The organism is Serratia ficaria, from assembly GCF_900187015.1.
GTDB lineage: Bacteria > Pseudomonadota > Gammaproteobacteria > Enterobacterales > Enterobacteriaceae > Serratia > Serratia ficaria.
In genome coordinates this window covers 3231742-3288525 of sequence record NZ_LT906479.1, presented here as the reverse complement: position 1 = coordinate 3288525, position 56784 = coordinate 3231742, and the positions used below count along the sequence as shown (strand labels likewise).

The 56784-nt window shown below is 59.4% G+C and carries 52 protein-coding genes (2 of these 52 cut by a window edge); 24 read left to right on the top strand and 28 right to left on the bottom strand.

Annotated features, from left to right (window positions below):
• On the top strand, window positions 1-919 hold the 3' portion of the coding sequence (locus CKW09_RS15565) for an endonuclease/exonuclease/phosphatase family protein (RefSeq protein ID WP_095098165.1). It extends 164 nt beyond the left edge of the window; 919 of the gene's 1083 nt are visible here — the last part of the coding sequence; its start codon lies beyond the left edge, outside the window; it ends in the stop codon at window positions 917-919.
• A gap of 35 nt (window positions 920-954) precedes the next feature.
• Here the strand turns inward: CKW09_RS15565 and CKW09_RS15560 are convergent, their stop codons facing one another.
• Window positions 955-1962 carry an NAD(P)H-quinone oxidoreductase gene (locus tag CKW09_RS15560; RefSeq protein ID WP_061797364.1) on the bottom strand — a complete coding sequence of 336 codons (1008 nt, stop codon included), beginning with the start codon at window positions 1960-1962 and terminating at the stop codon, window positions 955-957.
• Window positions 1963-2123: 161 nt separating this feature from the next.
• The gene (locus CKW09_RS15555; protein WP_061797363.1) at window positions 2124-2333 is read right to left on the bottom strand and encodes a hypothetical protein; all 210 of its coding nucleotides are present in this window, start codon (window positions 2331-2333) and stop codon (window positions 2124-2126) included.
• Between the two features lie 889 nt (window positions 2334-3222).
• Here CKW09_RS15555 and cspE point away from each other — a divergent pair.
• Window positions 3223-3435, top strand: a complete 213-nt coding sequence (cspE, locus tag CKW09_RS15550) for a transcription antiterminator/RNA stability regulator CspE (protein WP_004946278.1) — start codon at window positions 3223-3225, stop codon at window positions 3433-3435.
• Between the two features lie 339 nt (window positions 3436-3774).
• Window positions 3775-3975, top strand: coding sequence for a protein DsrB (gene dsrB, locus CKW09_RS15545; RefSeq protein ID WP_061797361.1), 201 nt, complete (start codon window positions 3775-3777; stop codon window positions 3973-3975).
• Window positions 3976-4198: 223 nt separating this feature from the next.
• Here dsrB and rcsA read toward each other — a convergent pair whose 3' ends face one another.
• A complete protein-coding gene (gene rcsA / locus CKW09_RS15540; RefSeq protein ID WP_061797360.1) occupies window positions 4199-4828 on the bottom strand; it encodes a transcriptional regulator RcsA in 630 nt (209 codons plus the stop codon).
• A gap of 733 nt (window positions 4829-5561) precedes the next feature.
• On the opposite strand from rcsA, the gene CKW09_RS15535 reads away from it, so the two are divergent.
• The gene (locus tag CKW09_RS15535; protein WP_061797359.1) at window positions 5562-6266 is read left to right on the top strand and encodes a GNAT family N-acetyltransferase; all 705 of its coding nucleotides are present in this window, start codon (window positions 5562-5564) and stop codon (window positions 6264-6266) included.
• Window positions 6267-6285: 19 nt separating this feature from the next.
• On the opposite strand, the gene CKW09_RS15530 is transcribed toward CKW09_RS15535, so the two are convergent.
• Window positions 6286-7701, bottom strand: coding sequence for a pyridoxal phosphate-dependent decarboxylase family protein (locus CKW09_RS15530; RefSeq protein ID WP_095100185.1), 1416 nt, complete (start codon window positions 7699-7701; stop codon window positions 6286-6288).
• A 102-nt stretch (window positions 7702-7803) separates the two neighbouring features.
• On the opposite strand from CKW09_RS15530, the gene CKW09_RS15525 reads away from it, so the two are divergent.
• Complete coding sequence (locus CKW09_RS15525) at window positions 7804-8682, top strand: LysR substrate-binding domain-containing protein (RefSeq protein ID WP_095100188.1); 879 nt, start codon at window positions 7804-7806, stop codon at window positions 8680-8682.
• Here the strand turns inward: CKW09_RS15525 and CKW09_RS15520 are convergent.
• On the bottom strand, window positions 8679-10064 hold the full coding sequence (locus tag CKW09_RS15520) for a CoA transferase (protein ID WP_095098162.1): 1386 nt from the start codon (window positions 10062-10064) through the stop codon (window positions 8679-8681). The two genes, CKW09_RS15525 and CKW09_RS15520, sit on opposite strands and share 4 nt — an antisense overlap.
• Before the next feature lie 511 nt (window positions 10065-10575).
• On the opposite strand from CKW09_RS15520, the gene CKW09_RS15515 reads away from it, so the two are divergent.
• Both CKW09_RS15515 and mgtA read left to right on the top strand, forming a co-directional pair.
• On the top strand, window positions 10576-11274 hold the full coding sequence (locus tag CKW09_RS15515; RefSeq protein WP_061797357.1) for an MgtC family protein: 699 nt from the start codon (window positions 10576-10578) through the stop codon (window positions 11272-11274).
• Window positions 11275-11478: 204 nt separating this feature from the next.
• A complete protein-coding gene (gene mgtA, locus CKW09_RS15510) occupies window positions 11479-14178 on the top strand; it encodes a magnesium-translocating P-type ATPase (RefSeq protein WP_061797356.1) in 2700 nt (899 codons plus the stop codon).
• Between the two features lie 32 nt (window positions 14179-14210).
• Here mgtA and CKW09_RS15505 read toward each other — a convergent pair whose 3' ends face one another.
• From CKW09_RS15505 to CKW09_RS15490, 4 genes are all read right to left on the bottom strand, one after another.
• Complete coding sequence (locus CKW09_RS15505) at window positions 14211-14984, bottom strand: DUF3307 domain-containing protein (protein WP_061797354.1); 774 nt, start codon at window positions 14982-14984, stop codon at window positions 14211-14213.
• A 2-nt stretch (window positions 14985-14986) separates the two neighbouring features.
• A complete protein-coding gene (locus CKW09_RS15500; protein ID WP_061797550.1) occupies window positions 14987-15583 on the bottom strand; it encodes a hypothetical protein in 597 nt (198 codons plus the stop codon).
• A gap of 113 nt (window positions 15584-15696) precedes the next feature.
• Window positions 15697-16158, bottom strand: coding sequence for a DMT family transporter (locus tag CKW09_RS15495; protein ID WP_061797352.1), 462 nt, complete (start codon window positions 16156-16158; stop codon window positions 15697-15699).
• Between the two features lie 4 nt (window positions 16159-16162).
• Window positions 16163-16621, bottom strand: coding sequence for a DMT family transporter (locus tag CKW09_RS15490; RefSeq protein ID WP_061797350.1), 459 nt, complete (start codon window positions 16619-16621; stop codon window positions 16163-16165).
• A 103-nt stretch (window positions 16622-16724) separates the two neighbouring features.
• Here CKW09_RS15490 and CKW09_RS15485 point away from each other — a divergent pair, with 103 nt between their 5' ends.
• The gene (locus CKW09_RS15485; RefSeq protein ID WP_061797349.1) at window positions 16725-17645 is read left to right on the top strand and encodes a LysR family transcriptional regulator; all 921 of its coding nucleotides are present in this window, start codon (window positions 16725-16727) and stop codon (window positions 17643-17645) included.
• A gap of 66 nt (window positions 17646-17711) precedes the next feature.
• Here the strand turns inward: CKW09_RS15485 and CKW09_RS15480 are convergent, their stop codons facing one another.
• The 13 genes from CKW09_RS15480 to CKW09_RS15420 form a co-directional block, all read right to left on the bottom strand.
• Window positions 17712-17891 carry a hypothetical protein gene (locus CKW09_RS15480; protein WP_061797347.1) on the bottom strand — a complete coding sequence of 60 codons (180 nt, stop codon included), beginning with the start codon at window positions 17889-17891 and terminating at the stop codon, window positions 17712-17714.
• A 94-nt stretch (window positions 17892-17985) separates the two neighbouring features.
• Window positions 17986-19095 carry a YbdK family carboxylate-amine ligase gene (locus tag CKW09_RS15475; RefSeq protein WP_061797346.1) on the bottom strand — a complete coding sequence of 370 codons (1110 nt, stop codon included), beginning with the start codon at window positions 19093-19095 and terminating at the stop codon, window positions 17986-17988.
• Between the two features lie 108 nt (window positions 19096-19203).
• Window positions 19204-19986, bottom strand: a complete 783-nt coding sequence (gene benD, locus CKW09_RS15470) for a benzoate diol dehydrogenase BenD (RefSeq protein ID WP_095098159.1) — start codon at window positions 19984-19986, stop codon at window positions 19204-19206.
• An 11-nt stretch (window positions 19987-19997) separates the two neighbouring features.
• Window positions 19998-21014: a benzoate 1,2-dioxygenase electron transfer component BenC gene (gene benC / locus CKW09_RS15465; RefSeq protein ID WP_061797344.1), complete on the bottom strand. Its 1017-nt coding sequence runs from the start codon at window positions 21012-21014 to the stop codon at window positions 19998-20000.
• 14 nt (window positions 21015-21028) lie between these two features.
• Window positions 21029-21526 (bottom strand): benzoate 1,2-dioxygenase small subunit, encoded by a 498-nt coding sequence (gene benB, locus CKW09_RS15460; protein ID WP_095098157.1) that lies wholly within the window; start codon window positions 21524-21526, stop codon window positions 21029-21031.
• Window positions 21523-22887 (bottom strand): Rieske 2Fe-2S domain-containing protein, encoded by a 1365-nt coding sequence (locus CKW09_RS15455; RefSeq protein ID WP_370671117.1) that lies wholly within the window; start codon window positions 22885-22887, stop codon window positions 21523-21525. The genes benB and CKW09_RS15455 overlap by 4 nt, the downstream gene beginning before the upstream one ends.
• Before the next feature lie 110 nt (window positions 22888-22997).
• Window positions 22998-23927, bottom strand: a complete 930-nt coding sequence (catA, locus tag CKW09_RS15450; RefSeq protein ID WP_061797340.1) for a catechol 1,2-dioxygenase — start codon at window positions 23925-23927, stop codon at window positions 22998-23000.
• A gap of 78 nt (window positions 23928-24005) precedes the next feature.
• Window positions 24006-24296 carry a muconolactone Delta-isomerase gene (gene catC / locus CKW09_RS15445; RefSeq protein WP_061797338.1) on the bottom strand — a complete coding sequence of 97 codons (291 nt, stop codon included), beginning with the start codon at window positions 24294-24296 and terminating at the stop codon, window positions 24006-24008.
• Between the two features lie 19 nt (window positions 24297-24315).
• Window positions 24316-25431: a muconate cycloisomerase family protein gene (locus CKW09_RS15440; protein ID WP_095098155.1), complete on the bottom strand. Its 1116-nt coding sequence runs from the start codon at window positions 25429-25431 to the stop codon at window positions 24316-24318.
• 3 nt (window positions 25432-25434) lie between these two features.
• Entirely contained in the window at window positions 25435-26196 is a 762-nt protein-coding gene (pcaD, locus tag CKW09_RS15435; protein WP_095098153.1) for a 3-oxoadipate enol-lactonase, read from the bottom strand.
• An 8-nt stretch (window positions 26197-26204) separates the two neighbouring features.
• Window positions 26205-27407, bottom strand: coding sequence for a 3-oxoadipyl-CoA thiolase (pcaF, locus tag CKW09_RS15430; RefSeq protein ID WP_095098151.1), 1203 nt, complete (start codon window positions 27405-27407; stop codon window positions 26205-26207).
• Window positions 27385-28065 (bottom strand): 3-oxoacid CoA-transferase subunit B, encoded by a 681-nt coding sequence (locus CKW09_RS15425; protein ID WP_061797333.1) that lies wholly within the window; start codon window positions 28063-28065, stop codon window positions 27385-27387. The genes pcaF and CKW09_RS15425 overlap by 23 nt, the downstream gene beginning before the upstream one ends.
• Before the next feature lie 10 nt (window positions 28066-28075).
• A complete protein-coding gene (locus CKW09_RS15420; protein ID WP_061797332.1) occupies window positions 28076-28762 on the bottom strand; it encodes a 3-oxoacid CoA-transferase subunit A in 687 nt (228 codons plus the stop codon).
• Between the two features lie 241 nt (window positions 28763-29003).
• On the opposite strand from CKW09_RS15420, the gene CKW09_RS15415 reads away from it, so the two are divergent.
• Entirely contained in the window at window positions 29004-29837 is an 834-nt protein-coding gene (locus tag CKW09_RS15415) for an IclR family transcriptional regulator domain-containing protein (RefSeq protein WP_061797331.1), read from the top strand.
• Window positions 29838-29937: 100 nt separating this feature from the next.
• On the opposite strand, the gene CKW09_RS15410 is transcribed toward CKW09_RS15415, so the two are convergent.
• Window positions 29938-32217, bottom strand: coding sequence for an FdhF/YdeP family oxidoreductase (locus tag CKW09_RS15410; protein WP_061797329.1), 2280 nt, complete (start codon window positions 32215-32217; stop codon window positions 29938-29940).
• Between the two features lie 917 nt (window positions 32218-33134).
• Between CKW09_RS15410 and CKW09_RS15405 the strand changes: the two genes are divergently transcribed.
• The 6 genes from CKW09_RS15405 to moaD all read left to right on the top strand — a co-directional run bounded on the left by CKW09_RS15405 (window position 33135) and on the right by moaD (window position 39519).
• Window positions 33135-35447, top strand: a complete 2313-nt coding sequence (locus tag CKW09_RS15405; RefSeq protein WP_061797327.1) for an FdhF/YdeP family oxidoreductase — start codon at window positions 33135-33137, stop codon at window positions 35445-35447.
• A 133-nt stretch (window positions 35448-35580) separates the two neighbouring features.
• On the top strand, window positions 35581-36990 hold the full coding sequence (locus tag CKW09_RS15400; RefSeq protein WP_095098148.1) for a cytochrome ubiquinol oxidase subunit I: 1410 nt from the start codon (window positions 35581-35583) through the stop codon (window positions 36988-36990).
• A 1-nt stretch (window position 36991) separates the two neighbouring features.
• Complete coding sequence (gene cydB / locus CKW09_RS15395; protein WP_095098145.1) at window positions 36992-37999, top strand: cytochrome d ubiquinol oxidase subunit II; 1008 nt, start codon at window positions 36992-36994, stop codon at window positions 37997-37999.
• A 17-nt stretch (window positions 38000-38016) separates the two neighbouring features.
• Window positions 38017-38163, top strand: a complete 147-nt coding sequence (locus tag CKW09_RS15390) for a DUF2474 domain-containing protein (protein WP_073970403.1) — start codon at window positions 38017-38019, stop codon at window positions 38161-38163.
• A 64-nt stretch (window positions 38164-38227) separates the two neighbouring features.
• Entirely contained in the window at window positions 38228-39214 is a 987-nt protein-coding gene (gene moaA / locus CKW09_RS15385; protein WP_061800644.1) for a GTP 3',8-cyclase MoaA, read from the top strand.
• A 59-nt stretch (window positions 39215-39273) separates the two neighbouring features.
• Entirely contained in the window at window positions 39274-39519 is a 246-nt protein-coding gene (gene moaD / locus CKW09_RS15380) for a molybdopterin synthase sulfur carrier subunit (RefSeq protein WP_061800647.1), read from the top strand.
• Between the two features lie 67 nt (window positions 39520-39586).
• Here the strand turns inward: moaD and CKW09_RS15375 are convergent, their stop codons facing one another.
• Both CKW09_RS15375 and fdhD read right to left on the bottom strand, forming a co-directional pair.
• Window positions 39587-40504 (bottom strand): bestrophin family protein, encoded by a 918-nt coding sequence (locus CKW09_RS15375; protein WP_061800650.1) that lies wholly within the window; start codon window positions 40502-40504, stop codon window positions 39587-39589.
• Between the two features lie 66 nt (window positions 40505-40570).
• Window positions 40571-41404 carry a formate dehydrogenase accessory sulfurtransferase FdhD gene (fdhD, locus tag CKW09_RS15370; RefSeq protein WP_095098142.1) on the bottom strand — a complete coding sequence of 278 codons (834 nt, stop codon included), beginning with the start codon at window positions 41402-41404 and terminating at the stop codon, window positions 40571-40573.
• A 475-nt stretch (window positions 41405-41879) separates the two neighbouring features.
• On the opposite strand from fdhD, the gene CKW09_RS15365 reads away from it, so the two are divergent.
• Window positions 41880-42854, top strand: a complete 975-nt coding sequence (locus CKW09_RS15365; RefSeq protein ID WP_197701092.1) for a Dyp-type peroxidase — start codon at window positions 41880-41882, stop codon at window positions 42852-42854.
• A 309-nt stretch (window positions 42855-43163) separates the two neighbouring features.
• On the top strand, window positions 43164-45458 hold the full coding sequence (locus CKW09_RS15360) for an FdhF/YdeP family oxidoreductase (protein ID WP_167387252.1): 2295 nt from the start codon (window positions 43164-43166) through the stop codon (window positions 45456-45458).
• Between the two features lie 266 nt (window positions 45459-45724).
• On the opposite strand, the gene CKW09_RS15355 is transcribed toward CKW09_RS15360, so the two are convergent.
• The 3 genes from CKW09_RS15355 to CKW09_RS15345 are packed head-to-tail and all read right to left on the bottom strand — an operon-like array spanning window position 45725 to window position 48332.
• Complete coding sequence (locus tag CKW09_RS15355; RefSeq protein ID WP_073970402.1) at window positions 45725-45871, bottom strand: DUF2474 domain-containing protein; 147 nt, start codon at window positions 45869-45871, stop codon at window positions 45725-45727.
• A gap of 27 nt (window positions 45872-45898) precedes the next feature.
• Window positions 45899-46906, bottom strand: coding sequence for a cytochrome d ubiquinol oxidase subunit II (gene cydB / locus CKW09_RS15350; protein ID WP_095098140.1), 1008 nt, complete (start codon window positions 46904-46906; stop codon window positions 45899-45901).
• Window position 46907: 1 nt separating this feature from the next.
• The gene (locus CKW09_RS15345) at window positions 46908-48332 is read right to left on the bottom strand and encodes a cytochrome ubiquinol oxidase subunit I (protein WP_095098137.1); all 1425 of its coding nucleotides are present in this window, start codon (window positions 48330-48332) and stop codon (window positions 46908-46910) included.
• A gap of 700 nt (window positions 48333-49032) precedes the next feature.
• On the opposite strand from CKW09_RS15345, the gene umuD reads away from it, so the two are divergent.
• The 7 genes from umuD to CKW09_RS15315 all read left to right on the top strand — a co-directional run.
• Window positions 49033-49386, top strand: coding sequence for a translesion error-prone DNA polymerase V autoproteolytic subunit (gene umuD, locus CKW09_RS15340; protein ID WP_231922066.1), 354 nt, complete (start codon window positions 49033-49035; stop codon window positions 49384-49386).
• Between the two features lie 779 nt (window positions 49387-50165).
• Window positions 50166-52379, top strand: coding sequence for a ferric-rhodotorulic acid/ferric-coprogen receptor FhuE (gene fhuE / locus CKW09_RS15335; protein ID WP_095098134.1), 2214 nt, complete (start codon window positions 50166-50168; stop codon window positions 52377-52379).
• A gap of 219 nt (window positions 52380-52598) precedes the next feature.
• On the top strand, window positions 52599-53927 hold the full coding sequence (gene umuC, locus CKW09_RS15330) for a translesion error-prone DNA polymerase V subunit UmuC (RefSeq protein ID WP_231922173.1): 1329 nt from the start codon (window positions 52599-52601) through the stop codon (window positions 53925-53927).
• A gap of 39 nt (window positions 53928-53966) precedes the next feature.
• The gene (locus CKW09_RS24580; protein ID WP_231922064.1) at window positions 53967-54119 is read left to right on the top strand and encodes a TonB-dependent receptor; all 153 of its coding nucleotides are present in this window, start codon (window positions 53967-53969) and stop codon (window positions 54117-54119) included.
• Window positions 54120-54486: 367 nt separating this feature from the next.
• Window positions 54487-55236, top strand: coding sequence for a methyltransferase domain-containing protein (locus tag CKW09_RS15325; RefSeq protein WP_197701091.1), 750 nt, complete (start codon window positions 54487-54489; stop codon window positions 55234-55236).
• A 15-nt stretch (window positions 55237-55251) separates the two neighbouring features.
• Window positions 55252-56163, top strand: a complete 912-nt coding sequence (locus CKW09_RS15320) for a class I SAM-dependent methyltransferase (protein ID WP_095098131.1) — start codon at window positions 55252-55254, stop codon at window positions 56161-56163.
• A protein-coding gene (locus CKW09_RS15315; RefSeq protein ID WP_181907833.1) for a M50 family metallopeptidase crosses the window boundary here: on the top strand, window positions 56160-56784 show its 5' portion. It continues 494 nt past the right edge of the window; the window shows 625 of its 1119 coding nt (coding positions 1-625); it begins with the start codon at window positions 56160-56162; its stop codon lies beyond the right edge, outside the window. Before CKW09_RS15320 ends, CKW09_RS15315 begins: the two co-directional genes overlap by 4 nt.

Below are 56784 nucleotides of genomic sequence, written 5' to 3'. Positions count from 1 at the left end.
GTCATCGCCGTTGAACTGGGGCATGATGGCGGTGGATCTGGCCTGCGCGATTTACCAGGCGGTGTGGATTTTCCCCTATACCCGGCTGGCCAAACCGCAGGTGGTGGATTTTACCGGCTATCGCCAGCGGCCGCGCATCCGCATTCTGGTCTCCAACGTGCTGACGACCAACCGCCGCGCCGACAAGCTGTTGGCATTGGTGGCGGCGGAACGGCCGGATGTGCTGGTGGCGGTGGAAACCGATCGCTGGTGGGAAGATCAACTGGCGGTGCTGGAGCAGGACTATCCTTACACGCTGAAATGTCCGCAGGATAATTTGTACGGCATGCACGTTTACTCGCGCTTTCGGATCGGCGACGCGGAAATCCAGTATCTGGTGGATGAGACGATCCCGTCGATGCATATGATGGTTCATTTGCCGCAGGGGCCGCAGGTGCGGCTGCATTGTGTGCATCCGATGCCGCCCAGCCCAACCGAAAACGATGAGTCGGAAGATCGCGACGCCGAGCTGGTCATGGTGGGGAAAAGCGTGGCCAAATCCGAGTACCCGGTGATCGTGACCGGCGATCTGAACGATGTGGCGTGGTCGACCACCACCCGACTTTTTCTCAAGGTCAGCGGCCTGCTGGATCCGCGACGCGGCCGCGGCATGTTCAGCACCTTCCACGCCGGCTATCCTTTCCTGCGCTGGCCGCTGGATCACGTGTTTCACAGCGATGATTTCGTGCTGGGCAGCCTGCGCCGTTTGACCGACGTCGGCTCCGACCATTTCCCGATCATGGTGGAGCTGGTGTATGCGCCCAGGCAGGGTGAGCAACAGGAAAGCCTGGAAAAACACCGAGAAGACGAGGCGCTGGCGCAGGAAAAACTCGGTGCCACCGATTCCACCCCGGAAGAGGTGCATACGCCGGGAGGCTAAAACGTTCCCCGCGGCCGGCGCCGCGGGGAGCCTCCTCAGTGCGTCAACATAATTTTGCCGATGTGCTCGCTGGACTCCATCAGGGCATGCGCCTCTGCGGCCTGTTCCAGGCGGAATGTTTTGAAAATTTGCGGTTTTAACACCCCGCGCTCCAGCAGCGGCCAGACTTTTTCCAGCAGTTCGGCGGCGATTTGCCCCTTGTCCTCGACGCTGCGCGAACGCAGGGTTGAACCGGTATGGGTCAGCCGCTTGAGCAGCAGCGGCATCAGGTTAAGCTCCTTCACCACGCCGTTCTGGGTGCCAATCTGCACGATACGCCCTTCCATCGCCGCCGCCTGGTAGTTCTTGGCCAGGTAGTCGCCGGCGATCAGATCGACAATCACGTCGGCGCCTTTGCCATCGGTGGCGCTTTTGGTGCGTTCGACGAAATCCTCGCTGCGGTAGTTAATCGCCACATCGGCGCCCAACGCCAGGCTGGCCTGGCGCTTGTCTTCAGAGCCGACGGTGGTGATCACATGGGCGCAAAAGGCCTTCGCCAGCATGGTGGCGACGGTGCCGATGCCGGAGGTGCCGCCGTGGATCAGCACGGTTTCGCCGGCCTTGAGATGGCCGCGCTGGAAGACGTTGACCCAGACGGTAAAGAAGGTTTCCGGAATGGCGGCGGCCTCGACCATGCTGAACCCGACGGGTACCGGCAGCGCATTGCTTTCATGCACTTTGCAGTACTCGGCGTAACCGCCGCCGGCAATCAGGGCGCACACCTTATCGCCGAGGGCATAGCGCTGCACCCCTTCGCCGAGCGCGACCACTTCACCGGCGATCTCCAGGCCGGGAATATCCGAGGCGCCCGGCGGCGGCGCATAGTTTCCGCGACGCTGCAACACGTCTGGGCGGTTTACGCCGGCGGCGGCGACCTTCACCAGTATTTCACCCGCTTGCGGGGTTGGCAGCGGGCGCTCGGTGACGACCAATACCTCGGGTTCGCCCGGCTGGCTGATTTCAATCGCTTTCATGCTGCCGGGCAGTGATGGATGTGCTGACATTGCCTTTTCTCCAGATAGGGGCAGGCGTGATCAAAGGTCCACGCGGACCCACGCCTGCAATAAAGCCTGAGGTTATCTTAGCGAAATGCGGGCGAGGGGTATGTAGAAGATAGAGCGGTTTTACCGGAGGAGGGGGCGCCGCCGCGGAGGGCGGCAGGGTATCAGTCGTTGGGCGGGATGCGAAAACCCTTTAGCGAGACGATAAAGTGTTCTTTTCCTTTGGAAATTTTGGCGCCTTTATCACACCACAGGCTAGCGAGCTGAAAAAAGTCGTCGCTGTCGATGTCATAAGCCAATTCGATTTTTTTTGCCGTTCCGGAGCGGATCAGCTTTTCTGCTTCCTGGTGGTTTGCCGCTTTTATTGTGGTCATTAGCGAAATCCTTGGTGTTGAGCCAATACGGATAATCGCGGACCATCATATGGCCGTATTGTGACAATTTTGTGATGAAAACATGACAATCGGCAAATGTGCGGCCTGAAACCGGCCGCACATTTCAGGCTGAACGTTGCGCTTAACGGTCGTGTGGATACACCAGGGTGCTTTTCTTCTGTGACTTGAAATGCCTGTACAACGCATAGCCTGCAATGCCGGCCAAAGCGGCCAGGAGTGCCAGATATTCTGTCGCCATCAGATTTACCTCCAACAAGAATGGCAAGGAGGCGTATTTGTGACATCCATCACGTACTGAAGCAATAAGACCATTCCGTAACCGCGTAATTTATTGATATCGAAAATAAAAAAAAAGCGCCTATAGGGAGGCGCATAAAATTTACAACACAGCTTGTAGCGTTCATCACCAGGAGGAGCGATGAACTTCGGCTATTGTAGGCATCCCCCACAGCGGCAGATATAGGGATAACTCTTAAAGCGGAACTGCCACCGGTACCGGCCTGGATGCCGAGACCGTTGGCGATTTCGTTGTGCCGTTCGGGCATTTAGGCCGATGCCGTTGGGCAACTTACTGAAATATCGCTGTAAAAATAACCGCCGCGGCTCAAATCCTGTGCATTTGGCGCGCCTTTCCCGCGCGTTGCGACAAAAAGAGTTGCTATTAGGGCCCGGTCATGAGTTAATGATTCCCGGCCTGTGGTACAGACCTATTTATGCACGACATTTTGAGTAAAGTAGTTCAAATTTAAAGCGTTATCCTAGATAGCTCTTCTCTGACGAATTTCCTTTCTAGTGCCTCCATAAGTAACTGATGACCGGCTATAACATGCCCATGGTGGCTTACATTTATTATTGAAGGAAATTAGACATGTCTAACATGATCAAAGGTCAAGTGAAGTGGTTCAACGAGTCTAAAGGTTTTGGTTTCATCACTCCGGCAGACGGCAGCAAAGACGTGTTCGTACACTTCTCTGCAATCCAGGATCAAGGCTTCAAGACCCTGGCAGAAGGCCAGAACGTACAGTTCTCTATCGAGAACGGTGCTAAAGGTCCATCAGCGGCTAACGTTACCGCTATCTAATCGGCTTCCGCTGATTAATAAAAACCCGCCAAGGCGGGTTTTTTTGTGCCTGTCGTTTGACCACGGCCAAAAAAAAGCCCGCAAGTCTGCGGGCAAAAGTTCCTTGTTACTTCTTCATTTGCAGGCACCTCTCTGGGGGGGAAGCGCCTGGATACAGACTACCTGTCGGCCGCGCAAGATTCTGCGGACAAAGCGTTAAGAAAGTGAAAAACTCCGCTGGCCGCTGGGCGCTGGGCGTTAGGGGCCGGGCTGGTCACGCGAATTTACTGCGACCGCGCGGTGTTTTTCTCACTTCATTTTGTAATACACTGACCTCAATGACGAATGATGGGGAATAGCATGAACGTGAACGATCGGGTAACGGTGAAAACGGACGGCGGGCCGCGACGCGAAGGCGTGATCCTGGCGGTCGAGGAGTTCAACGAAGGCATCATGTATCTGGTTTCTCTTGAGGATTATCCTGCCGGCGTCTGGTTCTTTAATGAGATCGACAGCCGTGACGGCACCTTTGTTGAACCGCGTCAGACCTCGGAAAAATAATCCGATCGGCCGGGGATAAATGATTCGGGCTCATTAGTTTACTTATGAAATTTTCCATAATGTAATTGTCCCTGCCGGGTAGGAGTTTTTATTAAAGACGACGGAAAACCCGCGGCGCCGGAGAATATCGTCGCGAGTCTTTTTGTTGTCTTAGCCCAAAGTTTATATCGCCACGATTGGCGAACAAATATTTAAGACCCGGGCAGAGCGCCCTGAAGGGGTGTCACCGACTATTGACGAATATTCCACTGGTCAGATTGTCGGTTAAACGGACAACATGGTAAATGATTTGCTTGTTGTGCGTTTTTATTTTGCGCTTGATGTTTCCCTTGTGGGAAGAAACGGTCTTGGCTTTTATCTGCATCTGGTCGGATATCTGGATAGTGCCCTGGCCGGACATCCACATGCGCAGCATGTTTGACTCGGTTTGGCTCAGCGTCACCGGCGTTTGGTCCAGGGAACCCTTTTCCGTTCGCGGCGCTTTTTTCTCAAGATAGTGACTAAGTAGTTGATTCATAGTCTCTGGCTTGATGGATTTTGACGAAATGATGACATTCTTACGAACATATAAATAATCGTCAAAATGTACGTTGGTGATGGCCATGAAGATGAAGAATAACGTATCCGGATGCAGTGAGATCACCCGCTTTATTCGCTCGGTCGCATTCGCTTCATGTATGAAGCAATCTTCGTTAATAAATACCAGACTAGGCTTAAGTTTGCTGCATTTTTCATGCAGTCCGTCAATATCGTCGATGGCGTTAATATGGCGTTTTTTTACGCCGTGCGCCGTAAGATAGTCAGTTAGACCCAATCTGGTATAGCTACATGAATCCATGATAATTGTTGGCATATCGCACCCCCACTTAAATCCGTTTTACCGCGGTAATATGAGAAAAAGCCTGAAGCCTAAAGGCAAAAAATGGATCAATATTTCACTTATAGCGAGTGTTCTATCAATAAACGCGACGCCGCTCAACGATATTTTCATACTAAACTTATTAACCACGTGAATCTATAAGTTTAGCTTAAGTCAGCGTAATGCGCTGGCGTTCGGATGAGCGCCAGACAATCTCAACGCGCGCTTGAGCCCTGTACCTGTCGGTATCTTCCGCGTTGATTCTGTTCATCATGTCACGAAATGAAATTTTAGATTGTTAGGAAAATTCTTAAAAAAAATTCATGTGTTGTTTTTTTAACTTTTTTTCGCCTGTTTTGCGACCACTTTATGCGTGTTTGATCGCGCAGATAAGAAAATTGGTATTGATAATCAATTGGTTGCAGTTGAACTAATTGTATTTGGTAATGATAATCCCTTCTTTTTTTATCACAAAACTAATCAATTTGTTACATTACGGAAACATAAATTGCGCGAACCGTTAAAAAATAGCGCAACATAACAATGGCTTATGACGAATCTTTTTACATTAGAAATCAGTATGAAGAATATTATTACGTGATTAATTGGTTTTTCTGAACTATCTTTGCCTGCTGCGAGGGTATGGAGATGTCGGCAGGTCGGACTTGTATCGGTCAGCATCCGGCCTTAATTTGCTGAGAGTCTGCATAACAATTCAGGAGCAGGGATGAGGCACAATCAATACGGCCAGCCAATTGGCGACGCGTTAGACCACTGGCAGACGGCGGGCGAACCCGGCAATAAAGTGCTGCAAGGGCGTTTTTGCCGTTTGGAACCGTTGCAGGCGGACCGCCGGGCCGATGAGCTTTATCAGGCTTATCAACTGGCGGAAGATGGCCGCGACTGGACCTATCTGTTTTGCGAGCGGCCGGAAACGCCGAGCGAATTTCGCGATTATCTTCAGGCTCAGGCCAGCAATGCCGACAGGAAAACCATGGCGGTTATCGATCAGGTCAGCGGTAAAGCGATCGGCAGCTGCGCTTTTTTGCGCATTGACCCGATCAACGGCGCGATCGAGCTGGGGACGATCAACTGGTCGCCGCTGATGAAACGCCGGGCGGTCGGCAGCGAAGCCATCTTCCTGATGTTGCAACATCTGTTCGACGATCTGGGCTACCGCCGCTGCGAATGGAAATGCGACAGCCTTAATCTGCCGTCGCGTCAGGCCGCCGAGCGGTTTGGTTTCAGCTTCGAAGGCACCTTCCGCCAGGCGGTCGTCGTCAAAGGCCGCAATCGCGACACCGACTGGCTGTCGATGATCGACAGCCAGTGGCCGGCGGTGCGCGCGGCGTTCAGCGCCTGGCTGTCGGCGGACAACATCAGCGATGACGGGCAGCAGAAACAGCGGCTGCAGGCGTTCCAGCCAGGTTGACCCGTGCCGCCCCACGCCTTCATTCCTCTTCCGGCAGGCAGTCGCGCATTGACGCCAGCGCCTGTCGAATATCCTCTTCCTCCGTCATCCAATTGACCAGCGCCGCGCGAATGCCCGGTTGACCGTTATAACGGGTTGGCGTACAGCGGACTACCGCTTGCCGATCCAGCCGGGCGAGGAAGCGATCGCGCGCCGCGTCGGCATCGCCTGTGGGTTGGCTCAGGGCAAAGCACACCACGTTGAGGTTGACCGGCGCCAGCAGGCGGAACCCTTCGCTGGCGGACAGTTCCGCCCCCAACAGGCGCGCCAGCCTGACGTTGCGTTCCACGATATCGCGCATGCCGCTGCTGCCGTAGGCTTTTAGCGCCAGCCACAGCGGCAGGGCGCGAAAACGCCGTGAGTTTTCCGGCGTCAGATGCAGATAGTTGTCCGGCCTGAGGCTGGGCGCCTCCAGATAAGCAGAATGGTTTTGAAACACCTGCATCTGCAAATCCAGGTGGCGGGTGAACTGGATGGCGCTGTCATAAGGCACGTTCAGCCATTTATGCGCGTCAACGGTAATGGAATCCGCCTGCTGCCAGCCGGCCAACAGCGGCGCGTAGTGCGGCGAGCAGGCCGCCACGCCGCCGAAGGCCGCGTCGACGTGCAGCCAGAACGGGTAGCGCTCGCGCAGCGCCAGCAGGCGCGGCAGGTCGTCAAAGACCACGGTATTGACCGTGCCGGCGCTGGCCAGCACCAGCGTCGGCATGCCCTCGGTCGCGGCCAGGTGGCGTTCCAGCGCCTGCGTATCTATGGCCTCGCAGCCCGGCTGGCTGGCGATGGTTATCAGCGCGTCACGGCCGATGCCCAGCATGCTGAGCGCCTTCACGCTGCTGGCGTGCGGGTTCGCCGCCAGCACCTGAATGTCGCCCAGCGCGGCGAGCCCCTGCTGCGCGATATCGATGCCGCGCTGGCGGCCCAACCATTGGCGGCCGATGGCCAGGCCGGCGAAGTTGGCCATGGTGGCGCCGCTGACGAAGCTGCCGGTGAACGTCTCAGGCAGGCCAAGCAGCGATTTGAGCTGTTCAACCGCGGCGAGTTCGATCGCCGCCGCCATGGTGTCGTGGCTAAGTTGACTGTTTTGGTCGATAATGCTAACCAGCCAGTCCGCCGCCACCGCCGCCGGGGTGCTGCCGCCGGTGACGAAACCGAAATAACGCGGGCCGGCGCTGGCGGAGACGCCGGCCTCATAGCGCCGCCAGAAATCCGCCAGCGCGGCCAGCGCGCCCGCGCCGTCCTCCACCAGCCGATCGTCGCCCGGCTGCAGCTGTTGCTGTTCCGGCGGCGGGCACACCGGCCGCCGTTTCAGCCCGCCCAGGAAATCCGCCGCGATTTGACGCGTGTGTTCGAGTATCTGTGGAAACTGCTCAAGATCTTGCTGCAAACGTGGGTGCATCATGACTCCATAAGAAAAAGGGGGAATGCGTTCAACATAGACCATTTGCTTTGGCGTCGAAATCGATGAAAAATGTTCTTTTTGGATGGCATGGCTAACCAGATGGTCAATGAACGCATTCCTTTGCATATTCTGCCTACCTTCGTGATTGCCGCGCAGTTGGAAAACCTGCGGGCGACGGCCCAGCGGGTGCATCTGACCCACGGTGCGGTCAGCCAGCAAATTCAGCAGCTCGAACAGGCTATCGGTTGCCCGCTGTTTGAGCGCCGTGGCCGCGGGCTGCGCTTGAATGCGGCCGGGCGTGAACTGCTGGCGGTGGCGGAGCCGGCGTTGTTGGCGCTGCAGCGCGGCGTCGGCCGCGTCAGGCGCATTGCGGCAAGCCGCGCGCTGCGCATCAGCGTGCTGCCCTCTTTTGCGCATTACTGGCTGCTGCCGCGTTTACCGGCCTTTCGCGACGCCTGCGCCGACATTGCGCTGGACATCGACGCCTCGCTGGCGGTGCAGGATCTGTCGCTGAAGGGGTTTGACGCGGCGATCCGCATCGGCAACGGGCGCTGGGCGGGGCTGCATGCGCAGCGCATCGCCTCCGGGGAAGCGATGCCGGTGGCATCGCCGGCGCTGGCGCAGCGGTGGCGGACGGCGTTCGAACAAGGCTCGCCGCTTACGCCGCTGCTGGAACACGACGTTACGCCGTGGCGCACTTGGTTTCAGGCGCAGCGGCAGCCGGAGTCTGGCCGGCAGTTAGCGCTGTTCAACGATGCCGGACTATTGATCCGCGCGGCGGAGCAGGGGTTCGGCGTTGCGCTGGTGAAAACGCTGCTGACGCGCGACGCCATCGCCGAAGGGAGGCTGGCGGCGATGGCCGGCCCGCGGCGGCTGAGCGAGGACGATTTTTATCTGGTTTGGCCGCAGGCCGCCGGGCTGACGCCGGTGGTCGCAGAACTGCTGGGCTGGCTGCAGCAGCAGCTGCCGGGCGCTTAGCGCCGCAGCCATGCCGGCTGAGCGCTGCCTAACGCGGTGGCCGGCAGCGCCCACTGCAATGCGGTGCCGGTCAGGCTCAAGGGGGCGTTCAGACGTTGTGCCGGGCCCCAGTGCGTCAACTCGCACGCCGGGTTTTCATCGGCGGCGGTTACCGGCGCCAATGGCTGCTGCAGGTGGTGCTGCGGATAAGGATGCGCCAGCAGCAGCTGAGCGGTGCGTGCCAGCGACAAGCGCGCGCAGTAGCCGGTGCCGCGGGTCAGGCGCTGTTTCATGCCCTGCAGCACCGCCGCCGCCATCAGATAGCCGGTGGCGTGGTCCAGCGCCTGTACCGGCAGCGGCACCGGCAGGCTGGCGCCTTGTCGGCGCATGCCGGTCGCCGCCAACCCGCAGCTCATCTGCACCAGGCTGTCGAAGCCGCGGCGCGCGCGCCATGGGCCGCTCCAGCCATAGGCGTTGAGGCAGACGTCGATCAGTCCCGGCGCCAGCGCCCGCCTTTCTTCGGGGCCATAACCCAGCTTCTCCAGTGCGCCGGCGCGATAGCCGTGAACGATAACGTCGGCGCTTTTCAGCAATTGCTCAAAGGTATGGCGATCGTGCGCATTGGTCAGGCTGAGTCGCGCGCAGCGCTTGCCCACTATCACTTCATGTTCGACGCCGGGCTCATCCCAGCCGTAGGGATCGATGCGCAACACGTCGGCGCCCAGCCCGGCGAGAAAGCGGGTGGCGACCGGGCCGGCGATAATGCGCGTCAGGTCCAGCACCCGCACGCCTTGCAGCGGCCGGGCCGTGGGAAGCGGCCAGCCAGGGCGCGGCGCCTCGGGCTGCAGCGAGGCGTGGATCAGCGGCTCGAGCGCCACGCTTTTGCCCTGAACATGCGTTTGCCATTCTTCCGCCGTGCGCATCTCCGCCGCGCAACCGCCGGCTTCAATCACCGCCTGCTCCAGCTCGGTTTTCTTCCAGCTCAGTACCTTTTCGGCCAGCGTTCCCTTATCCCGCACCGGCCCCAGCAGCCGTTCCACCGCCTGGCGATGATGCGGCGCATTGGTATGCAGCCGTATCCAGCCGTCGGCGGTGGCGTAGTCGCCGGCCAGCGCATCCCAGGCGCCGGGCAGGGTCCAGCCCAGCGGGCGTAAGGTCCAGCCGAACCACAGCGAGGCCAGCCGTTGATCGACCCACACCTGCGGCGCGGAGCCGCCGTCCCGGTTAAGCAGCTCGGCGCAGGCCAACCCGGCGGCGGCCCAGGCGGCGGTCGCCAGCTCGGTGACCGGAAACGCCGAGGTCAGCGCGCCGTCGCCGCCGACGGTAAGTTGATCGGCCGGAGTGGCGCGGTGCCCCAGGCTTTGCCAGATCGCGTCAAGCAGGGTATGGGTGAGGGGATTCATAACGGCTCCTTGGTGAGTCGGCGGGACATGTGCCTAGCGTAGTCCACCGCCGCCGGAGTTGCTAAGCGCAATGGCGCGCGATAATGGCCAGAGGCGGAAAATAAGGGTTATTTCCGGTTTAATTTACGTTTAATAAATTGACCTTTACATCATAACCTCGCGTCATTATACTCAGCCAAAATTTCAAAGGAGAAACCCAATTGGACAGTTGTAGTTGCAGTGAAATAAACAAGGCAAGCTGACCAATCCTCTTTTGATTTGTCGCTTGCCGAACACGGCGGGCGGCACTCCTCTCTGATTATTCCGAGCTGCGCATACCCGAATATAACTGCGTTACCTGATGCCGGTTGGCTTCAGGCGAATTGAGTTGGACGTCATTATGGTATTTTGCAGCCACAGCCTTTTCCCTCCAGGCACCGATACGCTGATTCGCTGATTTATTTTCAGCGCGATTTCGCGTGTGCTAAACAGCACATGATTTTATCTCCTGCGGTTAATTAAGGGGAAAGTCATGGCTATGACTCCTTTTGTTTTAAATTTATTACTGGCGATGTGCCTGGGGGCGGTTATTGGCGCCGAGCGCCAATGGCGCCAGCGTATGGCCGGCCTGCGCACCAATGCGCTGGTGGCGACCGGCGCGGCGGTATTCATTCTTAGCTCAATGTCCACCGATCCTTCCAGCGCCGGGCGGGTCGCCGCGCAGATTGTCTCCGGCATCGGCTTTCTCGGCGCCGGGGTGATCATGCGCGAAGGCCTGAATATTCGCGGTCTCAACACCGCCGCCACGCTGTGGTGTTCTGCGGGTATCGGCGTGCTGTGCGGCCTGGGGCAACACTGGGATGCGGTTATCGCCACGCTGGTTATCCTGTGCGCCAATATCCTGCTGCGCGAGGCGGCGCAGCGCATTAACCTGCAGCCGCAGCAGCAGGCGACCGATCTGGAATTATGCTACCGAATTCAGGTGACCTGCGGCGAACAGGATGAAATATTGGTGCGCACCCTGATATTACAGGCGTTGAACGGCGTGGCGCTGCGGCTGCAATCATTGCGCAGCGCTGATATTTCCAGCCCAGGTCAGCTGGAGGTTTGCGCGGAAATAACCGCGACCCCGGCCGCGCAAAAAGAAATTGAAGGCATTGTCTGCCGCGTCAGCCTGGAAAAAAGCGTGAGCGCCGTACGTTGGCGCGTTGCGTCCGAATTGCCGGTCTGATTAATTATATCAACTTAACTGACTTTAAATACATAAGGTATTAAGGAGGCGTTATGGACGACGACCCCAGCGGGCGATTATTGCAGCGTGGCTGTCTGCTCTCGCAATTCAATCACGCTAATTAAATAAATTCCCTTTCGCGCATATTCACCCATTAATCGGGCGGGCTATCCCTGTGCGCGGAATAAAAAAGAGAATAGCGTTATGACTCAGATTAACGAAAAAGCACGCCGCCGCGACAAGCAGGCTGCGACTTACGCCATCGCGGAAGAGGCGAAAAATAACATCGCCCAGACGCTGGCAAATTTAAAATGCAACCGCAACGGCCTGACCCAGGACGACGCCGATGAACGGTTGGAGCAGTTCGGCGCCAATCAGGTGGCCCACGACAAGGCGCCGCCTGCGCTGATCCAGCTTATCAAGGCGTTTAACAACCCGTTTATCTTCGTGCTGATGGCGTTGGCTGCGATCAGTTTCTTTACCGACTACTGGCTGCCGGCCCAGCGCGGTGAAGAAACTGAACTTACCGGCGTCATCATCATCCTGATCATGGTGTCGCTCAGCGGGCTGCTGCGCTTTTGGCAGGAGTATCGCACCAACAAGGCGGCGGAAGCGCTGAAAACGATGGTGCGCACCACCGCCACGGTGCTGCGGCGCAGCAGCTACAGCGCGCATCCGCTGACGCTGGAAGTGCCGATCCGCGAACTGGTGCCGGGGGACATCATTCAGCTCTCCGCCGGCGACATGGTGCCGGCCGACGTGCGCCTGATCGCCTCGCGCGATCTGTTCATCAGCCAGGCGATTTTGACCGGCGAGGCCATCCCCATCGAGAAATACGATGCGATGGGCTGCGTGGCCCCGAAGTCGAGCGAGGCCGAAGTCCCCAGCGAAAACGCGCTGCTTGAGCTGTCCAACATCTGTCTGATGGGCACCAACGTCGCCAGCGGCACCGCCACGGCGGTGGTGGTGGCCACCGGCGGGCGCACCTATTTCGGTTCGCTGGCCAAATCGATCGTCGGCTCCCGCGCGCAGACCGCGTTCGATCGCGGGGTGAACAGCGTCAGCTGGCTGCTGATCCGCTTCATGTTGGTGATGGTGCCGGTGGTGCTGTTGATCAACGGCTTCACCAAGGGCGACTGGAGCGAGGCGGCGCTGTTCGCGCTGGCGGTGGCGGTGGGCCTGACGCCGGAAATGCTGCCGATGATCGTCAGCTCCAACCTGGCGAAGGGCGCCATCGCCATGTCGCGCCGCAAGGTGGTGGTGAAGCGGCTGAACGCCATCCAAAACTTCGGCGCCATGGATGTGCTCTGCACGGATAAGACCGGCACCCTGACGCAGGATCGCATCATTCTCGAGCATCATATCAACGTCAGCGGCGCCAAGGATAACGAGGTGCTGCACCTGGCCTGGCTGAACAGCTTCCATCAAAGCGGCATGAAAAACCTGATGGATCAGGCGGTGATCCGTTTTGGCCGCGGCAAGCCGGGCATCGAGGCGCTGGGGCGTTTCAGCAAGGTGGATGAGCTGCCGTTCGACTTCGTGCGCCGCCGTTTGTCTATCGTGGTGGCGGATGAGAGCGGGCAGCGCCAGCTGATCTGCAAAGGCGCGGTGGAGGAGATGCTGGACATCGCCACCCACGTGCGCGAAGGGCAGCAGACGCTGGCGCTGGATGAGGCGCGTCGCGCTGCGCTGCAGGCGTTGGCGCGCGAGTACAACGAAGACGGCTTCCGCGTGCTGGTGCTGGCCACCCGCGAGCTGGGCGAGCAGCCGCAGACGGCCCCGCTGAGCGTGGCCGACGAGCGCGACATGGTGATCCAGGGGCTGCTGACCTTCCTCGATCCGCCGAAAGAGAGCGCTCAGCAGGCGATCGCCGCGCTGCAGGAAAACGGCGTCACGGTGAAGGTGCTGACCGGCGACAACCCGGTCATCACCTGCAAAATCTGCCGTGACGTCGGGCTGGAGCCGGGCGAACCGCTCTCCGGCCTGCAGATTGAGCGGATGGACGATGAGACGCTGGGGCGCGAGGTGGAGCAGCGTACGGTCTTCACCAAGCTGACGCCGCTGCAGAAATCGCGGGTGCTGAAAATGCTGCAGGCCAATGGCCACACCGTGGGCTTCCTCGGCGACGGCATCAACGATGCGCCGGCGCTGCGCGACGCCGACGTCGGCATTTCGGTGGATACCGGCACCGATATCGCCAAGGAGTCGGCGGATATCATCCTGCTGGAAAAAAACCTGATGGTGTTGGAAGAGGGGGTGATCAAGGGGCGCGAAACCTTCGGCAATATCATCAAGTATCTGAACATGACCGCCAGTTCCAACTTCGGCAACGTGTTCTCGGTGCTGGTGGCCAGCGCGTTCATTCCGTTCTTGCCGATGCTGGCGATCCACCTGCTGATCCAAAACCTGATGTACGATATCTCCCAGCTGTCGCTGCCGTGGGACAAGATGGACAAAGAGTTCCTGCGCAAGCCGCGCAAGTGGGATTCAAAGAACATCGGCCGCTTTATGCTGTGGATCGGCCCCACCTCGTCGATTTTCGACATCACCACCTATGCGCTGATGTGGTTTGTCTTCGCCGCCAACAGCGTGGAGCATCAGGCGCTGTTCCAGTCCGGCTGGTTTATCGAGGGCTTGCTGTCGCAAACGCTGGTGGTACACATGCTGCGCACCCAGAAGATCCCGTTCATTCAAAGCACCGCCGCGTTGCCGGTACTGCTCACCACCGCGCTGGTGATGGCGCTGGGCATCTACATTCCATTCTCGCCGCTCGGCGCCCTGGTGGGGTTGCAGCCGCTGCCGTGGGAATACTTCCCGTGGCTGGCCGGTACGCTGATCAGCTACTGCGTGGTGGCGCAAATGATGAAGCGTTTCTATATCCGCCGCTTCGGCGAGTGGTTGTAATCGTCGTCACCGCCGGGCGCCATGCCCGGCGGTCATAACAGCTTTTTGACCGCCAGACCGAGCATGATGGTCAGCGTAAAGGAAAACAGCGTGCCGAGCAGCACATACTCGGTGCGCATTTTGTCATCGCTCTGCCGTAAATCGCCAAATCGGAAAATTGACTTGGCGGCCAGCAGGAAACCGATCGCCGGTATCTGGCCAATCAGCACGAAGGTCAGGATCAGCGTTCTTTCCAGATAGCCAATCTGTTTGCCCGCCCGCAGCAGCGAATCGTTATCGGCCTTGGCCGAAGGCGGCATTTGCGGCGTCCAGCGCGCCAGCAATTGCCCAATCAAAATGCCCATCGGCAGGTAAATCAGGCTGTAGGCCACCAGCACCAGGCCGGTTTGCAGGCTGCCCAACTGCAGCCACAGCGCGGCGAGCAGGCTGCCGGCATGCGGGGTAAGGTACAGCCACAGCCAGGCAATGACCGCCAGATGCAGCCCTTGATCGAGCAGGAAGCTGCGGGCCTGGCTAAGACGGGTCATCAGCGTGACCTTCAGCAGGTCAATCAGGTAATGGCTGGCGGCGATCGTCAGCAGGCTGACCAGCACGTCGGCGGATGAAAGCCCGCCGTGCAGCAGGCCGAAGCCGGCCACGACCCAGGCGGCCAGCACCCCATGCAGCAGGGCGTGCAGCAGCAGAAAACGCGAACGGGCGCGGTAGCGGGTTTTATCGGCCACCCAACTGAGAGGCTGCAGCGGGAAATCCGCCAGCAGATGCACGATCAGCAGCCAGGTCAGCAGGGGCGCATAGGTGAGATCCATAGTCAGGTGATCCTGTTAATCGCATGAATGAACCGCATGATTTCCTCGTAGGCCGCGCGCTTCAGCGCGGCGGAGATGGTGGAGGCGGCTTTCTGCAGCTTCTCCGCCACTTCCGCGCTGCTGCCGGCGAACATGCGCGCCTGGACGATGCGCGCCTCGGTCTGCGAAAGACGGCTGATGACATGATCTAACATCGGCAGCAGATCGCTGACAATGGCGTTTGTCCGATCGTTGTCGGTTTTCAGAGCCAGCCTGCAATTTTTCGCCATGGCGTCCAGCGCGCCGCCGGAATTGACGAAGGCGCTGCCGTAGCCGGCGGCGTCCGTTTGCCGGCTGCCGAGCCCGACGGCGATCCGCGCGTCCCGGTCGGCGGCGTCCATCGCTTTCAGCGCAATGCGAATGTACACCGCCAGCAGCAGGCCCGATTCTGGCCCGGCCTGCGCCTGAAAGGCATCGCCGCGAAAAATCTCAAAGCCCTGCAGCCGATTGGCCTGTTGCAGCTGTTCGAGCAGGCTGCGTAGCCCGTTGATGTAATTTGGCGGATCGAGGCGGCGGGAATTGACCAGATCGCCGCTGATTACGCTGATATGCGTCTGCATGCGTTTGCCTGTATTGCCGGAAAGGATAATGATAATTTCGTACATAAAGGCGAATTTGTCAATAATTCGCCTCTAAATGCGAATTGTGGCGAGATCCGCCCTGCAGCGCGAAATCAGCGGTGCGGGCGGACTGATTTCCACAACAGCGCGCCGACGGAACGCTTCATCCGGGCCAGATAGACGCCGAGCAGGATCAGGGCGACGCCGAACAGGGGAGCCATGGCGGGGGGGCCGCCGTTCAGGCTATCGATCGCCACGCCGGCCAGCATCTGGCCGCTGATGATCAACAGCGCGGCGCGCATGGCGCCAAGCCGGGGCAGCACGTAGCTGTTCAGCGCCACGAACAGCGCGCCGATCGCGCCGCCCAGGTAGGCGCCCCAGGGCGCCTGGCCGGTTTGATCGAGGCTGAAGCCGCCGCTGGCCGCCAGCAGCAGGCTGAGGAACAGAAAGCCGACGATGTGGTTGCACAGCGAGGCGGAGAAAGCGCCGCGATCCAGCGCCAGACGGCCGTTGACCGCCCGGCTGATGCTGATGCAAACGCCGTTGAACAGGGCGAGAAGGATCAGGAATGACATAGGGTTATCTCAGAAAGATCAGAATGGCGCAGCCGGAAAGGATCAGCAGCGTAGCGAGCACGTCGTTGGCGTTCAGGCGACGTTTGGCGACGCCGAACCAGCCGCGGCTGTCGGACAACATGCCGAACAGCACTTGCCCGGTCAGCATCAGCGCCAGGCTGCCGGCAAGCGCCAGCGGGCTGTTGACGGTGATGGCGGCCAGCACCACGGTCAGCGCGCCGGGGATGCCGCCGAGGTAGGCCCAACGCGGCGGCGCAGCGGTTGAAGAGGGCCGCTGAGCGCCGAAACGGCGACGCAGCAGCAACAGCAGCAGCCAGGCGGTAAGGGCGCCGATGCCGTGTGCGGTCCAGGAAGCGAACAGCGGGGTGTAATGGCTCGCCAGCACGCTGTTTACGCCGATCATCAGGGCCAGCAGGGCGCCGGCGCTCAGCGCCAGCAGCGGATCGGAAAGACGTTCGCGCATGTTTCATACTCCGTGTGTTGAATGGCGCACAGGGTATATTGTTTTTATCGGTGCCATAATCCATTAGAATGGAAACTCATTGTTGAGTAAAAGTTGACGATAAATGAACGATAACTTCGCGGCGATCCCGGTGTTTGTGGCGGTGGTGGAGTGCGGCAGTTTTTCCGCCGCCGGGGTGCGCCTCGGCATCACCAAATCGGCGGTCAGCAAGCGCATCACCCAGCTGGAGAGCGCACTGGGCGCGCGGCTGCTGCACCGCACCACCCGCAGCCTGAGCCTGACCGAGGCGGGAGAGCAGTACTTCGCCTACGCCCGCAGCGCCTGCGCGGTGGCGCAGGAGGGTGAAGATGCGCTGACGCGTCTGCAGGGACGCCCGCGCGGCATGCTGCGGCTCAGCGTGCCTATGGTGTTCGGCCGGCTGCACGTTGCCCCGCTGATCCCGCGGTTTCTGGCGGCCTGTCCGGACGTGGAAATCAATATGATGATGGATGACAAGCTGGTCGATCTGATCGAGGGCGGTTATGACCTGGCGATCCGTATCGGCAGTCTGGCCGATTCCAGCCTGGTCGCCCGGCGCATGGCGCCCTGCCGCAGCGTGCTGTGTGCGGCGCCCGCCTATCTGGAGCGCTGCGGTCGGCCGGCGACGCCTGCACAGTTAAGCGAGCATAACTGCCTGTTTTACAGTTATTTCCGCGCGGGCAGCGAATGGCAATTTCAGGGGCCGGACGGGGCGGTGCGTTTCCAGCCGCGGGGCAATTATCAGGTCAACAATAGCGAAGCGCTGCGCGATGCGCTGCTCGCCGGGCTGGGCATCTGTCAGATGCCGACCTTCATCGTCGGGGAGGATTTGGCGCAGGGGCGGTTGGTGGAACTGTTGCCGGCGTATCGGCTGCCGGCGCATGCGATCTATGCGGTGTACCCGGAGCGCAGACATGTCCCGGCCAAGGTGTTGGCGTTTATCGATTTTTTGCTGTCGCAGTTTGGCGGCGAAGAGCCCTATTGGGACGTGCGGCGGGCCTGCTAGCCCAAGCGCCTCCGGCCGGGAATACGCGCGCCCTGCGGCTCGCCACCGGCGGAGAATGGCGGGGGATCAGAAACTTTTCACCAGCACATCGCGCGGCAGCTCGGTGCCGTGTTTCAGCAGTTGGTCGAAGGATCTTTCGCTGTTTTTCAGCTGCTGCAGAAATTCCTGCGGCGACAGATCGTGTTTTTTGCCGCTCATGTAAGCCAGCGCCAGCTCTTTTGCCTGATAGCGTGAGAAGTTGTACATAGTGTCCTCGCAACGGGGGTTTTCAATGCCACGATTGTAACGAAAGAGCACATAATGAACAGTGGCTTTGGCGTATGGAATCGATAGCTGAAACTTAACTCGCCGCTTGCAGCAGTTCGTCGCACAGCCGTTTAATCACCTGTCGCTGCTGCAGGCCGTTGTCAAACAGGTGGCGGATCCGGTCCGAATCGTTCACCCCCAGCCGGACATGGCGCTCAATATTATCCAGCAGGCTCAGCTCTTCCCGGGCGCGGGCCTCCGCGCGCAGCGCATCGAGCGTGGTCAGCATATGCGCGGTCAGGCTGAGGCGGCGCAGGGTGGCGGGTTCGACATAGTCGGCGGCAAAACCGCGACGGTAGGCGTTGATTTTGTTGTAGTTGGTAAAGGCGTAATATTCCGGCGCCATCGGCCTGCGGTGCTTCAGCAAAAAACCGGCCAGCAGGCGGCAATAGCCCACCAGCAGCGCGGCGTGCGAGAGATGCAGCGGCGTATCGCAGATGCGGATTTCCACCGTGCCCAGCTCCGGTTTTGGCCGGGCGTCCCAGTAAATGTCCTTGATGCTGTCGATGACCCCGGCGGCGCTCAACCTTTCATAGTAGCGGTTGAACTCGTCCCAGCTGTAGATCTGTTCCAGGCAACCGTAGTTGGGGAAGGAATTTTGCGCGCTGAAGCGCGAGCTGGCGAACAGCGTGTCGACCCCCTGATAGAACGGTGAAGAAGCGCTGAGGGCGATCAGGTGCGGGAAATAGGGCGTTAGCGCGTGGCACAGGTACATCGCTTCGTCGCCGTCGTTGACGCCGATATGAATATGCTGGCCGAACACGCAGGCCAGCTTGGACAAATAGCCGAAGCGGCTGGCCAGCAGGCGGTAGCGTTGAGCGTCGGTGATGGCTTGTTTGCGCCAGTCGTTGTTCAAGTGGCGGCCGCCGCCGCAGACGTCGCAGCCGACGCGCTGCGCGCTGCGACGAATGGCGAAGCACAGTTCGCGCAGTTCGTCGTGCAGTTCGCCGATGTCGTGATGCACCGAGCTGTTCAGCTCGACCATCGACTTGGTAAGCTCGTGTTTGATGCGCTTTTTATCGCCGAGATCCGCCACCACCAAATCGGCTTTGTCCGCGAGATCCAGGCTCTCACCGTCGACCAGCTGCAGTTCTATTTCGGTGCCGATGGAGAGCCGTTGCGAGCGTTTGAATGCGAGCGACATGGCGTTTCCCTCCAAAAGAACAGCGGTCAGGTAAGTATAATCGCCCATCGAACCTTTGCCGTTGAGCCGGCGTTCATATTTGATGCTTGGTATGCCGCCCCGGCGGGGTCACCCCAGATCGCCGCCCGCTACCGGCAGCACCGTGCCGTTAATGTAGCTGGCCTGGTCGCTGGCGAGGAACAAGATGGCGTCGGCCTGTTCGCCGACGCTGCCGTAGCGGTGCATCAGGCTGCTGTCCAGGGTTTGGCTGACCACCTGTCGATACCAGACCTCCTCCTGTGGCGTTGGCGCCTGGCTGTTGCGCGGCGTCAGGCGCGGCGGCGCTTCGGTGCCGCCCGGCGCGGTGGCGTTGATGCGGATGCCGGCGCCGGCGTACTCGAACGCCAGCGATTGGGTGAGGGCGTTGACGCCGCCCTTGGCCGCCGAATAGGGCACGCGGTTGACGCCGCGGGTGGCGACGGAAGAGACGTTGACGATCACCCCGTTCCCCTGCGCCAGCATATGCGGTAGCGCCGCGCGGCAGCCCCACAGCGTCGGGAACAGCGAGCGCCGAATTTCCGCTTCGATCTGCTGCGCGTCGTACTCGGCGAATGGCCGGGCCCAGATGGTGCCGCCGACGTTGTTCACCAAAATATCCAGCCGGCCGAAGTGCCGTTGCACCCGGTTGAGCGCGTCGCGGGTCGCCTCCCAGTTTTCCAGGTCGGCCTGCAGCGCGATGGCCTCAACGCCGCGTTCTGTTAGCGCCGCCGCCACCTCGGCGAGGTAGGGCGCGCGGTCGATCAGCGCCAATCTGGCGCCTTCCTGCGCCGCGCGTTCGGCGACGGCTTTGCCGATGCCCTGAGCGGCGCCGGTGATCGCCATCACCTTGCCGCCGAAACGGGGTTTATCCATGATGGGCTCCTTTAGCTGGCCTGGCTGGGGGCGAACTTTTCATAGTGGAAGCTGGCGGGGGTAAAGGCGCGGCGTTGGAAATCGCCGAGCACCGCTTCCACCATCGGCGGCGGCCCGCACAGATACACGTCCAGATCGCCGTCGTTGAGCAGGCTTTCGTCGAGGTGCTGCGTGACGTAGCCCTTGTGCGGCGACTGCGACGCCTCGCTGGCCACGCAGGTCAGGTAGCTGAAATTCGGCAGGCGCCGGCGATAGCTTTCCAGCTGTTCCAGCTTGACCAGATCATGATCATGGGTGACGCCGTAAATCAGATGCACCGGCTGCGGGCTGGCGTCGGCGGCCAGCTGCTCCAGCATGGAAAGGAACGGCGCCAGCCCGGTGCCGCCGGCCAGAAACAGCATCGGCCGCACCGGCGTGCGCAGGTAGAAGCTGCCCTGCGGGCCGCGCAGGCGGATCGCGTCGCCGGGCCGGGCCCGATCGGTCAGATAGCCGCTCATCATGCCGCCGGGCACGTTGCGCAGCAGAAAAGAGATTTGCCGGCCGCCGGGCAGCGAGCTGAAGGAATAGGCGCGGCTGGCTTCGCTGCCGGGCACCGCGATATTGACGTACTGGCCGGGCAGGAAAGCGATGCCGCGTTCGTCGTCCAGCGTCAGGCAGAACTCGATGGCGCTGTCCGACAGCGCGGTGGCCGACGTGACGGTGGCGGCAAATTCCTCGCTGCCGGTTTTGCACAGCGTCGAGGCGATGGGCACCTCGATGACGCAGTCCGAAGAGGGCACCATCTGGCAGGTCAACACCAGCCGCTGCGCCGCTTCCTGCTCGGACAGCGCCTCGTCCAGATAATCATCGCCCAGCCGATACTCCCCCTGTTCGCAGCGGCATTTGCAGGTGCCGCACACGCCGTCCGAGCAGTCCATCGGCAGGTTGATCCTCTGCCGATAGGCGGCGTCGAGCACCTTTTCATTCGGGTTACACTGAATAAAGCGGCTGACGCCGTCTTCAAAATTAAGGGCAACGGTAAAAGACATGCTCACCTCACGATTCAAAGATGATAAATATCAATAACATGATGGATATAGTCATTATCCAGACGAATTTTCTTGCGCTTAATCCGCAGCGTATCGCCGGCGTGTTCCAGCAGCAGGCGGGTCGAGCCGAAGTAGGTATCCGTATGGTTGTAGCGGTGGTAGAAGGTGGCCCAGTGATAGTTCACCTCGGCCTGGCCCTCCGCGGCCGACAGGATTTCCACGTTGCTGACCAGGTGGACGGTGCGCGGTTCCGGCATGCTGCTGGCGGCCGAGCGTTCGGTCTTGATGCGGTAAACGCGGTCCTCCAGGCCTTCGCGGTTGGCGTAATAAATCAACGAAATTTCGCTGTGGGGATCCGTGGTCTGCCGGTCGTCGTCGGCCCAGGCAGGCATCCAGTATTCGACCTGCGGGTGATAGCAGGCGAGCCATTCATCCCATTGCCGGTCATCCAGCAGGCGCGCTTCGCGATACAGGAATTGTTCCACTTGCTGTTGCAGGTTGAGCGTGCTCATTGCGCCACCTCATCGTTGGGTTGTTGAAGCGCCAGCTTGCGCAGCAGAAGGGTTTGCCAGTGATGATGCTGGCTGAGATACAAGGCTTCGTCTTCCGGGCGCGGGCCGGTCATTTCAGGCAGGATCCCCAGCGCCCTGGCGTTGTCGTCCGCCTGACCTTCGAGCCAGCGGGTGGCGCCGCGGCTGAGATCGCTCCAGGGCATATTGCCGGCGTTGAAGCCCAGCTGGCAGGCGCGAAACTCTTCCAGATCGTCCGGCGTACCCATGCCGCTGACGTTGAAGAAATCCTCATACTGGCGGATGCGCAAGGCGCGCTCGGCGGCGCTTTCGCCCTTCGGCGCAAAGCAGAACACCGTCACTTCGGTTTTATTGACGGAAAGGGGGCGAACGACGCGCAGCTGGCTGGAAAGCTGATCCATGATGTACAGGTTAGGGTAGAGGCACAGGTTGCGGGTCTGGTTAACCATCAGATCGGCGCGCTGCGGGCCGAAGGCGTCGTTCAGGCGGCTGAAGTGGCGGTAAATAGGGCGGGACTCCGGATTCAGCACGCGGGTCCACAGCAGCAGGTGGCCATTCTTGAAGCCGTAGGCGCCGCCGTCGTTTTTTGAAGACCAGCAGTTGGCGTCCATGGTTTGGGTGCCGGTTGCTGCATCGCGGTGCGCCATGGTGGAGACATAGTTCCAGTGCACCACGCTGACGTGATAACCGTCCGCACCGTTTTCTATCTGCAGTTTCCAGTTGCCGTCGAAGGTATAGGAGGATGAACCGCGCAGCACTTCCAGCCCGTCCTCGGCCTGATCGACGATCAGATCGAGGATATGCCGCGTCTCGCCCAGATAGTCCGTCAGCGGCAGCACCTCGTCGCTCAGGCTGCCGAACAGAAAACCGCGGTAGGATGCAAAGCGCGGCAGCGGTTTGAGATCGTGCGAACCGGCCTGTTTGAAGCACGGCGGATAAGCGCCGGTCTTTTCGTCCTTGGCCTTCAGCAGGTTGCCGGCGTTGTTGAAGGTCCAGCCGTGGAACGGGCAGGTAAAGGTACTTTTATTGCCGGACTTGCGGCTGGCCAGCATCGCGCCGCGGTGCGAACAGCTGTTGATCATGGCGTGCAGCGCCATGTCTTTATCGCGGGTGATAATGACCGGCTGGCGGCCGAGGGTGAGGGTATAATAATCGCCGGGTGCGGCGATTTGGCTTTCATGGGCCAAATAAACCCAGTTACCTTCGAAAATCGCTTTCATTTCCAGTTCAAACAGCGCTTCGTCGGTAAAAATACCGCGATTACATTGATAAACGCCATTCTCTTTATCAATGATTAAAGCATTATTTATTTTCTTTTTTAATTCGGCGGACGCATTGTTCACTAATGAGTTCATGGTAATGACCTCGTATAAAGATACAGGGTTAATGAGCGGGTAATGCGTATTTAATTACCCGTTGCTGATATCGTTATTGGTGCTTCCATTGCGGGTAATTAGTCCTGCAGCGCCCGGGCGCGTTTAATTCTATTTTGCTCTTCGCTATCGGCGGCGGGGTACAGGCTGAAATCGAAAGTGACTTCGGTATGCGCACCGGGCAGATCGCGCCGGGCCGCAATGGCCGCATCTGTCACTTTTACCGGGTCGGCAATCAGTTCGGCGCGGGTGGCGAAGGCGAAGTCGTCCCACAGATAGCGGTCGCCGTTGAGGTTGATTTGGGTGGTCAAGTGCTTGTGGCCCGGCGCCGAGACGAAGAAGTGGATATGCGCCGGGCGATTGCCGTGGCGGCCCAGCCGGTTGAGCAACGCCTGGGTCGGTCCGTCCGGCGGGCAGCCGTAGCCGGAAGGCACGATGCTGCGCACCGCGTAGCGGCCGGCGGCGTCGGTCTTCACCCGGCGGCGCAGGTTGAAGTCGCTTTGCGATTTGTCGAAGAAGGAATAGTTGCCCAGCGTGTTGGCGTGCCAGATATCCACCACCGCACCCGCCAGCGGTCGCCCGTCGGCGCCGCTGACCTGGCCGTGCAGCCACATCACTTCGCCGGCGTCGGCGCCGTCGTCCATGCGGGCAAAGCCTTCGCTCAGCGGCGCGTTGGCGACGTACAGCGGGCCTTCGATGGTGCGCGGCGTACCGCCCGCCAGCCCCCGTTGCCGTTCCAGCTCATCGTCGCGCAGGTCGAGATAGTGCTCCAGCCCCAGCCCGGCGGCCAGCAGCGCCGCCTCCTGTCGGCCGCCCAGCGTATGCAGGTAATTCACCGCCTGCCAGAACTCTTCGGCGCTGATGTCATACCGATCAATCAGCCGGCAAATATCGCCCAACAGCTGATGCATGATTTTTTTGAAGCGCGGGTCACCGCCTTCGTCGGTAAAGCCGCTGCTGATTTCCAGCAGCTTAATCACGTCTGGATGTTGATTGAAGGAAATAGACATTGCGAATTCCTCATTGCTTATTATGTAGGGAAGAGAGCAGGAATTAACGGCTAACCTTGGGGGTTATTATCCTATTTTTTATTTGTCATCGTCGCGAATCGATGACGGATGCCGACATAAGGCGTCGACGCGAATTTCCATATAAGGGTAAAGCGGCAGCGCGAATAATATATCGTGCAGCTCGGCGTTGCTGTCGACGTCAAAAATGCTGACGTTGGCATAGCTGCCCGCCACGCGCCAGATATGCCGCCATTTCCCGCGGGACTGCAATTCCTGCGAATAGGCTTTTTCACGCAGTTTAATGGCGTCCGCCGTCTCTTTGGGCATGTCGGGCGGCAGTTTCACCGTCATTTCGACTTTAAATAACATGGCGTTGTTCCTCGGGGGGTTATTTGCGCCGGTAAAAGCGCAGTTTGTCTTCATCGATGTCGATCCCCAGGCCCGGGCCGGAAGGCAGGCTGACCTGACCGTCGGCGAAGCGCAGCGGCGCGGTAACCACATCGTCTTTGAGCAGCAGCGGGCCAAACATCTCGCTGCCCCAGTCCAGCTTCAGCGTCGACCAGGCGTGCAGCGAGGCGACGGTGCCCAGCGTGCCTTCCAGCATGGTGCCGCCGTACAGCGCCACGCCGGCGGCCTGCGCCACCTGCGCCAGCTTCAGCGCCTGCGCCGGCCCCCCCGCCTTGGCTATCTTCAGCGCATAGGCGCCGGTAAACCCGCCCGCCGCCAGCGCATAGCCGTCATGGGCGTCGGCCACCGCCTCGTCGGCGAGGATCGGCAGGGTAAAACGCCGGCTGAGCCGAGTCAGCGCGGCGCGATCCCACAGCGCCACCGGTTGCTCGACCAGATCGATGCCGATGTCCTGCAGTGCCGCCATGCCGCGCACCGCGGTGCCGGCGTCCCAGGCCTGATTGACGTCGACGCGGATGCTGACATCCGGCCCCAGCGCCCGTTTAATCGCCGCGGTATGGCGCAGATCTTCCGCCAGCGGGCGGGCGCCGATCTTCAGCTTGAAGGCGCGGTGTCGCCCCTCCGCCAGCAGCGTCTGCCCCTCGGCGATGTCTTTTTGCGTATCGCCGCTGGCCAGGGTCCACAGCACCGGCAGGCTGTCGCTCAGCGCGCCGCCGAGCAGGGTGCTGACCGGCAGGCCGAGGCGCTTGCCCTGCGCATCGAGAAAGGCGGTCTCCAGCGCCGATTTGGCGAAGCTGTTGCCTTTGACGTGGGCGTTCATCGTCGCCACCAGCGGCGCCAGGCCGTTAAACCCTTTGCCGCTCAGCAGCGGCGCCAGGTAGCAGTCGATGGCCGACTTGATGCCTTCCGGGCTTTCGGGGCCGTAGCTCAATCCGCCGATGGTGGTGGCTTCGCCCCAGCCGACCAGGCCGTCGGCGCAGGTCAGGCGCACCAGCGTCAGCGTCTGGCAGCCCATGGTGGCCATCGACAGCTTGTGCGGGCGGATGGTCGGGATATCCACCAGCCAGCTGTCGATACGTTCAATGCACAGTTCCATGCGTCATTCCTTTTCGGTGAGGAACCCGACAACGCTGCGGTTGAAGAGCTCCGGACAGGCGATATTGGAGATATGTGAAGCCGGTAGCCGTTGCAGTTCGGCGTGCGGCGCGTTGGCCACCAGAAACTCGGCGTCCGCCACCGTGGTGACCGGATCCCATTCACCGGCGATCACCCGCATCGGCCGCGACATCGCGGCCGTTTCGGCGCGCAGATCGGCCTGCGCCAGCGCGTCGCAGCAGGCGGCGTATCCCTGCGGATTGCCGGCCGCCAGCGCGGCCACCAGCGGCGCGACCTGCTCGGGGTGCCGCTGCACGAATGCCTCGCTGAACCAGCGCGCGGGGGAAGCGGCGGCGATCGGCGCCAGCCCGCGCTCACGCACCTGTTGCGCGCGCTGCTGCCAGCCTTCGGCGCTGCCGATGCGCGCGGCGGTATTGGCCACCACCAGCCGGCCGATCCGCTGCGGATGATAGCGGTTGAGCCACAGCCCGGTCAGACCGCCCATCGAGATGCCGCAAAAATGGGCGACCGGCGCATCCAGATGGTCGAGCAGGGCGATCACGTCGTTGCCCAGGGTGTCGAGGCGCAGCGGCGCCGTTGGCAGCGGGGTGGTGCCGTGGCCGCGCGGGTTGTAGCGCAGCACGCGAAAGCGTTCGCTCAGCGCCGGCAGCTGCGGCCGCCACATCTCGAAGGCGGTGCCCAGCGAATTGGACAGCACCAGCAGCGGAGCGTCGGCCGGGCCGTCAAGGCGATATTCGATGTCCATGATTGACCTCATACCCGTTCGATAATCAGCGCGATGCCCTGGCCGACGCCGATGCACATGGTGCACAGCCCGTAGCGTCCGCGGGTGTTCTGCAGTTGGTAAGCGGCGTTCATCACCAGCCGGCCGCCGGAGGCGCCCAGCGGATGGCCGAGGGCGATGGCGCCGCCGTTCGGGTTAACCTGCGGCGCGTCGTCGTTCAGCCCCAGTTCGCGGGTTACCGCCAGCGCCTGCGCGGCGAAGGCTTCGTTCAGCTCGATCACGTCCATCTGGTCGAGGGTCAGGCCGGCGATGCCCAAGACCTTGCGCACCGCTTCCGCCGGCGCAAAGCCCATGATCGAGGGGTCTATGCCGGTAACGGCGCTGGCGACGATGCGCGCCATCGGCTGCAGGCCGTGCCGGGCGACGCCGCGTTCACCGGCCAGCAGCAGCGCGCAGGCGCCGTCGTTTAACCCCGAGGCGTTGCCGGCGGTGACGCTGCCCTGCGGGTTGACCACCGGTTTCAGCTTTTCCAGCGCCGTCAAGGTGGTGGCGCGCGGATGTTCATCCTGACTGAACCTCTGCGGGTCGCCTTTCTTCTGCGGCACGCTTACCGCGATCAGTTGGCTGGCGAAAAAACCGCTCTCCCGGGCCGCGGCGGTGCGCTGCTGGCTGCGCAGGGCGAAGGCGTCCTGATCCGCTCGGCTGATGCCGAATTTCAACGCCACGTTTTCGGCGGTCTGCGGCATTGACTCTACGCCGTACAGCGCCTGCATCTGCGGGTTGATAAACCGCCAGCCCATGGTGGTGTCTTCAATCTTCATCGCGCGGCTGAAGGCGCTTTCCGCCTTGCCCATCACGAACGGCGCGCGCGACATGCTCTCTACGCCGCCGGCGATCATCAGCTCGCTTTCGCCGGTTTTGATGGCGCGCGCCGCGGCCGCCACCGCATCCAGGCTGGAGCCGCACAGGCGGTTGAGGGTGCAGCCGGGCACCTGCACCGGCAGGCCGGCCAGCAGCAGCGCCATGCGCGCCACGTTGCGATTGTCCTCCCCGGCCTGGTTGGCGCAGCCGAACAGCACGTCGTCCACCGCGCGCCAGTCGAGCTGCGGGTGGCGCGCCAGCAGCGCCTTCAGCGGCAGGGCGGCCAAATCGTCGGCGCGGATGCCGGCCAGGCTGCCGTTGAGGCGGCCGAAGGGCGTGCGGACGGCGTCACACAGATAGGCTGGATTCATGCGGTTGTTCTCCGTGCTGTAGGGCAAAGGTCAGGTCGACCGGGGTGACATCCTGCAGTTGCTGCGGGGTCAGCCCGCCGAAAATTTCCCGCACCACCAGGCCCTGCGGGGTGACGTCCATCACCGCCAGATCGCTGTAGATGCGGTCGATGCAGCCGATGCCGGTCAGCGGATAGCTGCATTGACGGACGATTTTGCATTCGCCTTTTTTGGTCAGGTGTTCGGTCATCACAAACGCCTGCCGCGCGCCGATCGCCAAATCCATCGCGCCGCCGACCGCCGGGATCGCCCCCGGCGCGCCGGTGCTCCAGTTGGCCAGATCGCCGCGTTCGGAAACCTGATAGGCGCCGAGCACGCAGATATCCAGGTGGCCGCCGCGCATCATGGCGAAGGAGTCGCCGTGATGGAAAAAGCAGCCGCCTTTCAGCAGCGTCACCGGCTGTTTGCCGGCGTTGATCAGCTGCGGATCCTCTTCGCCCGGCGCCGGCGCCGGCCCCATGCCGAGGATGCCGTTTTCGCTGTGCAGAAAGATTTCTTTATCCGCCGGCAGGTAGTTGGCGATCTGGGTCGGGATGCCGATACCCAGATTGACGTAGGCGCCTTCAGGGATATCGCGCGCAATGCGCTCGGCTAGCTGTTGATGGGTCAGTTTGCTCATGATGCGCTCCTTAAGCCGACAGCTGCGCCGGGCGCTCGGGTGAGGTCACCAGGCGTTGCACGAAAATGCCCGGCGTGATGATGTTTTCCGGATCCAGCTCGCCCAGCGGCACCATGCGATTGACTTCGACGATGGTGCAGCCGGCGGCCATCGCCATAATCGGCCCGAAATTGCGCCCGGTCTTGTCATACAGCAGGTTGCCCCAGCGGTCGGCTTTTTCGGCCTTGATCAGCGCGAAGTCGGCCTTCAGCGGCAGCTCGAACACATACTGGCGGCCGTCGATCTCGCGGGTTTCCTTACCTTCCGCCAGCTGGGTGCCGTAGCCGGTCGGGGTATAAAAACCGCCGAGGCCGGCGCCGGCGGCCTGGATGCGCGCCGCCAGGTTGCCCTGCGGAATCAGCTCCAGCTCCAGTTCGCCGCGGCGGTACAGCTCGTCGAATACCCAGGAGTCGGTCTGGCGCGGGAAAGAACACACCACCTTGCGTACGCAGCCGGCCTGCAGCAGCGCCGCCAGGCCGGTATCGCCGTTGCCGGCGTTGTTGCTGATCAGCGTCAACTCGCGCGGCCGGTGCCGGATCAGGGCGTCCAGCAGCGCATAGGGCTGCCCGGCCGGGCCAAAACCGCCGACCATGATGGCTGCGCCGTCCGGGATATCGGCGACGGCGGCGTCTGCGGACGCCACGCTTTTATCGATCATTTGCTCTCCTCGTACGCTGTGAATGAGTCAGCGCCAAACTTACGGGTCTGAAATTAACTTAGGGGATGAAAAATTCAGCAGCAAGTGCGAATATCAGATCATTGTGCGATTATCGAAACGTTATGGCTTTGGCGCTGCGTTTTGTGATGTAGGTAGCTAAATCGACATCGCATGCGCCACGGCACTCTGTCCGCTCGTATTGAGCGTATAAATTGGATGTGTGTTTATATGGGAGGCCTAAATGAGTGAAGTTCCTGAATTGGGTACCGAAGAGCTGCGCCGGCTGCAGGAGATCGGAGAATTAAGCAACGATCGCTACAAAGGCGATCCCAACTTTATGGCTTCGCTGGCCCGCGGGCTGGAGGTGCTGCAGGCGTTCAAACCGCAGTATTCGCAGATGTCGGTCTCCGAGATCAGCCAGCTGACCGGCATCCCGCGCGCGGCGGTGCGGCGCTGCCTGTATACCCTGCGGGCGCTGGGCTTTGTGCATTGCCCCGATGGCCGCCACTATCGCCTGCTGCCGCGGGTATTGACCATCGGCCACGCCTATCTTTCCTCCTCCGAACTGGCCAAGGCGGCGCAGAACTCGCTGGAGTATCTCAGCAGGCTGCTCAACGAATCCTGCTCGGTGGCGACGCTGGACGGCGACAATATTCTGTATATCGCCCGCGCCTCGGTGAAGCGCATCATGACCATCGATCTGGGGCGCGGCAGCCGTCTGCCGGCCTACGCCACGTCGATGGGGCTGGTGCTGCTGAGCGCGCTGGATGAGGAACAGCTGGAGGATTATCTGTCGCGGGTGACGTTCGAGCCGCTGACCGAGTTCACCGTCACCAGCGCGGAACAGCTGCGCGAGCAGCTGGCCAGGGTGCGCAGACAGGGGTACGCCATCAACGACCAGCAGCTGGAGATCGGCCTGCGCTCGATCGCGGTGCCGATGCACTCGCGCAAGGGCGGGGTGGTGGCGGCGATGAACGTGGGCGTCAACGCCTCGCAGATGTCGGCGGCGGCGCTGCGCGAACGGGTGCTGCCGCAGCTGCAGCGCGCGGCGATGGAGCTGGCGCTGCTGCTGTGATGCTTATTGCATGCCGCGCCCCCCGGCGCGGGGATGCACGAAACAAGACGGGGGCCGAAACGATCCCGGCCCCCGGTTTTATACGGCTCGCGGCCGGGTATCAGCCCGCTGCCGCCAGCGTGACGCGCACCGGCACCGATTTATACGACGGGGTGCCGCTTTCCGTGTCGATATAATCCAGCGGCACCAGCACGTTGGCCTCCGGATAATAAGCGCCGACCGAGCCCGGTGCGATGTTGTAGGCGATCACCGTGATGTTCGGCAAACGCAGCGTGCTGCCGGCGACCACCGTTTCAATATCCACCAGGTCGCCGTGCTCCAGCCCGCGCGCGTCGAGATCGGCATCGCACATGAACAGCACGTCGCGTCGGCCGAATACGCCGCGGTAGCGGTCGTCCATGGCGTAGATGGTGGTGTTGTACTGGTCGTGGCTGCGCAGGGTGATCAGGCGCAGTACGTCTTCTCCCTGCACCTGCGCGTCCTCGTGCACGCCGCTGAACACCGAGAACATGGCCTTGCCGGTCGGCGTCGGCCATTGGCGTTCGGTCGGCGGCAGCGGCATGCGGAAACCGCCCGGCTTGGCGATGCGCGCATTGTAATCGTCAAAGCCCGGGACGGTTTTCTCGATCAGGTCGCGAATGATGCTGTAGTCCGCCACCAGTTCCAGCCACGGCACCTGGCTGCCCGGCAGGGTCGCCTTGGCCATGCCGGCCACGATGGCGGGCTCGGAACGCAAAAACGCGGAGGCGGGTTTCAGCTTGCCGGATGAGGCGTGCACCATCGACATCGAGTCCTCGACCGTGATCGACTGGCGGCCGCTGGCCTGAATATCGAGCTCGGTACGGCCCAGGCAAGGCAGGATAAAGGTCTCTTTGGCCACCAGCAGATGGGTGCGATTAAGCTTGGTGCCGAGATGGACGCTCAGATCCAGCTTTTGCATGGCGGGGAAGCACTGTTCCGGATCCGGCAGCGCCACGGCGAAGTTGCCGCCCAGGCAGATCAACGCCTTGGCGCTGCCCTCCACCATGGCCTGCATCGCCTTGACCGCGTCATGGCCGTGCTCTTTCGGCGCGGTGAAGCCAAACACCTCCTCCAGTTTCGCCAGGAAATCAGCCGAGGGCTTCTCGGTGATGCCGACGGTGCGGTTACCCTGCACGTTGGAATGGCCGCGCAGCGGACAAATGCCGGCGCCCGGCTTGCCGATGTTGCCGCCCATCAGCAGCAGATCGGCGATCAGGCGCACGTTGGCGGTGCCCTTGTTATGCTGGGTGATGCCCATGCCGTAGGTGACGATGGTGGCCTTGGATTTGGCGTAGGCTACCGCCACCTGTTCCAGTTCGGCGCGCGTCAGCCCGCTTTCCTTTTCTATCGCCTCCCATGGGGTCGCGGCCAAATCAGCGGCCAGCGACGCAAAGCCCTGGGTGTGCGCGGCGATAAACGCGTGGTCCACCACGTCGCCTTGTTCGGCGTCCATGACCAGCAGCGCTTTCATGATGCCCTTCAGCGCCGCAGCGTCGCCGCCGGCTTTGACCTGGAAGTAGGTCGAGGCGATGTTGGTCGAGCTGTAGGTGGCCATTTCTATGACGCTTTGCGGGTCGGCGAAGCGCTCCAGGGCCCGCTCGCGCAGCGGGTTAAGCACGATGATCGGCACGTTTTTGCGCGCCAGTTCGTGCAGGGTGCCCATCATGCGCGGGTGGTTGGTGCCCGGGTTGTGGCCGATGGAGATGATCAGCTCCGCATGATCGAAGTCTTCCAGCGAGACGGTGCCTTTGCCGATGCCGATCGACTGCGGCAGCCCCACGCTGGTGGGTTCGTGGCACATGTTGGAACAGTCTGGGAAGTTATTGGTGCCGTATTCGCGGGCAAACAGCTGGAACAGATAGGCCGCTTCGTTGGAGGCGCGCCCCGAGGTGTAGAACTCGACCTGGTCCGGCGACGACATGCCGCGCAGCACTTCGCCGATGCGGGCGAAGGCGTCGTCCCATTCGACCGGGCGCAGGGTATCGCTGTCGCGATCGTAGGCCAGAGGATGGGTCAGGCGGCCGTAACCTTCCAGCTCAAAATCGGTTTTTTGCAGCAGCGAGGTCAGGGTGTTTTGCGCTAAAAACTCCGGCGTCACGCGTTTGCTGGTGGCTTCCCAGGTCACCGCTTTGGCGCCGTTTTCGCAAAATTGGAAGGTGGAATGATGCTCTTTGTCCGGCCAGGCGCAGCCCGGGCAGTCAAAACCGTCGGGCTGGTTGGTGCGCAACAGGGTGACCGGCGCCTCCAGCGTTTCCATTTGCGTGCGCACGGCGATGGCCGTCGCCTTCAGGGCTCCCCAGCCGCCCGCCGGCCCATCATAGGGGCGTATGCCGGGAACTGCGCGTCTTTTCTTTTTCATATGAACTCCTTACTGCCTGTTTTGTGCGATAGGTGAATGCAACTTATTGAGGCCTGCAATGGCTTTGGCGCGCCATCGCTCCTCCTGCCCATTAGCATTAGGCGCAGTGGGCGCGGTTTGAGACGGCTTTTCTTCATCAACGGCTGCTGGTTTTGCGCTGGCCATTTTGCATGACGGTGACATGTTCCGAGGCCGGACGGGCATGGCAAATATCACAGATAGGCATAATGAATTAACTCCAGTCAGGTTTAAGGAATACAACTTCAACCAAACCTATTTAAGCGTCATCGAGATTTTTCAATTGAATCAGCTCGATTAACCCAAATAGGGTAAACACGACCACGGATATCCATCCCTGATCAATTGCAAGTTAATAAATGCTGGCTTGGCGCAAAAATGAAATGCCCATGTTTTTATGAAAAATGTAACCCGTTGGGAAAATAGTTAAAAATAATCTAAGGCCCGCCGCTTGGTTTTTGTTTTTCAGGCGCGCAACGGTGCTGGGATAAATCCGAATTCACCTCCGCGCACCGCGTTGGGCTGCGCAAGGGCCGGCTTGCGGCGGGGTGGCGTTGGTTTTCATGCGTCCGGCTCCGGTTGTTGAGAGTGAATATCATTCGCTAAAGAGACATATTAAAAGCAACAATAGGCTGCCTGAAGGTTGTCGGCCTATATACAGAGCTACAGGGTTTACTTTGTCTTGTCAATATAGCCACATTTCGAATAAATAACATAACAGAGATTAACAAAGTGCGCGATAGATTGTATCTATTGCGCTATCAGATTAACCAATTTGACGAGATGTTAGCGGTTGGTAAAATAGTCTCACATCGCAGAAAAATGCCTCCCATAAGTTCGCTTGTATTTAATAGGCGACGCTCAGGCATATTTCAAAAAAATAAGATATCGAGACAATTATGAAATTCAAATCAAAAATAAAGCCGTACTCAGCGGCCGCGGGCGGTTGGGGCTCTCTTGAAGCCACCACACGATTTGTTTTTGATAGCAAGCAGGTGCTGAAGAACATGGTCAACCTGATGCGCATGAACAAGGCGAAGGGCTTCGACTGCCCGGGCTGCGCATGGGGCGACGACAACAAGAGCACCTTCAGCTTTTGCGAGAACGGCGCCAAGGCGGTGACCTGGGAAGCGACGCGTCGGCACGTCGACCGCGACTTCTTCGCCGCCCACAGCGTCAGCCGGCTTTACCTGGAAAGCGACTATTTCCTGGAATATCAGGGGCGGGTGGTTGAGCCGATGCGCTATAACCGCGAAACCGACCATTATGAGCCGATCGGCTGGGACGATGCCTTCGCGTTAATCGGCAAGCATATTAAAAACATGACCGGCCCCAACCAGCTGGAGTTATATACCTCCGGCCGCGCGAGCAATGAAGCCTCGTGGCTGTATCAGTTGTTCGGCCGCGTGCTGGGCACCAATAATTTCCCCGACTGCTCCAATATGTGTCACGAAGCCAGCGGCTACGGCATGCAGCAAAGCCTGGGCGTCGGCAAGGGCACCATTCACCTCGACGATTTTGACCACGCGGACGCCATCTTCGTGTTCGGGCAAAATCCGGGCACCAACCACCCGCGCATGCTGCACAGCCTGCGGCATGCCGCCGAGCACGGCGCGCGCATCGTGACGTTCAATACCCTGCGCGAACGCGGGTTGGAGCGCTTCGCCGATCCGCAAAAACCGCTGGAAGTGGTGACGCCGCTGGCGGGCACCATCAGCCATCGCTACTACCAGCCGAACCTCGGCGGCGACATGGCGGTGGTGCGCGGCATGGTCAAGGCGCTGCTGGAAACCCACAATGCGCGCCTGGCGGCGGGCAAGGGCGGCATTTTCGACAGCGAGTTTATCGAGGCTCATACCCAGGGCGTCGCCGACTATCTGGCCGAGGTCGACGCCACCTCCTGGGCGTTTATCGAAAGCCAGTCCGGCCTGAGCGAGGCGCAGATCAGAGAGGCCGCGCAGATTTACCAGCAGGCCGACAACGTGATTTGCACCTGGGCGATGGGCATTACCCAGCACAAGCATTCGCTGGTGACGGTGCGTGAAATCGTCAACCTGCAGCTGCTGTTCGGGCAGTTGGGCAAGCCGGGCGCCGGCCTGTGCCCGGTGCGCGGGCACAGCAACGTGCAGGGCAACCGCACCATGGGCATCGACGAGCAACCTTCGCAGGCGTTTCTCGACAGCCTGGGCAACCACTTCGACTTCGCGCCGCCGCGCGCCCACGGGCACAACACGGTGGAAGCGCTCGGCGCCATGCTGCGCGACGAAGTGAGGGTGCTGATCGCGCTCGGCGGCAACCTGGCCGCCGCCGCGCCGGACAGCCACCGCACCGAAGAAGCGCTGAGACAGTGCGACCTGACCGTGCACATCAGCACCAAGCTGAACCGCAGCCACCTGGTTACCGGCAAGCGGGACGCGCTGATCCTGCCGGCGCTGGGGCGCACCGAGCAGGATATCCAGGCCGGCGGCCCGCAGTTCGTCACGGTGGAAGACTCTTTCAGCATGGTTCACGCCTCTGAAGGCATCGGCAAGCCGCTGTTTGACACCCAGCGTTCGGAAACGGCGATCGTGGCGGGCATCGCCGATGCGGCGGTGGGCAATACCCCGACCATCGACTGGCTGGCGTTGGCGGGGGACTACAACCAGATCCGCGATCATATCGCTGCCACCATTCCCGGCTTCACCGATTTCAACCGCAAGTGCGAACACCCGGGCGGTTTTTATCTCGGCAATGCGGCCGCGGAGCTGCGCTTCGCCACCCCGAGCGGCAAAGCGCAATTCAGCCACGCGCCGCTGCCTGAATCGTTATTCCCGCAGCTGAAGGGGGAAACGGTGCCGTTCGTGCTGCAGACCCTGCGTTCTCATGACCAGTACAACACCACCATCTATGGGCTGGATGATCGCTATCGCGGCGTCTATGGCCAGCGGGAAGTGCTGTTCATGAACCCGGAGGACATCGCCGCGGCGGGATACCGGCCGGGCGATCTGGTGGATATCGCCACGCTGTGGAATGACGGCGTCAAGCGCGAGGTATTCGGGTTCAAGCTGGTGGCCTATGACATCCCGCGCGGCAACCTGGCCGCCTATTACCCGGAAACCAATCCGCTGGTGCCGATGAACAGCATTGGCGACGGCACCGGGACACCGACTTCCAAATCCGTACCGGTCAAGATTTCCCGGGCGGCAACAAGACAAACGCTGAGAATTGCCTAGGTAATGAGGGCGTTTTATCGGACCGCTATTTGCACTGCAAATTAGCCGGCCTTTTTCAAATGGAAAATACCTCATCACCGAAAATAACCTTTCCGGCGATGAGTTTATCTGGCCTGTTGCACAGGGGTGAACAATGTTGGGATTAGATGCCTTTCACTTGGCGAGGATACAGTTTGCCTTTACTGTTTCCTTCCATATTATTTTTCCGGCCATCACCATCGGTCTCGCCAGTTTTCTGGCGGTGCTGGAGGGGCTGTGGCTCAAAACGCGCAATGATACCTACCGCGAGCTCTATCATTTTTGGTCGAAGGTGTTCGCGGTCAACTTCGGCATGGGAGTGGTGTCGGGGCTGGTGATGGCCTATCAGTTCGGCACCAACTGGAGCGGGTTCTCGCAGTTTGCCGGCAGCATCACCGGGCCGCTGCTGACCTATGAGGTCCTCACCGCCTTCTTCCTCGAGGCCGGCTTCCTGGGCGTGATGCTGTTTGGCTGGCACCGGGTCGGGCGCGGGCTGCACTTCTTCGCCACCTGCATGGTGGCGCTCGGGACGATCATCTCCACCTTCTGGATCCTGTCTTCCAACAGCTGGATGCATACCCCGCAGGGCTTCGCCATCGAGAACGGCATCGTCGTGCCGGTGGACTGGCTGAAAATCGTCTTCAACCCGTCCTTCCCGTACCGCTTGATGCACATGACCACCGCGGCCTTCCTGTCGAGCGCCTTCTTCGTCGGCGCCTCCGCGGCCTGGCACCTGCTGAAGGGCAACGATACGCCGGCGATCCGCAAGATGTTCTCCATGGCGCTGTGGATGGCGCTGATCGTCGCGCCTGTCCAGGCGGTGCTCGGCGATGCCCATGGTTTGAACACCCTGAAATATCAGCCGGCCAAAATCGCCGCCATCGAAGGGCACTGGGAAAACCAACCCGGCGAGCCGACGCCGCTGGTGCTGTTCGGCATGCCGGACATGGACGGCGAAGTTACCCGCTACAAGCTGGAAATCCCGTATCTGGGCAGCCTGATCCTGACGCACAGCCTCGACAAGCAGGTGCCGGCGCTGAAAAGCTTCCCGAAAGAAGACCGCCCCAACTCCAGCATCATCTTCTGGTCGTTCCGCGTGATGGCCGGGCTGGGCATGCTGATGATACTGCTCGGCGTGGTCAGCGCCTGGCTGCGCTGGAAAGGCCGGCTGTATCAGTCGCGGCCGTTCCTGTGGTTCGCGCTGCTGATGGGGCCGTCGGGGCTGATCGCGCTGCTGGCGGGCTGGTTCACCACCGAGATCGGCCGGCAACCCTGGGTGGTGTATGGCCTGCAGCGAACGCGCGATGCGGTTTCGGCGCACGGCGAGATGCACATGAGCATCAGCCTGCTGGCCTTCATCCTGGTGTATTCCTCGGTGTTCGGCGTGGGCTACATCTACATGATGCGTTTAATCAAAAAAGGCCCGGTGGCCGGCGATCTGCATGAGCCGGTTGCCGAAGGCACCCCTGCGCGTCCGCTGTCAGCGGTTCAGGAATCGTTGAATAAACCGGAAGGAAAACACTGATATGGGCATCGACCTTTCAATTATTTGGTTCACCATCATCGTGTTCGCCACGCTGATGTATATCGTGATGGACGGTTTCGACCTCGGCATCGGCATCCTGTTCCCGTTCAATAAGGACGCTACCGAACGCGACATGATGGTCAACACCGTAGCGCCGGTATGGGACGGCAACGAAACCTGGCTGGTGCTGGGCGGCGCGGCGCTGTACGGCGCCTTCCCGCTGGCCTATGCGGTCATTGTCGACGCGCTGTCGATTCCGTTGACCCTGATGCTGATCGGCTTGATTTTCCGCGGCGTCGCCTTCGAGTTTCGCTTTAAGGCCACGCCGGAACACCGGCCGTTCTGGGACAAGGCGTTTATCGGCGGTTCGATCGTCGCCGCCTTCAGCCAGGGCGTTTCGGTCGGCACGGTGCTGAACGGCTTCGAAGTGACCGGCCGCGCCTACAGCGGCTCTACGCTGAGCTGGCTGGCGCCGTTCCCGCTGTTCTGCGGCGTGGGTCTGGTGGTGGCCTACGCGCTGCTGGGCTGCACCTGGCTTATCATGAAAACCGAGGGCGGGCTGCACCGCAAGATGTCCGATCTGGCGATCCCGCTGACGCTGGCGCTGCTGGCGATTATCGCCATCGTCAGCATCTGGACGCCGTTGTCGCATCACGACATCGCGCAGCGCTGGTTCACCGCGCCGAACATCTTCTGGTTCCTGCCGGTGCCGCTGCTGGTGCTGGCCTGCTCCTGGGGGATCGTGCGGGCGGCCTATAACCACGCCAGCTACGGCCCGTTCCTGCTCACGCTGGCGCTGGTGTTCCTCGGCTTCAGCGGCCTGGGCATCAGCATCTGGCCGAACATCATTCCGCCGTCCATCTCCATCTGGCAGGCGGCCTCACCGCCGCAAAGCCAGGGCTTTATGCTGGTCGGCGGCCTGCTGATCATCCCGGTGATCCTGGCCTACACCTGCTGGAGCTACTACGTGTTCCGCGGAAAAATCAAACCTGACGAAGGCTACCACTGATATTGGAGACTCGCGTGATGAAATCTGAAGCCGAGAACCGGCCCGCCCTCTGGCGGCGCATGATGTGGATGATCGCCATCTGGGCGGCGAGCGTACTGGCGCTCGGGGTCGTTGCCTCAGTATTTAAATTGCTGATGGCCGCAGCCGGCATGAAGTCGCATTAACACCGCAGCAAGCCGGGCCGACAAACGACGGCCCGGCGCCTTTTCATTATGGAAGGAGGAGCAAATGACGCAATTTACCGATCCCTGGGAGCGTAAATTTTATTATTTGCGCCTTTCCATCACCGACGTATGCAATTTCCGCTGCAGCTACTGCCTGCCCGACGGCTATCGTCCGACCACGGGCAACAACAAAAGCTTTTTGACGCTGGACGAGATCCGCCGCGTCACCCGCGCCTTTGCGGCGGCCGGCACCGAAAAGGTGCGGCTGACCGGCGGCGAACCCTCGCTGCGCCGGGATTTTATCGACATTATCGCGGCGGTGCGCGAGAACGCCGCGATCAAAAATATCGCCATGACCACCAACGGCTACCGACTGGCGCGTGACGTGGCGCGCTGGCGCGAAGCCGGCCTGACCTCGCTGAACGTCAGCATCGACAGCCTGGACGCCAACCAGTTTCACGCCATCACCGGGCAGGATAAATTCCACCAGGTGATGGCGGGCATCGACGCCGCCTTCAGCGCCGGCTTTGACAAGGTCAAGGTCAATACGGTGCTGATGCGCGATATCAACCATCACAGCCTGCGCACCTTTCTCGACTGGATCAGGCATCGCCCGATTCAACTGCGTTTCATCGAGCTGATGGAAACCGGGGAAGGGCATGCGTTGTTCAAACGGCATCATATTTCCGGCGAGGTGATCCGCGATCAACTGATCGCCGCCGGCTGGCAGCGGCAGGAGCGGGAACGCAGCGCCGGGCCGGCGCAGGTGTTCGCCCACCCCGATTACCAGGGGGAGATTGGCCTGATCATGCCGTACGAGAAAAACTTCTGCGCCAGCTGCAACCGGCTGCGCGTCTCGGCGCTGGGCAAGCTGCACCTGTGCCTGTTCGGCGACGGCGGTGTGCCGCTGCGCGATTTGCTGCAGTCCGACGATCGGCAAACCGAGCTGCAGGAACGCATTGCGCACAGCCTGCTGCAGAAAAAACAGACCCATTTCCTGCATCAGGGCGATACCGGCATTACGCAAAACCTGTCGTTTATCGGCGGTTAACCGCCAGATGCACCCTTTCGATGATTTTTCGCCGCTGATGCGGAGTAAGGAGCGCCATCATGCTTGATATTTTATTCTTCGCGCAGGTGCGTGAACTGGTCGGCTGCAGCCGTTTGCGGCTTGGCGCCGAGTACGCCACGGTCGAGGCGCTGCGGTTGGCGTTGTTGAACCGCGGCAGCCGCTGGCAGCTGGCGCTGGAGTCCGACCGCCTGCTGGCGGCGGTCAATCAAACGCTGGTGCCGATGGACCATGCGCTGCAGGCCGGCGACGAGGTGGCGTTTTATCCGCCGGTGACCGGCGGCTGAAACGCGCAATCTGTTGTGCAGGCAGGATAAAAAAGGCCCCGGCGCGTTGCGTTCGGGGCCTGAATATTTAGATCAGATTGAAGTGTTCGTCGGGTTTCAGCGGCGGCGGCAGCGGGCTCTGGTCGTTCATTTCCAGCAGGCTGCGTTCAATGGTGTTGCAGATGGCGTTCAGCGGCAGGTCGTTGGCCGAGGTGCCGAAGGGATCTTCCAGCTCTTCCGCCAGCGAGTCCCAGGATAAAAAGGTGTAGGAAATGAACACCGAGACGAACGGCGTCATGTAGTGCAGATCGGAAACCAGCGCGAAGGGCAGCAGTGAACAGAACAGATACACCGTGCGTTGCAAAATCAGGGTATAGGCGAACGGCACCGGCGTGTTCGACAGCCGTTCGCAGCCGCCCTGCACGTGTGAAAGTTCGCTCAGATTGGTGTCGATCATCTGAAAGTTGATGTCGCTCAGTAAACCCTGTTGCCGCAGTTTGCCGAACTCCTGGCCCAGCAACAGCAGGATCCTGTTGGTCGGCATCGGGCTGGAGGTTACCCTGGTCAGCTCTTGCAAGGACAGGTTGTGGTACAGATCCGCCGTGGCGTCGGTATTGCGCAGCTGATGCTTCAGGCTCCAGCTAAAAGCGATCAGCAAGTGGGCGATTTTTTGATGCACCGCCTTATCGTCCGGCAGCAGGCTCTTAATCTGGCGCAGCAGGGTGCGAACGGTAATTAACAGCGATCCCCATAAATTTCTCGCTTCGACGAAACGGCTATATCCGGCGCTATTACGGAAGCCGAGAAATATGGCGATGGCGATCCCCAGCAGGCTGAAAGGGGCGATGGTTAAATGAATGCCGAGCTGTTCATACCATTGGAAGCTGATAATCGCCACAATAGACATGAGAATATTTAATGATAAACGAAAGGTGATCTTTGACAGGACCGAACCGTGCCAGGCAAACAGGCGGAAAAACCAATTTTGGTTTGGGCGAATAATCATGGCGTTAATACTTCCCGGTGTTTTTCTTTGATATTAGTTTAGTACGGATTGGTTGCGGAACGGCACTTATTGCTCCGCAATCAGACGCTGCGGATGGGTGTAAACGGTGGCGCGGCCCGGTTTGCTGAAGCCCACCAGCGTCAGGTTGCAGCTTTCGGCCACCGCGACCGCCAGGCTGGTGGCGGCGGAAACGGCGAACAAGATCTCGATGCCGCACATGGCGGTTTTTTGCACCATCTCATAGCTGGCGCGGCTGGAAACCAGCACCGCGCCCCGTTGCCAACCTTGCTGGCTGCGGTAACCCAGCAGTTTGTCGAGCGCCACGTGCCGGCCGACGTCTTCGCAGCCGCCGCTCAGATTGCCGTCGGGCTGCAGCCAGGCCGCCGCGTGGGTGCAGCCGGTCAGTTGGCCCACCGTCTGGACGTTTTTCAGCTGTGACAAACCCCGATCAAGCATTGATAAATCAAAATGTTGGGTGAATGGCAGCGGGGCGATTGGCCGGGTGACCTCCTGCAATTGCTCCACGCCGCAGACGCCACAACCGGTGCGGCCGGCCAGGCTGCGGCGCTTCTCTTTCAGCTGCATAAACCGCCGGCTGGAGAGTTCCACATGCACCTCAATGCCGTTGCAGGCGGGCTGCTGGCGGATATCGTAGACGTCGTCGGGGGAGTCGATGATCCCTTCGGATAATGAAAAGCCGATGGCGAACGCCGCCAGATCTTTCGGGGTGGCCATCATCACCACATGCGAAATGCCGTTATACACCAGCGCTACCGGCACTTCTTCGGCCAGCCAGTCTTGCTGGGTCTGCGCGAGCTCGTTGCGTTGCCAAACCGGGTGTTGCGACAGGCATTGCTGTTCGACATCGCCTGGCTCATTGAGGAGCAAATGCTTATTCATGATTTTCTCGTCAGCGTCGCGGATTAAAGAGCGACGCGAATATTTTCAGGTGAGCAATGATGGGGTTTATTATACATGAGCGTCATTGAAATGGCGCATCGAATAAATGGAAAAGTCTTCTTTTCATTCGGCAAAGAATAAGATTTTTTATTTAACTCATCCCGGCGTGAAACTCTGTTGCAAAGTATTTCAACAATTCGACCGTTGCGGGCGGCAATAACCCGATAATCGTTTATTTCCTTTTAAAATGCAGGGCCTTTCACCGGCGGGGACGCGCCGATGACGAGTGCGGCAGCGGGCGCAAACGGGTGCTATATCCACATTATTTATATAAAATGACAGGCGTCCGCTATGGGGCTTTCGATAAATCGGGTAGCCTGTCAGCAGTCGACGGGGATCGTTCAGCACCATCCCCCAGTTCTCCGTAGTCAGGGAGGATGCCGTGGCAAAAAACTCACTCATACAGGAGACACCCGTGAGCTCAGCATCATCTTCACCGCTCTCAATGGCGCAACGCGCGCTCGAGACAGAACCGCAATACATTGATGCACCGATGACACCCGCCGCCGCTTTTCTGGTCCTGGAGGTCAAAGACGATAGCGCATCGCTCGAGACCGTTCGTTCCGTCATCGCCAGTACCGAAGACCTGATTAAAAACGTCCAGATACGATCCATCGATGTGGGCTTCAACTGTAACGTCGGCATTGCGCATCGGGTCTGGCAGAGCCTGACCGGGAAGCCGGCGCCCAAAGAGCTGAGGCCGTTCCAGGAAGTGAAAGGCGCCCAGCATACGGCGGTGGCTACCGCCGGCGATCTGCTGTTCCATATCCGCGCCGGCGCGACGGATCTGATCATCGAGTTCGAGAAAATCCTGCTGGAAGCCTTCGGTGACTCTGTCACCGTCGTCGACGAAGTGGCTGGATTCCGTTACTTCGACGGACGCGACCTGCTCGAGTTCGTCGACGGCACCGCGAACCCGATCGGTCTTTCATTGCCTGAGGCGACGATCGTGGGCGATGAGGATCCTGACTACGCCGGCGGCAGCTATGTGGTGATCCAAAAATACCTGCATAACCTGGCTGCCTGGCGCGCGCAAAAGGTGGAAACTCAGGAGGCGATTATCGGGCGCACCAAGTATGACAACGTCGAGTTGCCGGATGCGACGGAAGGGCAAAAATCACATAAGACGCTGTGCACCATCGAGGACGAGCAGGGGGAGCATGATATTCTGCGTAACAATATGCCCTTCGCGTCACCGGGCCGTGGTGAATACGGCACCTATTTTATCGGTTATTCCCGCCACCTGTGGGTGATCGAGAAGATGCTGGAGCGGATGTTTATCGGCAACCCACCGCCGCTGCATGACCGGATCCTGGATTTTTCCACGGCGGTCGCCGGCGTGACCTTCTTTGTGCCCGCCCGTAAATTCCTGAGCGATCTGGCTGACTGATTAGCCTTGCCGCTGTACTCACTCGCTAGTGGCCGGGCCGCGCTCAGGGCCATTAGCGAGCTCTCTTTCCCTCATGCAAAACCTCCCTTAGGCGATGCCGATTGTCCCGCAGCGACGGCGACGGGCGAAGAATCGAAGCAGAAGCCGCATTAAGGTTGGCAGTACTCATCTATAATGATCAACAGGCTTGGGCCTGGCTGTAGCCGGGCCGGCAATCGGCCGTGGACGATAATTCTAATATCAATCAGTACAACCCATTAGCGGTTAATAAAACACCTGCATTTATCGTGAGCTGTGTCGGAGGCAATAATGGCGAATAGACGAGCAGTACCCGGGATCCATCCCTACGATGGTCCCGCTGGCGGTTGGGGCGCATTGAAAGCAACGGCTATCGCCGTCCGCACGCAGATGGACACCCTTGAGGCACCGGTCACGCTGATGCGCACCAATCAACCGGATGGTTTTGACTGCCCGGGGTGTGCGTGGCCGGATAAAGAGCATCGTTCCACCTTCCAATTCTGTGAAAACGGCGCGAAAGCCGTTACCTGGGAAGCCACCAGCAAACGTGTCACCGCCGAATTTCTGGCGCAAAATACCGTGACTTCACTGCTGCAAAAAACCGATTACGAGCTGGAGGGCTATGGCCGCCTGACGACGCCGCTGAGGTATGACGCCGGCACCGATACCTTGCGCCCTCTCGAATGGGATGAGGCTTTTCAACGCATTGGCGCCGTTCTGCAGACGCTGCAGCCCGACCAGGTCGAGTTCTACACCTCGGGCCGCGCCTCCAACGAAGCGGCCTATCTGTTCCAGCTGTTTGCCCGCGAATACGGCACCAATAACTTCCCCGATTGCTCCAACATGTGCCACGAACCCACCAGCGTGGGGCTGCCGCAGTCGATCGGCATCGGCAAAGGCACGGTGTCGCTGGACGATTTTGACAGCACCGAGCTGGTTATCTCCATCGGCCACAATCCGGGCACCAACCACCCGCGCATGATGGGTACGCTGCATGAGCTGGCGCGCAAAAATGTCCCCATCATCGTCTTTAATCCGCTGCGCGAGCGGGCGCTGGAGCGTTTTACTGACCCGCAAAGCGTTATCGAAATGGCCACCTACAGCTCGACCAACATCGCCTCGACCTACTATCAAGTGAAGGCCGGCGGCGACGCCGCGGCGTTGAAAGGCATAGCCAAAGCGCTGTTGGCGCTGGATGCGCTGCAAGGGGATGCGCTGGACCATGCCTTTATCGCCGAACATACCGCAGGTTTCCCCGCTTTTGCCGACGATTTGGCGGCGACCCCGTGGGAAGCGATCGAGAAAGAATGCGGCCTGACACGTCAGGATCTGGAGCAGGTGGCGGTGGCCTATGCCAAATCCAAGGCCACCATCGTCACCTACGGCATGGGCATCACCCAGCACAATAAAGGGACGGCGAATGTGCGCCTGATCGCCGACCTGCTGCTGATGCGCGGCAACATCGGCAAGCCGGGCGCCGGCATTTGTCCGTTGCGCGGCCATTCCAACGTGCAGGGCAACCGCACCGTCGGCATCACCGAGAAGCCTTCGGCCGATTTTCTGGCGAAACTGGAAGCGGTATTTGGCTTCGCTCCGCCAAAAGGGCATGGCCATGACGCGGTGAAGACCATGCAGGCGATGATCGACGGCGCCTCGAAGGCGCTTATCTGCCTGGGCGGCAACTTTGCCGTGGCGCTGCCGGACCCCGAGCAAAGCTTCCCGGCGATGAAAGCGCTGGATTTGAGCGTGCATATCGGCACCAAGCTTAACCGCAGCCATCTGTTGGTGGCGAAAGAAACCCTTATCCTGCCGTGTCTTGGCCGTACCGAGCTGGACTTGCAGGCGAGCGGGCGGCAATCGGTGACGGTGGAAGACTCGATGTCGATGGTCCATGCTTCCTCCGGCAAATTAAAACCCGCTTCAGACCTGCTGCGTTCAGAACCCGCCATCGTGGCCGGCATGGCCAAAGCGACCCTGCCCAACAGCAAAGTCCCCTGGGATGAACTGATTGAGGATTACGACGTTATCCGCGACCTGATCGAAAAAACCATCCCGGGATTCGACGATTACAATGCGCGCATTCGGCAGCCGGGCGGCTTCCGCATGCCGTTGCCGCCAACCGAACGCCAGTGGCCGACGGCCACCGGCAAGGCGATGTTCTCGGTATTCACCGGGCTGCACGAAAATGAAATCGTGGCGGGGGACGATGTTCTGCGGCTGATCACCCTGCGCAGCCACGACCAATACAACACCACCATTTATGCCCTGGATGACCGCTACCGCGGGGTCTTCGGCCGGCGTGACGTGCTGTTTATGAATGACGTCGATCTTCAGCGGTTGGGGCTTGAACATGGCGACGTGGTTGATTTGGCAACCGCGCTGCCCGGCAGCTCTCAGCGTCTGGAAGGCATTACGGTCATCGCCTACAACATTTCCGCCGGCTCGGTCGGCGCCTACTATCCGGAGGCCAACGTGCTGGTGCCGCTGCACTACATCGATGAAGAGAGCGGCACGCCTTCCTATAAATCCGTGCCAATCAGGGTAACGCTAAGATCTAAAGAGGTTCTCAAGGTAAAAATAGCGTAACGAGAAAGCGTTAAATCGCCCGCACTGGGGCATAATAATCAGCCCCAGTGCGGGATTCTTTTTGAATACTAACCCTACGGAGGTTGCGACCTCTGTTTTTTATGGCGCCGGATCGGTAACGCTTCATTTTTAAAGGCACGAGATTGGTATGGCAAAGGGTTTTACAGAAGCATTAACGCCACTTATGGAAAAGATTAAGCAGCAGGCGCCCAGCAAAATGGGCGCCTTGGGGAGAGAGACAGGCCATGCCAGTGGCCCGTTTGCCGTTAGTGAGTTTTCATGCCGGCCGCGTACATCAGCAGCTTGAATATCGAGGCCACCGCGGCCAGGGCGAGTACGCTCGCTCCCCAGATGGCCAGCATCCACATCAGGCGCCGCCAGAAGGCAGGCCGGTTTTCCGCTACGGACTTCATGATTTCAGCCTCCGTTTCGTTAAGCTGTCAGTGGTAACCCGCATCCGGTTTGATTTTGCCGCGGAACACGTAGTAGCTCCAGCAGGTGTACATCAGGATGACGGGAATAATCAGCAGCGCCCCGACCAGCATAAAGCCCTGGCTCTGCGGCGGTGAAGCCGCCTGCCAAATGGAGATGGACGGCGGGATGATGTTCGGCCAGATGCTGATGCCCAGGCCGCTGAAGCCAAGGAACATCAGGCCCAGCGTGAGCATGAACGGGCCGTAGCTGGCGTGGTTATAGGCCGCCCGCACGATCCCCCAGGAGAAAACCACGACCAGCAGCGGCACCGGCAGGAACCAGACGATGTTCGGGAAGGTAAACCAGCGCTGCGCAATGTCCGGATGCGCGAGCGGCGTCCAGATGCTGATAATGACCACCGCGGCCAGCAGCGCCAGCGTCAGCGGGATGGCCAGGTTCGACATTTTACGGTGCAGTTCGCCCTCGGTTTTCATGATAAGCCAGGTGCTGCCCAGCAGCGCGTAGGCCACCACCAGGCCCACGCCGCAGAACAGCGGGAACGGCGCCAGCCAGCTCAGCGCCGGGCCGCTGTAGGCGCGGCCGGTCACTTCGAAACCGTTCAGCACCGATCCTACCGCGACCCCCTGGCTGAAGGTCGCCACGATAGAGCCGACAATGAACGCCTTGTCCCAGAACGGCCGGTGTTCCGGCGTGGCCTTAAAGCGAAACTCGAAGGCGACGCCGCGGAAAATCAACCCCACCAGCATGATGGTCAACGGAATCGACAGCGCGTCGACAATGACCGCATAGGCCAGCGGGAAGGCGCCGTACAGCGCCGCGCCGCCCAGCACCAGCCAGGTTTCGTTGCCGTCCCATACCGGCGCTACGGTATTCACCATCATGTCCCGCTGAACGGGGTCCTGGTTAAACGGGAACAGGATGCCGATCCCAAGATCAAAACCGTCCATCACAATGTACATCAGCGTTGAGAAAACGATGATGGTGAACCAGATGACTGACAGATCGATACCCATGTTATTCTCTCCCTTCCGGTTTGTTCAGCGGCTCCTGAACCGCCGACAGTGGACGTGCAGGTGTTTGCGACAGGCCCGGGCCGCCCTCGGGGATCGGATGAGCATCTTCGCTGACGGGGCCTTTTTTAATCAATCGCATCAAATAGACATACCCCACGCCAAATACCGAGGTGTAAACCACAATGAAGAGAAGCAGGCTGAACGTCATGTGCATTTCGCCGTGCGGCGAGACCGCGTCCCGCGTGCGCATCACGCCATACACCACCCAGGGTTGCCGGCCGATCTCGGTGGTGAACCAGCCCGCCAGCAGCGCGATCAGCCCCGACGGCCCCATCAGCAGCGCGAACCACAGGAACGGCCGCGACTGATACAGCCGGCCTTTCCAGCGTAGCCAGACGCTGACCACGCCGAGCAGTATCATCAGCATGCCCAACCCGGCCATCACGCGGAACGACCAGAAGATGATGCTGGAGTTGGGGCGGTCTTCTTTCGGGAAGCTTTTCAGCGCCGGCACCTGCTTGTCGAGGCTGTGCGTCAGTATGATGCTGCCCAGATAGGGAACTTCCAGCTTGTAGCGGGTGACCTCGTCGTCCATGTCCGGCATGCCGAACAGCACCAGCGGCGTTGCCTCGCCGGGTTTGTTTTCCCAGTGCCCTTCGATGGCGGCGATTTTGGCCGGCTGATGCTCCAGCGTATTCAAACCATGGGCATCGCCGAGCACCGCCTGGACAGGCGAGACGATCAGCGCCATCCACAGCGCCATGGAGAGCATCTTGCGGATCGCCGGCGTATCGTTGCCCTTCAGCAGGTGCCAGGCCGCGGAGGCGCCGACGAAGAAGGCGCTCGACAGGAAGGCCGCGGTGGTCATGTGCATCAAGCGGTACGGGAAGGACGGGTTGAAGACGATTTTCAGCCAGTCCACCGGCACGACGATGCCGTTCTCGATGGCGAAGCCCTGCGGGGTATGCATCCAGCTGTTGGAGGACAGGATCCAGAAGGTCGATATCAAGGTGCCCAGCGCCACCATGCAGGTGGCGAAGAAGTGCAGCCCGCGCCCGACCCGGTGCCAGCCAAACAGCATCACGCCCAGGAAGCCGGCCTCGAGGAAGAAGGCGGTGAGGACCTCATAGGTCAGCAGCGGCCCGGTGATGCTGCCGGCAAACTGCGAGAATCCGCTCCAGTTGGTGCCGAACTGATAGGCCATCACCAGCCCCGACACCACCCCCATGCCGAAGTTAACGGCAAATATTTTTGACCAGAAATGATAAAGCTCACGGTAGGTGTCATCGTGAGTTTTAAGCCACAGCCCCTCCAGCACCGCCAGAAAACTGGCGAGACCGATAGTAATTGCAGGAAAAATAATGTGAAAGGACACCGTAAAGGCAAATTGTATCCTCGCCAGCTCGAAAGCATCTAATCCGAACATTGTTAACACCCCTCAGTATTACCAAATTGCCAATCCGATGTTCCAGATGGTCATGAGCGAAACAGGGTCCATGGAACAATCTCACAGGTAATCAACACAAAACTGCAGCCCATGGAGCTAAAAAGCGGGTGACCTGACGTTATATTCCCCTTCATTTTTCATTGTGGCGGTCTTGAACATAGGAATAATGTTCACACTGACATACTAAGGTTAGCTCAGTTTCGCGGCGGGATAGTTTTCATCTGCAGGCGTTAATGTGCTGAAAATTAAACGAGATTGATAATTATTATTATCTTGGCGCTGGGGGAATATTGATTGCTCTGTTGCTGAGGCTGCGACTGTTGGCGAAACAAAAGCGGGAAAATACATTTTTATTAATAATCCGGCGACAGCGTCAGGGGTAAAAGAATCGGCGGCAGGCCGCCGCTCGAAGGCCCATGGTTGTCCAGGGGGGGGTAACTAAATCATCGTGCATTTCAATGCGTTCTGACTGGTGCCCGGCAAGCGGCTTGATCCTCGTCACAACATGAATTACTGTATATAAATACAGTATTGGATAAGTTGAAACTCCCTATGGGGGACAAGGGGCATTTTTGCGACACCGACTATGCGGACCAGGGGGGGATATGCCGGCAAACGCCCCCGGGAGCCATGACTGCGGTTGCCGTCGCCGTTTTCTGTTGAGACAAAGGGGGTAACTATGGGCGGTTTTCCTTCCCCGGCGCAGGACTACGTCGAAAGCCGGTTGGATATCGGCAAACTGCTGGTGCGGCATCCCAACGCCACCTACTTTGTGCGCGCCAGCGGCGATTCGATGATCGACGGCAATATTCAGGATGGCGATCTGCTGATCGTCGACAGCGCGCTGACGCCGGAGCATGGCAATATCGTTATCGCCGCCGTAGACGGCGAGTTCACCGTCAAGAGGCTGCAGCGCCACCCGGATTTGCGGCTGTTGCCGATGGATCCGGCCTACGCGCCGATGGTTTTCGGCGACGAAACGCAGCTGGAAATCTTCGGCGTGGTGACGTTTATCGTCTACGCCGCGACATAGCGCCGGCCTCCCGGCTTTCATTTTAATCATGAAATTAACCGGGAGGTTTTCGCGCGCCTGGCGGTGAGTGCGGTTAATACCCTAAAGCGCCAAGATAAACGTTCTCGGCTAAAGGTTACTGGCTAGGATATATCAATGGAATATCTTGGAATAATCCTGTTTACAAATAACTTTTTGAAAATAAAAACGAAAGAGATAATAGTGAGCTCCACGCAAAGGACAGCAAATTGGAATGAAAATGGATTTTTCAGGGATAATTATCGCATTGCTCTTGTTCGCTTTTTCCATATTTTCACTGGTAAGACACGCTAAACTCCAATCAAAACGCACCCTGCCGAAACCCCGCAAGCGGGTGAAACGTATCCTAAACAAGCCAGATAAACGCTCATGGTGCCTTGTCGTCTTCAATGATGAGTCCAAAAGAACGCCGGACCTTAACATGCTCGATCGTCAGGGAAGTTAAGGTTAAGCGGCCGGGCCAGCCTTCAAAGGCGATGCGATCGGCCTGTGCCTCCGTTTCTCCTCCCCCGCACCGTCTGCCGCGCAGGGCACCGCCCTGAGGCCGGTAATACTCTTTTACACTAACGATTAAAATGCTTATAGTTCTCATTCGTATTAATGATCGCTTCGGCGGGCATTAACGCGTCAGCAGGGAAGGTTATCAACGTCGGAGTGATGCCTGGGGCGGTAACTCATTATTGGGACAGGGAAAACCGGCTGAGTGCGCCGTATCTTCATTCAGCCAATCAAACATAATAAAAATGCCTGAGGGTAAAGTCATGTTTCTGGCTCCATGCCATAGCAAAGGGGATCGCGCCGGCGGTTCGGCATCCCGTAAAATCCATGTTTCATCACTCACCGGCGTTGCCGCATTCGTCGCGGTGGCGCTGCAGGCGCCTTATGCTTGCGCCGCAGAGGCCGGGGCAAAAGAAGATACCCTGCTGGTCGAAGCCTCGGCCGAGAGCGCCGGCGAGACGGGGGAAAACGACTACAGCGTGCCGATAACCCGGGCGGGCACCAAAATGGCCCTGACCGCGCGCGACATACCGCAGTCCGTCAGCATTATCAGCAAACAGCGCATGCAGGATCAGCAGTTGCAGACGCTGGGGGATGCGCTGAAAAACACCACCGGCGTCACCGAAAAGGTGGCGGACCTTGACCGCAGTACCTTTTATTCGCGCGGTTTCTTGATCGACAACTATATGGTTGACGGTATTCCCACCCAGTTTGAAGAGCGCTGGAATTTGGGCGATTCGTCGGCCGATACCGCGATCTACGAACGCATTGAAGTGGTGCGCGGCGCGACCGGCCTGATGACCGGCGCCGGCAATCCTTCCGCTGCGGTGAACATGGTGCGCAAGCATGCCGACAGCCGCGAGTTTGTCGGCAACGTTTCCGCCAGCTATGGCAGTTGGAATAAGCAGCGCTATGTGGCGGACCTTTCCGCACCGCTGAGCGAGTCCGGCAGGGTGCGCGGCCGCGTGGTCGCCGGGTATCAGGGCAACGACAGCTATGTCGATCGCTACAGCGCCGACAAGACATTTTTCTATGGGGTGGTGGATGCCGATCTGACCGACTCCACGACGCTCTCCGTCGGTTACGACTATCAGAAAACCAACGCCAACAGCCCCACCTGGGGAGGGATGCCGCGGTGGTACAGCGACGGCAGCAAAACGCATTACGATCGTGAATTCAACACTGCGCCCGACTGGGCCTACAACGATAAGCAATCGCGAAAGCTGTTCGCCACGTTGAAGCAACGTTTTGATAATGGCTGGCAGTTCACGCTGAACGGCGCCGATACGGAAACCCGTCTCGACAGCAAAATGCTGTATATCGACGGCTACTTCGATAAAAACACCGGCATCGGCGTCAGCCCTTACGCGAATTATCCGGTGGTCGGCGGCACGGGCTACAACACCGGAACGCGCAAGGTGCACGCCGTCGATGCGTTCGCCAGCGGGCCGTACGCGCTGTTCGGGCGCCAGCACCAGCTGATGGCCGGCGTCAGCTACAGCAGGCAGAACAATCGCTATCTCAACGCCTTCGCCAATCTCTCGCCGTCAGACGTGGGCAACTTCAATCACTGGGGCGGGGATTTTCCCGAGACCGACTGGAATGCGTTGAGCCTGGCGCAGGAGGATACCATTCACCAGAAGTCGGCTTATACCGCGACCCGCATTTCGCTGGCGGATCCGCTGCATCTGATCGTCGGCGCGCGTTATACCCAGTGGAGCACCAGCACCCTGAGCCAAAATATGGAGAAGAACAATGTCACGCCTTACGCCGGGCTGGTGTACGACATCGACGATACCTGGTCAGCCTACGCCAGCTACACTTCGGTGTTCAAACCGCAAACTTACCGCGACAGCGGCGGCAATTACCTGTCGCCGATTACCGGGAAGAACTATGAGGCGGGGCTAAAAGCCGACTGGCTGAACAGTCGGTTGACCGGCTCAGTGGCGATATTCCGCATCGAGCAGGACAACGTGGCGCAAAGCACCGGCGCGGTGATCCCCGGCACCCTGGAAACGGCTTACTACGGTGCGCAAGGCTCGGTCAGCAAAGGCATCGAGTTCGAAGTGAACGGCGCAGTGACCGATAACCTGCAAATGACCTTCGGCGCCACCCGCTATGTGGCGGAAGACAGCGAAGGAAACGCGGTCAACCCGGCGTTGCCGCGCACGACGGTCAAGCTGTTCACGGCCTATAACCCGCCGACGCTGAGAGCGTTGACGCTGGGCGGCGGCATCAACTGGCAGACCCACGTGTGGCAGGACGTCAGCGGCCCGGAAGGGAACGGCACCCTGCGGGCCGAGCAGGGCAGCTATGCGCTGGTCAACCTGTTTGGGCGTTATCAGGTCACCCCGCAGCTGTCGGTGCAGGCGAACCTGAACAACCTGTTCGATAAAACTTACGACACCTCGGTTGACCGCTATGTGGTCTACGGCGCGCCGCGCAATTTCGCCGTCACCGCCAACTACCGTTTCTAAGCTAGTGCCTATGGCCCCGCGAGGGGCCATTCCTCCCCCCTCTGGCCCAACTAAATTTCAAACGGCATCAGGTTGATAGCCCGTTTATCCTTTCTTCCGCTTGATCATTACTGCAAAAATCAAAATACTGTATATATGTACATATTTTTTTTATGGTGTGTGACAACATGCGAAAGAGAAGCGATGCGCGCCCGTTCACCGGCCTGGGCGGCAGATAAGATGTTCGCCCTGGTGGATGTGAACAGCTTTTACGCCTCCTGCGAGACGGTGTTCCGGCCGGACCTGAAGGGGCGGCCGGTGATTGTGCTCTCGAACAACGACGGCTGCGTGATCGCCCGCAGCGCCGAGGCCAGGGCGCTTGGCGTGCCGATGGGCGCGCCTTATTTCAAGATCAAGGACGAGATGCGTCGCCGCAACGTGGCGGTATTCTCTTCCAACTACGCGCTGTATGCCGACATGTCTCGCCGGGTGATGGATACCCTGGAAGAGATGGCGCCGGCGGTGGAGATTTATTCGCTGGACGAAGCCTTTCTGCGGCTGGACGGGTTGGGCCGCGGCGTGGCGCTGGAGCGGTTTGGCCAACAGGTGCGCGACAGGATCCAGCGGGAGCTGCATTTGACGGTCGGCGTGGGCATTGCGCCGAGCAAGACGCTGGCCAAGCTGGCCAATTACGCCGCCAAGAGATGGCGTAAAACCGGCGGGGTGGTGGATTTGTCGGACCCGGCTCGCCAGCGCAGGCTGCTGGCGCTGATCCCGGTGGAAGAGGTGTGGGGCGTCGGCCGCCGGTTGACCCGGCAGCTGCAGGCGATGGGCATTCACAGCGCGCTGCAGCTGGCGGACTGCGATACCCGCCTGGCGCGCAAAACCTTCGGCGTGGTGCTGGAGCGCACGGTGCGCGAGCTGCGCGGCGGATCCTGCCTGCAGCTGGAGGATCAGGCGGCGGCCAGGGAGCAGATCATTTGTTCGCGTTCGTTCGGCCAGCGCCTGACGCACTACCCGCATATGCGCGAAGCGATCTGCAGCTACGCGGAACGCGCGGCGGAAAAGCTGCGCCAGGACGAGCGCTATTGCCGCAACGTGTCGGTGTTTATCAAAACCAGCCCGCACTCGGCGGGCGAGGGGTACTACAGCAATGTGGGCACCGCCCGGCTGCGCACCCCGAGCAACGACAGCCGCGACATCATCGCCATGGCGGTGCGCGCGCTGGATAGCATTTGGCAGGAAGGGCGCCGTTACCTGAAGGGCGGCGTGATGCTGGGGGATTTCAGCGCCGGCGCCATGGCGCAGATCGACCTGTTCGACGACTGCCCGCCGCGGCGCAACAGCGGCCAACTGATGGCGACGCTGGACAAGCTGAACCGGGAAGGGCGCGGTCGCGTCTGGTTCGCCGGCCAGGGCATCGTCAAGCCCTGGCAGATGAAGCGTGAAATGCTGTCGCCGGCCTACACCACCCGGCTGGCGGACATTCCGCGGGCGCGGCTGGAGGGGGGAAGCCCCTCGGGGGACCTCAGAGCACCGGCGCCGCTAGCCGGAGCCGATCGCCAGTAGCGCGCATGGGCCGTTATTCACGCATTCGCCGGAATGTGCTTGCTGTTTGGGCACTATAAGGTCACCCCACAGCTGTCGGTGCAGGCTAACCTGAACAACCCGTTCGATAAAACTTACGACACCTCGGTTGACCGCTATGTGGTCTACGGCGCGCCGCGCAATTTCGCCGTCACCGCCAACTACCGCTTCTAAGCTAGTGCATATGGTCCCTTTGGTCCGGCTTTGGGCTTGCCGATGAGCGCACCTTATGTTCAAGGTCAAGGACGAGATGCGGCACCGCAACGTGGCGATGTCCTTGGCAAAAGACATCATGAAATTGGTTATATAAAGATATGCATATATAATTTTTATTTTTATGATTGGAGGTTGGTAAATATTACAGTCAATTAATATAATAAAAATGAATATATTAATAATGACGGTGCGCGTGGAGCTGCTTCATTGTATTTGAAAGTAAAGCAAAAAAAATAAATCAGGCGTGGTCATTGATTAAGAACTCTTAAAATGATAAATAATATTTACATTGCTAACAATTTATTATCATTCTTGATGGGGCGTCATGACGAGTATGGACAGTGTAACCGAGTCGTCTTTGGACCATGTGGGTGATGGGATCGATTCTTTAAATGCAGCATGGAGTTTTGGCGGTAACACCCCAAAGAATTTTGACTCTCATGTCTCGAAATCGGTACCTAAATATCATGATGGGCACGAGCTTATTCTTTCGCTTAGTGATTTCTTTATCAATAAAAACTCCGTTGTTTATGAGCTTGGAAGCTCAACGGGGGCCTTAACCCGCAAACTGGCCAAACGCCATCCCCTGGGTGCCAAATTCGTTGGTATTGATATTGAAGAAGCCATGACACAACAGGCCACTATTCAGCTTGCCGAACATGCGGAAAATAAAAATGTGAGCTTTCTTACGGATGATATTCTGAACTTTCCGTATGAAAAAAGCGATTTTATCGTTGCGTATTACACTGTGCAGTTTATTCCTCCGTGTGTTCGCCAACAATTGCTCGATCGTATTTACCAAAGCCTCAACTGGGGTGGTGCCTTCGTGCTATTTGAAAAGGTACGCGGTCCCGATGCCCGTTTTCAGGACATCATCAGTAGTCTGTATGTTGATTACAAAGTTGAGCAAGGGTATGCCGCGCATGAGATCTTGGCCAAGTCGCGTTCCCTAAAGGGAGTTCTCGAACCGTTTTCCGCGGCAGGTAACCAAGATATGCTTAATCGCGCCGGATTTTTGGATGTGATGACCATTTTTAAACATATCTGTTTCGAAGGATTCTTCTGTATTAAGTGATGGGATAAATTGGAAATGGATATCAGATCCGTACGGCATTATCTGAGTTTATTGCAAATGCGACAAGATTATCAGGCAACGCACGTTGCGTGTGAAATCTGTAGCTCAACGGCCTGTTTGACTTTATTGACGTACGTCCGCGGGCCACATGAAAACACCGTCGCGTTGCCAATAGTCGGCTGTAGTCAATGTGGACATATTTACCAAGCATATCGTTTTGACGCTCAGTTTTATCAAGACTATTACGATAAATTTTATCGTTTGAATTTATTCGGCGATGATGTGCCAGATAAAATGTTTTTCCTGGATCAAATCAAACGGGGTGATTACCTCTACAAGAACCTAAGTCAATGGTTACCCGAACGGGGACGACTGGTCGATGTGGGCTGTGCTGCTGGTGGATTAATGATCCCGTTCGCCAAACGAGGTTGGCATGTAAAGGGAAACGATCCGGATAGCGCTTATGCCCAGTATGGAAAAGCGCTAGGGTTGAATATTGATACGGTCAGCGCTGAAGAAATGACCGCAGATGAACAAGCGGATCTGATTATAATTAACGGTTCACTAGAACATGTCTATGACGTCAATCAGGTGATGGAAAAATGCCAAGCCATGGCGAAAACGCAAGGATTGCTGTTGATCGAAGGTCGTGCGTTGGGCTATGGCATGCAGCAGGGTTATCTGACCCACAATCATCGGCGTTTTTTGACTCCGCACAGTATTGAGCTGTTGATGCTCAAACATGGTTGGACGCCGATCTTAACCACGGAAACACCGCTATGCGGGCCGACAAGGCCGGGGGCTGTTTTTGTGCTAGGTCGGTTCGGTCGTGCGGACAGTACGGTATTTTCAGCTGTCTGCGTAACCGGGCGTAACCGGTTGCAGCAGTTTTATCGGCCTTGGTTTGAAACTATGGGGGCCGCATGAGCGATAGCATAATACCGATAGCAGCGACACCCGCTCCCTGCAAATATCGCGATGAACTGATTTGTGAACCGGTAGTGGGAAATGAAAAGCCGAAATTCCGTATTTATGATCCCCAAAATGACATCGCTTATGAACTTGGCAAAACTGAACTTGCTTTAGCGCGATTGTTTAACGGTGAGCGTACTGTGGAGCAGGTGCAATGGGCGGCGCAGGATCGTTTGCAAGCGACCATCACCTTGTCAAAGCTGGTCGCATTTCAAACACGTTTATTGCAACTGGGCTTATTGACGCATAGCGGTCAACGTGGCGGCCTCAAGCGCGACCCTGCCACCGGTATTACCTATGGCCCGCTGAAACGTTTTTTGCTGATCACCCTAGTGAAAATGAACCCGCAAAGTGGTTTGGATAGTCTCTACCGTCGGGTGCCATGGGTGTGTGCCCCACTGTTTAACGCATTGTTGCTGTTTGCTGTGGGAGGGGCCTTTGGGCTTTTGTTCAGCCAATGGCCGCAGTTTAGCCGAGACGTCATGACAACCTACACTCAAAGCTGGTTATGGTTGGCTTGGCACTATCCGGTAATATTGAGTTCTATCGCTATCCATGAATTAGGGCATGCGCTGA

Bases quoted from the DNA above. Each gene is read 5' to 3' on its own strand.
- fhuE (WP_095098134.1), top strand. From the start codon at position 50,166: ATGTTTCTGGCTCCATGCCATAGCAAAGGGGATCGCGCCGGCGGTTCG.
- umuC (WP_231922173.1), top strand. From the start codon at position 52,599: ATGTTCGCCCTGGTGGATGTGAACAGCTTTTACGCCTCCTGCGAGACG.
- CKW09_RS15520 (WP_095098162.1), bottom strand. From the start codon at position 10,064: ATGAATCCCCTCACCCATACCCTGCTTGACGCGATCTGGCAAAGCCTG.
- CKW09_RS15425 (WP_061797333.1), bottom strand. From the start codon at position 28,065: ATGAGCAAACTGACCCATCAACAGCTAGCCGAGCGCATTGCGCGCGAT.
- CKW09_RS15495 (WP_061797352.1), bottom strand. From the start codon at position 16,158: ATGTCATTCCTGATCCTTCTCGCCCTGTTCAACGGCGTTTGCATCAGC.
- CKW09_RS15415 (WP_061797331.1), top strand. From the start codon at position 29,004: ATGAGTGAAGTTCCTGAATTGGGTACCGAAGAGCTGCGCCGGCTGCAG.
- catC (WP_061797338.1), bottom strand. From the start codon at position 24,296: ATGTTATTTAAAGTCGAAATGACGGTGAAACTGCCGCCCGACATGCCC.
- CKW09_RS15505 (WP_061797354.1), bottom strand. From the start codon at position 14,984: ATGGATCTCACCTATGCGCCCCTGCTGACCTGGCTGCTGATCGTGCAT.
- CKW09_RS15345 (WP_095098137.1), bottom strand. From the start codon at position 48,332: ATGTTCGGATTAGATGCTTTCGAGCTGGCGAGGATACAATTTGCCTTT.
- CKW09_RS15500 (WP_061797550.1), bottom strand. From the start codon at position 15,583: ATGCAGACGCATATCAGCGTAATCAGCGGCGATCTGGTCAATTCCCGC.
- moaD (WP_061800647.1), top strand. From the start codon at position 39,274: ATGCTTGATATTTTATTCTTCGCGCAGGTGCGTGAACTGGTCGGCTGC.
- CKW09_RS15400 (WP_095098148.1), top strand. From the start codon at position 35,581: ATGTTGGGATTAGATGCCTTTCACTTGGCGAGGATACAGTTTGCCTTT.
- umuD (WP_231922066.1), top strand. From the start codon at position 49,033: ATGGGCGGTTTTCCTTCCCCGGCGCAGGACTACGTCGAAAGCCGGTTG.
- CKW09_RS15355 (WP_073970402.1), bottom strand. From the start codon at position 45,871: ATGAAGTCCGTAGCGGAAAACCGGCCTGCCTTCTGGCGGCGCCTGATG.
- CKW09_RS15420 (WP_061797332.1), bottom strand. From the start codon at position 28,762: ATGATCGATAAAAGCGTGGCGTCCGCAGACGCCGCCGTCGCCGATATC.
- dsrB (WP_061797361.1), top strand. From the start codon at position 3,775: ATGAACGTGAACGATCGGGTAACGGTGAAAACGGACGGCGGGCCGCGA.
- mgtA (WP_061797356.1), top strand. From the start codon at position 11,479: ATGACTCAGATTAACGAAAAAGCACGCCGCCGCGACAAGCAGGCTGCG.
- CKW09_RS15410 (WP_061797329.1), bottom strand. From the start codon at position 32,217: ATGAAAAAGAAAAGACGCGCAGTTCCCGGCATACGCCCCTATGATGGG.
- fdhD (WP_095098142.1), bottom strand. From the start codon at position 41,404: ATGAATAAGCATTTGCTCCTCAATGAGCCAGGCGATGTCGAACAGCAA.
- cydB (WP_095098140.1), bottom strand. From the start codon at position 46,906: ATGGGTATCGATCTGTCAGTCATCTGGTTCACCATCATCGTTTTCTCA.
- CKW09_RS15490 (WP_061797350.1), bottom strand. From the start codon at position 16,621: ATGCGCGAACGTCTTTCCGATCCGCTGCTGGCGCTGAGCGCCGGCGCC.
- catA (WP_061797340.1), bottom strand. From the start codon at position 23,927: ATGTCTATTTCCTTCAATCAACATCCAGACGTGATTAAGCTGCTGGAA.
- CKW09_RS15405 (WP_061797327.1), top strand. From the start codon at position 33,135: ATGAAATTCAAATCAAAAATAAAGCCGTACTCAGCGGCCGCGGGCGGT.
- cydB (WP_095098145.1), top strand. From the start codon at position 36,992: ATGGGCATCGACCTTTCAATTATTTGGTTCACCATCATCGTGTTCGCC.
- rcsA (WP_061797360.1), bottom strand. From the start codon at position 4,828: ATGCCAACAATTATCATGGATTCATGTAGCTATACCAGATTGGGTCTA.
- CKW09_RS15390 (WP_073970403.1), top strand. From the start codon at position 38,017: ATGAAATCTGAAGCCGAGAACCGGCCCGCCCTCTGGCGGCGCATGATG.
- CKW09_RS15515 (WP_061797357.1), top strand. From the start codon at position 10,576: ATGGCTATGACTCCTTTTGTTTTAAATTTATTACTGGCGATGTGCCTG.
- CKW09_RS15325 (WP_197701091.1), top strand. From the start codon at position 54,487: ATGACGAGTATGGACAGTGTAACCGAGTCGTCTTTGGACCATGTGGGT.
- CKW09_RS15320 (WP_095098131.1), top strand. From the start codon at position 55,252: ATGGATATCAGATCCGTACGGCATTATCTGAGTTTATTGCAAATGCGA.
- cspE (WP_004946278.1), top strand. From the start codon at position 3,223: ATGTCTAACATGATCAAAGGTCAAGTGAAGTGGTTCAACGAGTCTAAA.
- benB (WP_095098157.1), bottom strand. From the start codon at position 21,526: ATGAGCACGCTCAACCTGCAACAGCAAGTGGAACAATTCCTGTATCGC.
- CKW09_RS15485 (WP_061797349.1), top strand. From the start codon at position 16,725: ATGAACGATAACTTCGCGGCGATCCCGGTGTTTGTGGCGGTGGTGGAG.
- CKW09_RS15525 (WP_095100188.1), top strand. From the start codon at position 7,804: ATGGTCAATGAACGCATTCCTTTGCATATTCTGCCTACCTTCGTGATT.
- moaA (WP_061800644.1), top strand. From the start codon at position 38,228: ATGACGCAATTTACCGATCCCTGGGAGCGTAAATTTTATTATTTGCGC.
- CKW09_RS15375 (WP_061800650.1), bottom strand. From the start codon at position 40,504: ATGATTATTCGCCCAAACCAAAATTGGTTTTTCCGCCTGTTTGCCTGG.
- CKW09_RS15480 (WP_061797347.1), bottom strand. From the start codon at position 17,891: ATGTACAACTTCTCACGCTATCAGGCAAAAGAGCTGGCGCTGGCTTAC.
- benC (WP_061797344.1), bottom strand. From the start codon at position 21,014: ATGTCTTTTACCGTTGCCCTTAATTTTGAAGACGGCGTCAGCCGCTTT.
- CKW09_RS15475 (WP_061797346.1), bottom strand. From the start codon at position 19,095: ATGTCGCTCGCATTCAAACGCTCGCAACGGCTCTCCATCGGCACCGAA.
- pcaD (WP_095098153.1), bottom strand. From the start codon at position 26,196: ATGGACATCGAATATCGCCTTGACGGCCCGGCCGACGCTCCGCTGCTG.
- CKW09_RS15440 (WP_095098155.1), bottom strand. From the start codon at position 25,431: ATGGAACTGTGCATTGAACGTATCGACAGCTGGCTGGTGGATATCCCG.
- pcaF (WP_095098151.1), bottom strand. From the start codon at position 27,407: ATGAATCCAGCCTATCTGTGTGACGCCGTCCGCACGCCCTTCGGCCGC.
- benD (WP_095098159.1), bottom strand. From the start codon at position 19,986: ATGGATAAACCCCGTTTCGGCGGCAAGGTGATGGCGATCACCGGCGCC.
- CKW09_RS15535 (WP_061797359.1), top strand. From the start codon at position 5,562: ATGAGGCACAATCAATACGGCCAGCCAATTGGCGACGCGTTAGACCAC.
- CKW09_RS15555 (WP_061797363.1), bottom strand. From the start codon at position 2,333: ATGACCACAATAAAAGCGGCAAACCACCAGGAAGCAGAAAAGCTGATC.
- CKW09_RS15360 (WP_167387252.1), top strand. From the start codon at position 43,164: ATGGCGAATAGACGAGCAGTACCCGGGATCCATCCCTACGATGGTCCC.
- CKW09_RS15560 (WP_061797364.1), bottom strand. From the start codon at position 1,962: ATGTCAGCACATCCATCACTGCCCGGCAGCATGAAAGCGATTGAAATC.
- CKW09_RS15530 (WP_095100185.1), bottom strand. From the start codon at position 7,701: ATGCACCCACGTTTGCAGCAAGATCTTGAGCAGTTTCCACAGATACTC.